The sequence below is a fragment of the Nitrospira sp. genome (genome assembly GCA_024760545.1).
Taxonomy (GTDB): Bacteria; Nitrospirota; Nitrospiria; order Nitrospirales; family Nitrospiraceae; genus Nitrospira_D.
On the sequence record CP060501.1, the window covers coordinates 2,697,644 to 2,755,314 of the forward strand.

The window sequence follows — 57,671 nt, forward strand, 5'->3', positions numbered from 1 at the left end:
TCGTGCTATCCGAGAAGGCCATCCCGGTACCGGTATGTTTCCCGATACCACCATGACCGATCAGGACCTCGCCGACACGCTGCTCTACCTCGCGCTGATCAGAAAAGACCCTCACCCGGAGCAATAGCCTCGGGACTTGACGAGAGAATACCGTCGATGAGGTCGTCATCGAGCCGATCGATGGCTTTCCCTTCTCCACCCATAATCTTGCGCCCACGATCCTGCATCTTTGGCTTCCCGGTAATGCGAAAACTGATTGCGGTCAAGTTCGCTGATTTCAGGAGCGGCTTCGGCAAGCTGCCCCCGACCCTCGATCCCTTGTAGCATTTCTTTTGCATTTCAGCAGGACAGCGGGGTGAGGGGGATGTGCAGGCCTCTAAGGATTTTGACTGGGACCCGTTACACGATCCACGCCGGGCGAGCCGACGCACTTGGTCGGCAAGGAGGCGGTCCATGAAACACAGGCGCATTATTGTTACCCGCTATGGGGGACCAGACGCACTTCAGATCATTGAAGAAGAGTGCCCCGAGCCGAAGCACGGTGAAGTGCGGGTGAAAGTGCTGGCTGCGGGGGTTTCCTTGCCCGACCTGATGATGCGGGAGGGCATCCATCCTGAGACGCCGCCGCTGCCCTTCACGCCAGGATGGGATCTAGTTGGTGTGGTGGATCGGCTCGGCGCGGGCGTCTCCGGACACGAATCTGGACAGATCGTGGCCGCGTTGCCGATCAGCGGCGCGTATGCGGAGTTCGTCTGCCTGCCACAAGGTGAACTGGTGCCGGTGCCCGCCGAGTTGGATGCAGCCGAGGCTGTCAGTCTTGTCCTGAACTACATCACGGCGTATCAGATGCTGCATCGCTCCGCGAAGGTGAGGCCAGGTCAGCGCGTGTTGATTCACGGCGCGGCAGGCGGAGTGGGCTCGGCGCTCTTACAGCTTGGGCGCCTCTCCGGGCTGAAGATGTACGGGACCTGTTCATCGCGAGGGGCGCCGGTCGTTTCCGAGCTCGGCGGTATCCCGATCGATTACGAGCATCAGGACTTCGTAAAGGAAATTCACAACCTCACGGGTGACGGCGTAGACGTCGTCTTTGACAGCCTTGGTGGCGCCCATATCTGGCGTTCCCGTAAGGCTCTTCGTGCGGGCGGCAGGGTTGTCGCCTATGGTCTCACTGGCTCGCTCCGCGGGGGCCGGTCCGCCTCAGCTCGTTCAGGTGGTCGCCATCGCTTTCGCGCGATCGCCATCTTTGGGTTGTACATTGCCGGCGGCTGGCTTCTCCCAGGCCGGAAACGAGTGGTCCCCTACAGCATCCAATGGCTCAAACGGCTCAAACCGGCCTTATTTCGACAGGACCTGATCGTCCTCTTCGACCTCCTTCAACAGCAGAAGATCAAGCCGCTCATCGCGCAGCGACTCCCTCTTGCCGAAGCAAGGCAAGCGCAAGAGTTACTGGGGAAGGGAGGCGTAACAGGTAAGATAGTCCTGGTAGACAACGGCTCATCCTCACCATCTTCATCTTCGTGATCGGAGTGACGACTGCCCCACCTCCATCATCAGCGGCGGCAATGGCAGGAAGCTCATTGGTCCCACTCGTGTGTGGTTTGCGCGCTGGTGGTCCGCTCGGAAAGTTGTCGAGGAAACTGCGGGCCTAACGCTTTGCGGATCGTGGTTCGACTCGGATTCTCGCATCCACAATCCGGCAGCCTCGGCCTGGCGGTAAGGCGAAGATCGGATTCAAGTCGAGTTCGCTGATCTCCGGAATTTCTTCAACAAGACGAGACACCCGCAGCAACGTTTCTTCCAAGGCTTCAAGATCGGCCGGCGGATGTCCCCGATAGCCCATGAGCAAGCGATAGCCTTTGATGCCTCTCACCATTTCAGCGGCATCGCGGTCGGTCAGGGGAGTGATGCGGAACTGGACATCACCAAGAATCTCGACATGAGTTCCACCGAGGCCGAACGCAATCAAGGGACCGAATACAGGGTCGTCGGTGACCCCAATCATCACCTGCACACCACTGGCCACCATCGATTGTACAAGCACCCCTTCCATGGCGCCGAGCTGGTTGGTCTCGGCGAGTCGCGTTCTGATCGACTCGAACGCTTTGCGAACCGCATCTTCATCCCTGAGATTCACTTGTACGCCGCCGATTTCTGTTTTATGGACGATCTGATATGAAGCCAGTTTGACGGCGACCGGATAGCCGGCTTGCTTTGCCAAGGCCGCCGCTTCGTCCGCTGTTCGAGCCACTCCGCCAGGTTGAATGGGCAGCCGCATCGCACACAGGACGTTTCGTGTTTCTTCGGTCGTCAACCAGCCGGCTCCGCGGCCTGAGAGCGCATCAGCACAGATCTTCCTTGCGCCAGAAAGATCCAGATCATCGAAGTCGGGAACCATACCAGGCCGCTGTTGCCGCCATTCCCTGTAAGACGACGCTTTGCTGAGCACGAGTGCAGGAGTCTCCGGCAAGTGGTAGGTTGGGATACTCTCCATTTGGCAGCTAAACATGCGGTCCATGTCCCCTTCTGCCATCCAACCGATGTGCACGGGCTTGGCGTTCGCGCCTACTTTCCTCCCATTTTCGATTCCGGTCAGGATGCCACGGGCGATGTCGGCAGTGTCCGTCAAGGTCACAGATATGTAAAGAACGATCAGCGCATCGATGTCATCCGCCGAAAGAAGAGTTTCAATGGCCCTGGCGTACTGATCCGGTGTGGCAGAAGCAATCAAATCGACGGGATTGCTCAGGGCGGCGGCCCCCGGGAGAAATGATGCAAGAGTTGCCTTGGTCTGGGCGGACAGTTCCGGAACCACCAACGCACTTGCTTCGCAGGCGTCGGTACAGAGAACGGCCGGCCCTCCTGCGTTCGTGATAATTCCTACCCGCCGTCCCAGTGGGAGGGGTTGATCTGATAGACCAACGGCCAGGGCCAACATTTCGTCGAGCGATTCTGCGCGAATGACGCCCGCTTGACGAAACAAGGCGTCGACGGCCACATCGCTGGCTGCGAGTGCCGCCGTGTGAGAACTTGCCGCGCGCCGCCCCGATGGTGATCGCCCTGCTTTGACCGCAATGATCGGTTTGCGACGGCTCACGCGCCGAGCGATGCGGGCGAATTTTCGGGGATTGCCGAGGGACTCTACGTAGAGGAGAATGACATTCGTGGATGGGTCTTCTTCCCAATATTGCAACAGATCATTGGTGGACACATCGGCCTTGTTCCCCACACTCACAAAGGACGAGATGCCCAAGTGAAACCGTCGTGCGCCGGCAAGGGTCGCAATCCCGATCGCGCCGCTTTGCGACGACATGGCAACATGGCCCCGAGGAGGAAACAGCGTGGTGAACGTGGCATTCAGTTGTATGTTGGGGGCTGTATTCAAGATTCCAAAACAATTAGGCCCGATCATGCGCATGCCGTGCTGCCGGACCTTCTCGACTAGCTGCTGCTGAAGAGCCGCTCCAGCCGGTCCCATTTCTGCAAATCCAGCCGTAATAATCACGCAGGCCCTGATCCTCTTTGCTGCGCACTCGTCGATTACGGACAAAACAGAGTCTCGAGGGACTGCGATGATAGCCAGATCGATGGGCTCCGGGATGGCTCGCACTGTCGGATACGTCGGGATTCCCTTAATTTCGGTCGCCTTCGAGTTGACCGGGTAGACGGTCCCTTGAAACCGGCACGCCGTTACGGCGTCGAGCAGTCGATAGCCGATCTTCTTCGGATCCCTCGAGGCACCGATGATGGTGACGGACTGGGGCTGGAAAAAAGGCCGGAGTGAAGCTGTTGTGGCAAGCCGTTCTCGGACCTCGGCTCGAGTGACGGTCGCTTCCGTGGGGATCAACGACAACTCCACTTCCATGTCTTCGCCTTCGTACGCTTCATGAGCCGTAAACCCCGATTCTCGGAAGACTTCGCGCATGGCCAGATTGTCGGCGTGAGTGACAGCCCACAGGCAAGTGAAGCTGTGTTGGATGGCGACTAAGGCAAGTCGTTCCAGCAGCAGCGTCCCCAGCCCTTTCCCATGGAACCCGTCGTCCACAGCCATGGCAACTTCCGCCGTCTGTCGGTCTCTCGCCCAGTAGGAGCCAGCGGCGATAATACGGGGCGTGCCGTTCCACGCTCTCGTCACGATCAGCGTGAATTGCGAATGTGGATCGGAGGAATTACACAAGGCGGCGATACTGTCCGAAGATGGAAGGCTTTCTGAGAAAAATCTGTGTCGTCTCGACTCAGGGGACAGCCGATCGACGAATTGTTGCATCATCGTTGTATCCGACGGTTCAGCCGGCCGGATCGCGGCGGTCGACCCATCACGCATGATGAGCGAGCCGGATTCAGTGTGCTCGGTCTCCAGAGGTGGAATGTAAAGAGGACGAACCGATCTCATCATTTGTGTATCTAAAGCGCCAGCCATTCAGGTTTCAATATCAAAAGGGTGCCCAGGCTTGCCATCACCGCTCCACCGGTCAGTTTCAACCACCGACCGGCCTGTTCCTGCAACTTTCTGCGACTCAACGTGACCACCGCAATCGTCACCATGACACTATCATCAAGAATGTAGGCTAGGTTATACAACCCGAGGTAACCATAGTATTCCCAAGTCGGCAACTGATGCATCGTGAGGATCTGTGTATAGAGTGAAGGGAATCCGGCGGTACAGAGCAGCTCGACCATGTTAACGAGGGCGGCGAGCATGACGATTCCCACCATGGCTCCAGCGAGGTTCTCGGCTTGGAGTATCCCTCTGACCCTGGCGTAAAAGCCGGGCTTGGCGGATTCGGGAATACTCAGCGAGATTCCGCGATGGAGGGCAAAGAAGTCTTTGACATGAATCGCTCCCATGAACAAGGCCAGGCCTCCCAGCGCGATCTGAACGCCGTGCGAGAGACCGATCAGAAGAAACATATTCAGCCAGGCCGCCATGAAGGCAAAATAGATCACGCCGCTGACGAGGACGAACGTTCCGGCCATGAGGGCCATTTTTCGCCGATCTTGGAGGTTGACGAGTAACGACAACAGAAAAAGCAGGACCCACATTGCGCAGGGATTGAATCCGTCCAGCAACCCGATAGCGATGGTGAACAGCGGAAGGCCGAGGTTCTTCACTCGAAGCTCGCCGAACCACGCGGTCTTGATACCTTCGGCCACCACCGGTGCGGCCCCATCTTGTGTGCGGCGGTCAAGCCTGGCGCGGATCTCTGCTCCGGTCGTGTCGGCCGAGCGGAACCCGATCACCAGTTCCTTGTCAAGCAGAAAGGCAGGGACGGCGAAGTGGGCTATGCCCCGCTCAACGGCCAGTGACGCAAGCCGTTGCCGTGCTGCTGAGTCTTCTTCGATGTCGTAAACGACAATCCGAAGCAATGGTCGCTCGCGCCGCAGTTCGCCGAGGAAGACCTTCGCGGCTTCGCAGTGAGGACAGCCGGCACGAACAAAGACTTCGAGATCAGGGACCGGTTCATCGGCTGAGATCGGTACCCCGCTTCCTAGTACGAACACGAGGAGGAAAAAGCAGCTGCCGACCGTGTTGAGGTACCGTCCTATGCCTTGTTGAGAATGGAACACAACGTCTCACTGTTTGACCACGTCAAATGGATCCAAGCTTCTAAGATACGACGGCACATCCAAGGTCCGCGATCTGTCACTGTCCCGCGGAATCCGTGATGAACGAGACCTCGTTAGAAAGTGTGATGAGCGTCTGCAATCGTTCCGACGAGAACGTGAAGAATAGTCTGAGTGAAGGTAAGGCAGGAGGAGTTCTCACACATGCTTGCCGGACAGCTGCTCCACACAACCATTGAGTGTGCCATACTTCGGATAGTCAGCTTCCGCGATCTCCACACCAAAGGTTTTGTGGATCATGATGACGAAATTCAAGAAGTCCATCGAATCGATGTCCAGCTGATCACGGAGGCTGATATCCGGCTTCACAACGGACAGATCCGCCTCCGGCGCGATCTCGCTAAGCAGACGAAGGACTGTCTGTCTGATTTCGTCCGGCGTGAGCGGCTTGCTCATAGCTGTCCGGGCTCCTGCAACAATCGATCGACGGCCGAAAGAAACACCCCTCCTCGGTGGCCATCGGTCACGCGATGGTCTGCAGAGAGGCTTGCCGTTACCACTGGTCTCGAGACCACCTGCCCCTCGACAATCCACGGGCGTTCCACAGCTTTTCCGAAACCCACTAGGGCGACCTGCGGTGGATAGATGACCCCGAACACCGTCTCTACTCCCTGCTCGCCGAGGCTCGTGACCGTGATCGTCGGATCGGAGAATTCCGAACTCCGTAAGGTGCCGGCACGGGCCCGTTTCACCAGGTCTTGAAACTGTGTCATCAACTCGCCAAGACTCAGCTTGTCAGTATGGTGAATGGCCGGCGCGACGAGGCCGCCTTGCCGCAGAGACACCGCCACACCCACATGGATGTCCGGGCTTTGAACGACCCCACCTTCTTTCCAAAGGGCGTTCAATTCCGGTACCTGCCGAAGCGCCAAGGCCACGGCCTTAATCAACAAGACACCATAGAGGAGGCGATCCGTCACCGGGCGTTTGAGGTTTTCTTCCTTGAGCCAGGTCATGGCTCGCCCCATGTCGATGATGGTGCTCAGATAATAATGGGGAATCTCTCGTTTCGATCGAGCCATGGCGGCGGCGATGGTCTCTCGCATCCGTGTCCGGCGGTCGATTGCTACGGCAGGTGGTTCGTTTGGCGGCACTGCTGCGGCAGCGCGGACATCGTCGAGGGTGACGGCGCCACCAGGGCCGGTGCCTTTCAGGGCCGAAGGATCAACACGAAGTTCTGCCGCGAGCTGTTTGGCAGCTGGTGAGATGCGCAATCGGCCTGACTCAGGCCGTGAGGGGATGACCCCTTCACGTACTGAGGAACGCGGTGACTCCTTCACGGGCTTGGCGTCGGCCTTCGCTTCTACCGGACCCCCTGGTTTCCCTTCTTCGCGAATGATGGCCATGACCGTGCCGACAGGAACCTTTTCGCCGGGCTCTGTGATGAGCGCTTGAATGATGCCGGTATAGAACGACTCGATTTCGATAGCGGACTTTTCTGTATCCACTTCGGCAATGATCTCGCCTTTGGTCACCCGGTCGCCGACCTTCTTCTTCCATTCGACCAACGTGCCCTCGGTCATGTCTGAGCCCAACGTCGGCATCACAAAGTCAGCCATGGTTAGGACCTATGACGAGCGACGAGAGGCGAAAAAGAGAAATGTACATACGTCACCCTATGAGATTACGCACAGCGCTGACAATGTTCTCTGGCTGTGGCAGCGCCGCGTCTTCCAAATGTTTCGGATAAGGGATCGGGACTTCGGCGCTGCACACGCGAATCACGGGGCCATCAAGATCATAGAAGCCTCCCTCCATGATCTGTGCGCTGATCTCTGCGGCGAAACTCCCCGTGCGCCACCCTTCGTCGATGACGACGGCTCGATGGGTCTTCTTGATGGAAGCGAGCATCGTCCCCTGGTCGAGAGGCCGCAGCACACGGAGATCGATGACCTCTGCCTCGATGCCTACTCCGGCAAGCGTCTCGGCTGCCTGCAGCGCCTTCCACAGCGAGCCGCCGAACGTGATCAGGCTCACGTCCTTTCCTTGCCGGCGCACAGCCGCCCTCGAAATGTCGACAGGCAGCGCGCCTTCGTCGAGCTCTCCTTCCATGGGGTACAGATAGGCATGTTCAAAAATGAAGACCGGGTCCGGTTCCTTCAAGGCCGTCAGCAACATGCCTCTTGCGTCGGTCACGGTCGCGGGAGTGAGGACCGTGATGCCGGGGATGTGGGCATACCAGCCTTCCAGACTATGGGAATGCTGGGCGGCCACTTGGCGGCCGGCTCCGGTGGCCATGCGCACCACGAGCGGAATACTGAACTGTCCCCCAGACATGTGACGAATCGTAGCGGCATTGTTCACGATCTGATCAAGGGCCAGGAGGCTGAAGTTCACCGTCATCACTTCCACAATCGGCCTCATGCCCCCGAGGGCGGCTCCGATGCCGGCACCGACGAAGGTGGATTCTGAGAGCGGTGTATCGCGGATACGCTCCGGCCCAAATTCTTCCAGGAACCCTTTGCTGCAGGCATAGGTACCGCCGTACTTGCCGACGTCTTCGCCCATGAGAAACACGCGCGGGTCGATCTGTAACGCCTCACGGAGTCCGGCTCGAACGGCTTCTCTGTACGTCATCTTGATCATGTCAGTCATATTGGCCGTCGGCCTTCAGCGAACGGCTGTTGGTCCTTGCGCCGACCGCTGGAGCTGCTCGCGGGCGAATACACGTCTTTAGCGAGATCCTCGACCGGTTCCCACTCTCCGGCCTCTGCAAACGCCACTGCGTCGGTGATTTCAGCCGCGACGGCCGATTCGATCCTCTCGATATCGACATTGTGCAGCAACCCCTTCGCGCGCAGGTGTTGCTCGAATGACGCGATAGGATCCCGCTGTTTCCATTGGGCGACTTCATCCTTGGTGCGATACAGTTCCGCGTCATACATGGAGTGGGCACGGAATCGATAGGTCCGATATTCGATCAGGTAGGGGCCGTGGCCTTGGCGTACGAAATCCGTGGCATGTTTGGTGGCCGATTCCACTGCAAGCACATCCATGCCGTCCACCGCCTGGGCCGGGATTGCATAGGCGTCGGCCTTCTTGGCGATGTCGGTTTGAGCTTGATGTCGTACCAATGCGGTGCCCATTGCGTACAGGTTGTTTTCGCACAGGAAGAGGACTGGGAGCTTCCAGAGGGCCGCAAGGTTCAGGGACTCATGGAACTCGCCTTCCGCTACAGCGCCATCGCCGAAGATGCAGGCCGTTACCAGTGGACGGTTTTGCATCTTGTCGGCCAGCGCCAGCCCAACGGCGACAGGCAACCCGCCTGCAACAATCGCGAGGCCACCGTAGAATCGCCGTGCTGCGTCGAAAAAATGCATAGACCCACCGCGTCCCCTCGCACAGCCATTCGCTTTTCCGTAGAGTTCCGCCATCAGTGGTCCCATCGGAGTGCCGCGTATCAACGCGTGGCCGTGCTCGCGATAGGTGCCGACGATCGCATCGTCAGGAGTGAAGACCGGCATGGCGCCCGCGGCCACCCCTTCCTCTCCTATATAGAGGTGAAGAAAGCCACGGATCTTACCGAGGCTGTACAGCTCCGCCGTCTTCTCCTCGAATCGGCGAATACGGAGCATGTGCCGAAGTAGTTCCAGGCCATGGTCTCGGTCTATCGACGGCGTCATGAACCGGCCTCCAACGTCGACGTATCGCCTTCCGGGAGTCCCAACTCGCGGGCTTTGAGCAATCGCCGCATGATCTTGCCGCTACGCGTCTTAGGCAGTGTCGGCAAGAAGGTAACTTCTTTGGGAGCCACAACGGCACCGAGACGGGCACGCGCGAAGCCGAGCAGTTCGCGACGCAGCTCTTCACTGGGCTCGTAGCCATCCTTCAGCGACACGAAGGCTTTGACGACTTCCATCGCTACCGGATCCGGTTTGCCGATCACACCGACCTCCGCCACGGCCTTGTGTTCGATCAACACGCTTTCCACTTCGAACGGTCCGATGAGGTGGCCGGAGGTCTTGATCACATCGTCCGCGCGGCCGACAAACCAGAAATAACCGTCCCCATCACGTTTCGCGAGATCTCCGGTGAGGTACCAGCCTCCCGCGAAACATTTCTTATACCGCTCCGGTTCGTTCCAGTACCCACGGAACATAGACGGCCAGCCAGGTCTCAATGCCAGTTCTCCCTGGGCGTTAGGATCCTCCACGATCTCCACCCCGCTGTCGGTTCGTCGGATGATCGCCGCATCGATACCGGGAAGGGGGCGACCCATCGAACCAGGACGGATGTCCATCGCGGCGTAGTTGGCGATCATGATGCCGCCGGTTTCAGTCTGCCACCAGTTGTCGTGAAATGGGTGGCCGAACGCCTCTCGTCCCCACGCGACCGCTTCGGGGTTGAGGGGCTCGCCCACGCTAGCGAGGAAACGAAGTCGGCGGAGGTCGTACTTGCGGACCAACTCCTTGCCGCCCTTCATCATCATACGAATCGCCGTCGGGGCCGTGTACCAGATCGAGACCTGCTGATCCTGCAGGATGCCATACCAGCGTTGGGCATCGAACTCCGCTTCGTCTACGATGCTGGTGATGCCGTTCGTCAGCGGCGCGATGATGCCGTACGACGTTCCGGTGACCCAACCGGGATCCGCCGTGCACCAGAACACATCATCCTGGTGAAAATCCAGGGCGTATTTGCCGGTCATATGGTGAGCGACCACGGCCTGATGCACGTGAATCGCGCCCTTCGGTGTGCCGGTCGTGCCGCTCGTAAAGTGGAGCAGGGCGATATCTTCCGGGTCCGTGGGCTCGATCGGGAATTCGGGACTTGCTTGCTGCATGAGGACGCTCAAGTCATGCGTGCCGCTGATGGCAGTCGGTTGACGATCTTCTCCGATGAGCACGATATGCTCGAGACTGGGTACGGCCGCACGGATTGCGGCAACCTTCCGTTGATAAAGCGTGTTGGTGGTTACCAGCACCTTCGCCCCGCCGATGGTGAGCCGTGACCGGATCGGTTCAGGACCGAATGCAGAAAACAGGGGGCAGAACACGCTCCGGTTCTTAAAGGTTCCGAGTGCGGCAATGTAGAGTTCAGGAATCCTGCCCGCCAGTACGAACACGCGGTCACCCGTGTTCACACCTAATTGCCGGAGGACGTTGGCGAAGCGATTCGTCAGCTCATACAGTCGTCGGTAGGAGTAGTCGTCAACGGCTCCGTTCTTCCCCAACCATCGGATGGCCAGGTGGGAGCCACGAATTCCAGTGGCATGGCGATCAACCGCTTCATGCGCGATATTGAGTCCTTGCCTACGAGGAAGCCCATCCAAGTCCTGCCTGGCCTGTTCCCAGGAGAAATGCGAACGGACGGCTTCGTAGTCTTGGAGATTCGGAATCGTGCCCGACTCTCCGCAGGACTTGATGATCGTCGGCCAAGCCACTGATAGATCCTCCGAGCAAGGAAGTGCAAGGTAGAGACCACTGAGCATTGAGCAGGGAATAGGAAATCCGCTCATGAATCGAAGGGTCCGAATCGAAAAACGGCACGCGAATTAGATCATGTGTGGGACAGAAGTCATCAGGCATGTGCGGGTAAGGGTGGAGAATTGCGCCAATACAAGGGACACTCCTCTCATCTCGCGGGGTGCAGGGGTGAAGCTGCGATGAAACCTGTGGGGTTGTATGGTGGCAGACACCCCTCGTGTTAGCTGCTGATATCGGGCGGTGATACGGATCGGATGTAGGACAGCACATCCAGCATTTGTTGATCCGTCAGTTTGCCGCGAAAACTGTGCATCGGGCTGAACAAGACGCCGTTTGAAATCGCCACGAGTAATTCCCAATCGGTTTTGGCGCGAGTGATGTGCGACCGGAGATTGGCCGGCCTGACGATGAGGTCTTGGCTGTCCGGCCCACTCCCATCTAGTTGAGCACCGTGGCAACGGAGGCACTGCTGTTCATACACCGCGTGGCCGGCTTTTGAATCCCCTCGGATCACTTGAGCAAAAACGGCGGTGGTCACGGCGGACATGAGTATTATCGCGAGGGTCAGCGTTTTCATCTTCGATCCTTTCATCGTAGAACCAGTACTGGACACGTCACGTGATGAACAACGGCGTGGGAGACGCTCCCCAGGAGGAAGCGGGAGAGGCCCTTGCGTCCATGGGAAGTCACGACCACGAGATCCATGGCCTTCGCCTCCTGTTCGATCGTCGCTGCAGGATCCCCGGTGGCGACTTTTGTATGAACCGTAACGTGGGGGTTCAAGAGCTTGGCGGCGGTCGATTTGACGAGTTCGTCCGCATAGCGCTCCAAGCCCTCCCACCATGGCCTCGTTCCCAGCGCGTCATAGGGGTCGTCCACTCCGATCGGAACGACGGCATGGAATACGCAGAGTTCTGCAGGATCGACGAAGGGATGCTGCGTTAACCATTTCACCATTCGATCGGCGTCCTCTCGGCTCTCAATCGCAATGAGGACCCGCTGCACCTTGCGCGCAGCGCCTCTTACGATCAACGTCGGGTGGAAGCCGTGCATGAGCACTCGATGGGACACGCTTCCGAGGATCACCTCCGAAAGGCGGCTTCGCCCGCGCGCACCGACAACGATCAGATCGGCTGAGAGGTTCTTAGCACTGTCAAGAATGAGTTGAGCGGGACTTCCGATTTCATTGATCTTCCGGACCGATTCGACCTTGGTCGGTATCGTGGCGGCAGCGCGCTCCAGCACCTGGCGTCCCGCATCGACCATGGCGCTGCGAAAGCCATCATACCCTTGCACGTTGCCCGCTTCTGCCACGACGGGATGTTCCAAGATCCCCAAGTCAACGCCATGGACCAGCGTGACATCCGTTGGATGATAGAGGTGGAACGTCTGCGTAACAGCGGCAAAAGCCCGATCCGACCAATCAACCCCGATGACGACTCTCACGTAAAGCCTCGTTCAGGCGACGGTCAAAACAACGGATGTGGCGCGGTCCCAAACGGAAGCACGCGCGGAGACTCCCCGAGATTCCCGCGAATGCGCACAGCCCCCTCTTCGAGAACGAGAGAATGCACTTCTTCGTGCCAGCTGTCGATGGGGACGTACAAACCGCTGGTCTTCGATCTGGCCCATAAATGCCCTGTACAAGTGACTTCCAGCACGGCGTCTCGCCCGGATCCGACTTTCACCATCTTGGTGAAGAGATGAGTGCTCGCGATCTCCTGATACTCGTCAAAGAGGTCTTTCCAGATTTTATGAAGATCGTCCTTCTTGAGCCCGTGGTAGTTGTATTGAGAGGAATAGAAGGCCATGACCCCTACGAGGTCGTGGGATTTGATCGCCTGCTCGGCCTGCTCAAAGGCCGCGACAATCGTATTGGTTGTCGCCGTGTCGACTTCGATCACCGAGCCGGAGGGGACGACGATCTTCGCTCCTACCGTCCCGATACCGGCACAAAAGATGATTGCGAGAATGAGAGGGGTGATGGTCGATGCGACTCCAGCTCGTATACTCAACCAAGCCTCCTTCTGAAATCAAATCCGTCAGGGTCAGGAGGATGCCTTGAATTTCATCTCGTCCATGTGACCCGCACGAACTCCTCACCTTGATCGTAACGCAGCTCCAGCTCACCGTGATGTGCATGCTTCAAGGCCTCGCCGATGCGTCTGGGCAAATGAGTGTCGGTCGTGGAAATAACGAGGCCTTCGGGTTCAGTTTCGATCGACATGATTCGAGACAGAGGGTGTTCCCTGTTTTCTCTTTCCTCCGCATTCTTCACCAGGCCGATGACTTGTTCATGTTGCATGTCCTTGAAACTGCCTTTAAGCGTGACTAAACCTTTGGGATACTTGTCTCGGATTCGCATGCAGGCAGGGCAACTGATTTCATCGGCGTCTGCCGGCTTCGCGCCCCAAGTCCACCGTCCCTTATGATACAGAGCCCCGCAGTCGATACAGACTGTGGGCTCCTTGAGTTTCCCACGCAGTTTATAGGTGTCGTGCTGATACTCCTGGACGGTCCGGTCGTGTCGAGCCCCCAAGCCTGCCTTCGTTTTCGCGGTCATGCGTACTCCCTTATCGTGGCGGTCAGCCGGTTGAAGAATGTGTCCGCATTTTCCATTCCAACAGCGACGATTCCGCCAGGTTTAAATACTGCACCACATCATGGTCGCTGACTTGGGTAAAGTCGATATAGTGATTGCCCACGGCCCAGAACGGGTCCGGTGTGGTAAGCACCACCAGTTCGTCCACTTGTGTACGGGCTTCCTGGATGGTTTCCACCGGGCCGACCGGAATGGCCCCAATCAGGCGGCGCGGTTTGAAGTGTCTGATGGACTGAACGGATGCAAAGAATGTGGATCCGGTGGCGATGCCGTCATCCACGAGAATGACCACGCGGTCGGTCACCGTAGGGAGACGCCAGCCCTGGCGATAGAGACTCTGCCGTCGAGCGATCTCCTGCTGCTGCGTTTGAACAAGCGTCTGGAGATCCGTCGGAGAGAGATTAAATGCGGTTGTTGCTTCAGGGTTCAAATAGACCGTCCCTGTTTCACCCACCGCGCCCAATGCATACTCCGGGTTATCCGGCCATGCCAGCTTTCTGGCGATGAAGACGTCCAATGGAAGATGCAACCCCAAGCTTAACTGATATCCGACGGCTACCCCTCCTCGTGGGAGCGACAGGATAAGAGCCGTCGGGTCATCACGGTATTGAATCAGTCGGTCAACAAGTTGCCGGCCTGCCTCTTCGCGATTCTTGAACGTCACCGCCTTCCTTTCTGCCGGTTAGGATCCCAGTTCTATGTAAGGCCGCTTATCACGCCGACTCCGATCAAGAACATGGCCATCAGGATCAGAATAACCATGAGCAGCAGATGGTGGCGCTGCCCTGCGTCTCTCTGCTCCCCATGGATTGCCCAGGGAATTTCGAGATAGCGAGGATGGCGAAACATGGCGCCCTCCTTTTCGCGGTCAGGTCACCTTGACTTCGATCGCCTTGGGTTTGACCTTTTCAGACTTCGGGAGATGAATCTTGAGCACGCCGTCCTTATACTCCGCCCCAACTTTGGTGCCGTCCGCATCCTCCGGTAGGGTAAAGCTCCGTACGAAGCTTCCATAGGCGCGCTCGACTCGGTGATATTTCTTGTTCTTCTCTTCCTTCTCGTACTTTCGTTCTCCCGTGATGGTCAGGACATCGTCATGCACATTCAACTTGATGTCTTCTTTCTTCATTTCTGGAATTTCGGCCTTGATAAGGTACTCCTTGTCATCTTCGGAGATGTCCACCAACGGCGACCACTCCGCGACGGTGATGGCCTCGTTCTTATCGCCGCCGGTGGCAACCGGTGAACGACCGAAGAAGCTTGAAAGTCGTTTCTCCATCTCTTCAATTTCTTTGAATGGGTTCCAACGCGTCGTCGGTTCCCATCGTGTCAATCCGCTCATGACCATTGCCTCCTTGTGTAATTTAAGCTCAGATGCCTACTCCGATGCTGGTGCATTGACAGTGCCAGTGTTCAAGGTGTCCTCAAAGGGTCTAATGAAAATGCGGTGTTGCAGTCACAGGTAGATTTCAGCCCGGCCGAAAAGGAGAGAATTCTGTAGCATTAGGGGGCAGTGGTCTCTACGGGGCTGTTGCCTCTTTCAACAACAGCTAACGAACATAAATGCTGAAACAAGGTTGAGTTACTTCCGCTGGTGAATCCTTTTCTGCACTGTCGGCTCTTAGCAGACCAGGAGGGATCTATATGACCAAGAGTATTGCGGGGACGAAGAACATTCAGAATGATCACTGCTACCGCTGCGGCGGTCTCATGGTGCCGGAGAAAGTGTTCGAAATCGGTTCGTTCGATTGGCACTGTGTCAGCTGTGGCGAGCGAGTGGATCCGGTGATTCTTGCCCATCGCCGGAGAGACCTTGGGAGCGGAGAGGCCGACAAACTGTTTGCCGGAAAAGGAAAGGCATGTCTGAACTAGCTGCCCGGGTTTCCTGATGTCCTATTCTGGGATAGGCAGTTGGGGATGAGGCATCTTGCCTGTCTTGATTTCAATGAAATCACACCTACCTAGGAAGTGAAGGAGGTGGGGTGAGCCTAGAGAGGTCGTCAGCCTCAGGTATTTGACCGGCTCGTGTGTAGCCCGCGTGCAGAGGGGGCGCGGGCGCTGTTTCCAAAGCGGGGTCAAGGTTCAAGGGACGCGCTATCAGTCGTCGGTGCCACTAGGCATGGCTGTGGATGCGAGCTGTAAGAGAGTGAGGCGCGGGGCAATCGGCCTTAAGCGAGTGAAGGAGTGCCGAACGTGATTCCGGTCAGAGAACGGCCCCCCGTGGTTCCACACAAGGGCGGGCCATTTTTTCACATGTGTTCGTACAGGGGAAGAGCTTGTTTCAAGCCCTCAGCGTCCCAACAAATAGGTCTCCAAAAGACGTCAACAATACCTCGTGGATTACATCTGTTCGGGGAAGGTCAAAGGGGAAATAAAACGGGAGCGGAGCCGGGTCTAGAGAGCTCGTTTCTACTTGTGGGGTCTTGGAGGGGTTTTAGGCTTCCCACCTTCGGTGGGCCTGCTCACCGCCCCAGCACTCGACCTCATCTTCTTGACTGTTCCTCTCACCGAGGCCTCCGCTCAATTACAAGATAACCCCCCTTTCCACATAATCAATCGCCGTTTGCTCGATCACTGAGTTTGGCAGAGACCATACGCCTGGCAGCGAGCATCTGAGGGAAGCTCACGGAAACGCTCCGATTGGCGAGGAAGGTGGCCAAGCTGGAACCGCTCGTGTGCGTCAAAGTGTAGCCGTACATGCCTGATTTCCCGCCTTGCACGGAAGGAAGAGAGTTCGTACGATGGCGGTGAAAAGGATTATCCTGCCTGTCGCGGAGTGAGCTGGGATAGGTGTCGTGCAATGGCCAGTGAGACATGTGGCACCCTGCCAAGAGCTGATCTCCAACGATTGCTCGACGTCTTGAGCGCGAAGGGGTATCGAGTTGTCGGGCCTACCGTTCGAGATGGGTCCGTTGTCTGGGATACGATCAGGCTGGCGTCGGAACTGCCGAACGGCTGGCGGGATCAGCAGGAACCGGGCCGCTATCGGTTGGAACAGACCGGTTCCAACGAAATCTTCGGTGTTGTTCATGGACCGCAATCGCTGAAGCCTTTCGTCTTTGCGCCAAGGGAACCTCTCTTACAGATTGAGCGGAGCAATCGGGAATTCGACGCTCGTCCGATACTTCCTCACACGGAGAAAGTGGCAGTCATTGGGGCTCGCGCTTGCGATCTCGCCGGTCTAGCCATCCAAGATCGGATTTTCTTACATGACTCGTATCGAGACCCTTACTATGCGAGTCGTCGTGAAGGGCTCTTCGTAATCGCCGTGAACTGCACGAGAGCACTTGCGACCTGTTTTTGTGCATCAATGGAGACCGGTCCTTGTGCCAAGCACAGCTTCGATCTCGCTTTGACTGAAGTGGACGACATGCTGCTGATCGAAGCCGGCAGTGATGCCGGGTCCGATCTTCTTTCTGGCCTCCTCTTGTCTGCTGCCTCATCACAGTTGATCGATGAAGCCGCGACGCGCGTGGATGCTTGCGGGCATAGTCAAGTCCGACGGCTGGATCACTCACGCTTACCGCAAGCCCTCTACGATGCCCATGAGCATCCACGATGGGATAAGGTCGCGGGACGGTGTCTTGCCTGCACGAATTGCACGATGGTCTGCCCGACCTGCTTTTGCCATGCAATCGAGGAGACTCCGGACCTCTCGCATCAACAGACCGCGCATGCCAGATTGTGGGATTCCTGCTTCACTCAGGAGCACGGCTTCATCCACGGCAAGAACATTCGTCCGACGATCAAAGATCGCTATCGGATGTGGTTGACACATAAGCTCGCCTCCTGGATCGATCAATTCGGCATGTCCGGCTGTGTCGGCTGCGGCCGATGCATCACGTGGTGTCCGGTCGGGATCGATTTGACCGAGGAGTTGCCGGCGTTGCTGACACCGGGTACCCTGTCGTCGGTCACTAGCCAACAGGTAGAAGGTACGTAGCCGGCGCGCCGAAGAGTAATCCAATGACCAATCCTTATGTCATCAATCCGGCGACGATCGTAAAAAAGATACGAGAAGCCGAAGACATCAATACCTACCGTTTGCAGCTTGTTGACGAGCAAGCGCGGCGGCAGTTTCGATTCAACGCGGGCCAGTTCAATATGGTCTATCTGTTCGGAGTCGGCGAGGTGGCGATTTCCATCGTTTCGGACCCGGATGAGCCGCGGTTCCTGGATCATACGATCCGCACCGTCGGGCGAGTTACGAATGCGATCGCTGATCTACAGGTCGGTGATGTCTTGGGCATTCGCGGCCCGTTTGGACAGGGTTGGCCGGTGGAAGAAGCCCGCGGGCGCAACGTGGTGTTCGTGACCGGCGGCCTAGGATGCGCTCCGGTGGTCGGGGCGATTGAGTATATCTTCCGGCGGCGAACGCAATATGGATCAGTCAAGATCTTGCATGGGGTCAAGACGCCGCACGATCTCCTCTATCGCGACCGGTTCGATGAATGGCGCCGTGCTCCCGATACCGAAGTGTTGTTGACCAGCGACCAGCCGGACAAGACCTGGAGTTATCACATCGGCGTGGTGACGGAGCTGTTCGAGCTGGTGTCGATCGATCCGGCGAAGAGCATCGTGATGATGTGCGGACCAGAGATCATGATGCGCTTAGGTGTGCCGATCCTTGTCCGTCGGGGCATTCCCGAGACTGCCTTTTATGTCTCGCTGGAACGGCACATGGAGTGTGGGATCGGCCTGTGCGGCCATTGTCAGATGGGTCCGTACTTTCTGTGCAAAGATGGGCCGGTCATGCGGTACGACCGTGCAGCACAGTGGCTGGGACGGACGGGAGTATAAGCGTGAGGCGTATCTCGCAGCGGTCTAATCTTCGCTGAAGCGGAGTATGGATAATTTCTTCCGAGATACGCGTCACCAACAGTTCTAAAGGGAGAGAATGTTGGATCAATCGAAAGACGTCAATGAGCGGCGGCGGCCAAGCTTGGCGGTATTCAAATTCGCCTCTTGCGACGGGTGCCAACTCAGTATTCTCAATCTTGAGGAGGACCTGCTTGCCGTGGGGCAGGCGCTGGATATTGCCTATTTCCCTGAGGCTTCCAGCGACATGAAGCCAGGCCCATACGATATCGCCCTGGTGGAAGGATCAATCACCACGGCGGAAGATGCGCATCGCATTCTGTCCGTGCGCAAGCAGGCAAACGTGTTGATCACGATTGGGGCTTGCGCAACGGCCGGCGGCATTCAGGCGTTGCGTAACTGGGCCGATGTCGAAGCGTTCAAGCGGACCGTTTATCCTAGTCCGGAATATATTCAGAGCCTCAGTACGTCCACTCCCATCTCGGAACATGTCCATGTGGACTTCGAACTATGGGGCTGCCCGATCGATAAAGGCCAGCTCCTGCGCATCGTCACGGATCTCGTGGCGGGAGTTCAGCCTCGTTTACCTGCCGATAGTGTGTGTCTGGAGTGCAAGCGGCGAGGAAATGTCTGTGTGCTGGTCGCGAGGGGGATACCGTGCCTTGGGCCGGTGACACGGACAGGCTGTGGAGCGATCTGTCCCAGCATGGGTCGAGACTGTTACGGCTGCTTCGGACCCAGCGAAGGCGCGCGAAAAGGACCAGGCCTTCCACCCAACACGGCCTCGCTCGCGAAGCACTTCCATGGCGAACTGCAACTGATCCCAGTCGAGGTCATGCGGCGATTTCGTGGCATCAACGGCTATGTATTGCCTTTCCGTGCGGAGAGCGATCTCTGGGAGAGCAAGACATGACGCATAAGGCCTACCTAACGTGCGAGCGTTGAGGACTTGATGCCCGAAAAAACAGCGCAGACGAGAACCATCGCCGTCGACATGGTGGCGCGCGTAGAAGGTGAAGGCGCACTCCGTGTCACGGTGAAAGACGAAACCGTCCAAGACGTGGAGCTCAGGATTTTCGAGCCGCCGAGGTTTTTCGAGGCCTTCTTGAGAGGGCGGCATTATGAAGAGGTGCCTGATATTGTCGCGCGCATCTGCGGGATCTGCCCGATCGCGTACCAGATGAGCGCGGTCCACGCACTCGAACAGATTTTCGGTCTTCGCGTCGAGGGGGCGCTGCGCGACCTGCGCCGGCTCATCTACTGCGGCGAGTGGATCGAAAGCCATGCACTGCACGTCTATCTGCTCCAGGCGCCGGACTTTCTCGGGTACGATAGTGCCATTGCGATGGCGAAGGACCATGCGGCCGTGGTGCCTCGAGGCTTACGGCTCAAGAAAGCCGGCAATGCGATCATGACGTTGCTCGGTGGCCGGTCAGTGCATCCGGTCTCCGTGAAGGTCGGGGGGTTCTCCCGAGTGCCGCTGCGGCGCGAGCTGGAGGGGTTGAAAGATGAGCTGCTCTGGGCGCGCGATGCGGCGGTGGACACTGTGCGCTGGGTGGCAGATTTCGAATATCCCGACTTTGCGCCGGACTACAATTATGTCGCACTCCGCCACCCCGATGAGTATCCGCTCAATGAAGGGCAGATTGTCGCGTCGACTGTGCTGCAGATCTCAGCCACCGAGTTCGAACAACATTTTGTCGAGCATCAGGTGGCCTATTCCAACGCCCTCCACTGCACAGTGCAAGGTTCGCCCTATCTGGTCGGCCCGCTGGCACGTCTGAACTTGAATCACGATCATCTCACGCCGCTGGCCAAGCAGGTCCTGACAGACAGGCGGATCGCGCTGCCCCTGCGCAATCCGTTTCACGGGATCATCGCTCGGTCCGTCGAAATCCTCTACGCGCTGGAGGAATCGTTGCGGCTCATCGAACGGTATGAGACCCCGCCCTTAGCGGCACTACCGGTTGCTGTTCGGTCGGGTACCGGTATGGCTTGCACGGAAGCGCCCAGAGGAATCCTCTATCATCGGTACGAGGTGGATGGTGACGGTGTGGTCCGTGACGCGAAGATCGTTCCTCCGACCTCTCAGAACCAATTTCGCATCGAACAGGACTTGCGCCTGTTCATGCCGCGCCTGTTGCACCTTCCCGATAAAGAGGCAGCGCTGGCTTGCGAGCGAGTCATTCGCTGCTACGATCCGTGTATTTCCTGCGCGACCCACTTTCTGAATCTGGATATCCGGCGGGAGAGCAGCACGTGAAAAATGACAGGCCTCCTTCCTCCTTAATTCGAGTCATCGGCCTTGGGAATGGCTTGAGAGGGGACGACGCCGCTGGTCTTCTGGCGGCCCGCCAAGTTCGTCAAATAATAGGCGGCCGTGCCGAAGTGATTGAAGCCGAGATGGCGGGGGTTGACCTCATAGAGTTGATGAAGAGCGCGTACGCCGTGATTCTCATCGATGCTGCGCGTAGCGGACAAGCTTCGGGCACCGTCCACCGACTTGATGCCTCGGCCGGCCCGATCGGTTGTCAAATATTTCCTCGCTCCAGCCACGCCATCGGTATGGTAGATGCGCTGGAGCTGGCCCGCGCCATGGGCGTCCTTCCTCCCAAGGTTATCGTGTACGGGATTGAAGCAGGCAACACGGAAGCAGGACAACCGCTGTCGTCACCGGTGGCCAAAGCGGTGGACCAGGTCGTGGACCAGGTCATTCAAGAGTGCGAAGCGCATTATGCATGAACTCCATCTGATGACGCAGATCGTGAAGGCCGTCGAAGCCAAGCTGGGTGAAACAACAGATGCCAAGCTATCTGCCGTACGACTGAAAGTCAGCGCGCTGTCGCACCTGCTGGCTCATGATCATTCCGCGTTGCAGACGGCGTTTGTGGTGGCTGCCCGCGGCACACAGGCCGAGGGCGCGGCATTGGAGATCATTCCTGTCCCAGGAAACGCCTGGTGTCCTCGTTGCAATCGAGAGTCGACGGTCACAAGATCGGACGATGTTTGTTCGGCTTGCGAGGGGCCGATGATCGGAGCACCGGCAGAGCCGGAAGTGGTACTCCACGAATTGGTGGTACGGGAATGAGAAAGGCCTTTGCTCAGCGTATGCAGGTCAATGTGGAAGGAACGGTGCAAGGTGTGGGATTTCGCCCGTTCGTCTATAGGTTGGCACGTGAGCTGGGGCTGACCGGGTGGGTTAAGAACACAAGAATTGGCGTGCTGATTGAAGTGGAAGGGGACCTCTTGGTCATCGAATCATTTCTTCGACGGCTGAAGACCGACGCGCCGGCCTCGGCCTTCGTCGAGGCGATGAACACTCGCACCATTTCGGTGGTCGACGAGGCAAACTTTTCAATCGTCCCGAGCACTGAGTCGGGTCAACGCACCCTTGTCATCCCACCCGATCTGGCTACCTGCGCGGACTGCCGGCGTGAGCTTGCGGATCCGTCCGACCGTCGTTATAGGTATCCGTTCCTCACCTGCACACAATGCGGCCCGCGCTACAGCCTGCTCACGGCGATTCCTTACGAGCGATCCAATACCACCATGGATGGATTCGAACTCTGCTCCGGCTGTCGCACGGAGTATTCCACAGAATCAGATCGACGCTTTCACGCGGAGCCGATCGCCTGCTCTATTTGTGGTCCTCGCCTGTGCTTGTGGGATGAGCAGGGTCGGGAGGTCGCAGAGGACGAGGATGCCTTGCGGCGGACTCAAGCCATGCTCGATCAAGGACTCATTGTCGCAGTGAAAGGATTGGGCGGGTTTCAGCTCTGGGTCGATGCGGCATCAGAAGAGGCCGTCCGGCGAGTTCGAGATCGAAAACGACGGCCTGAGAAGCCTTTCGCCCTGATGTTTCCTTCCATCGATGCGGTCAGGGGTTTTTGCCTGTTGTCTGCAGAGGAAGAGGCGTTGCTTCGCTCGCCGCAAGCGCCGATTGTCCTTGTGCAGAAGCGGCAAGACACAGCCCTCGCCGAGGCCGTGGCGCCGGGCAATCCCTATCTCGGCGTAATGTTGCCTGCGACGCCGATCCATCATCTCTTGACGGCATCGCTGCAGCGCCCAATGGTGGCCACGAGCGGCAATCGATCCGAAGAACCGATTGTGACTGATGAGCAGGAGGCGTTGATTCGGCTGAAAGGGATCGCCGACGCGCTCCTTGTGCATGATAGGCCGATCGCAAGGCCGGTCGATGATTCAGTGGCGCTGGTGGTGTCCAGAAGATTCGAGGCGGAGGGTACCGGGCAGGCGGAAAGCCCACGGGCGGATGTGGTCATTCTCCGTCGAGCACGAGGTTATGTGCCTCACGCGATCAGCTGGACGGATGGCTCTGCGAATGGAGTTCGGAGTCCGGTGCTTGCCGTGGGTGGGCATCTCAAGAATACCGTGGCCATGCTCACAGGCAACCGTGTCGTGCTGAGTCAGCACCTCGGTGACCTTTCTACCGTCGAGGCGGACAGAGCCTTCCGGCAGGCGATCGAAGATCTACAGCGATTGCTACAGGTGACCCCTCAGGCTATTGCCTGTGATCTACATCCGGACTATCGGTCGACGATCTTCGCACGAACCGTAAGTGAAGCCCTGTCCGTGCCGTTAATACCCGTACAACACCATCATGCCCACGTCGCCTCCTGCATGGCAGAACATCGGCTTGACGGCGAAGTGCTGGGCATCGCTTGGGACGGAGCCGGCTATGGCGTGGACGGTCAAGTCTGGGGCGGAGAATTCTTGATCACAAGTCATCGGCAGTTCACTCGCTTCGCTTCGCTCAAACCGTTTCGGTTGGTGGGTGGAGAAGCCGCGATGAGGGAGCCCAGCCGATCTGCCGCAGCCGTGGTGTGGGAGTGCATGGGGGAGCAGATGCTGGCGCAGGATCTTCCCTCTTGGAAGGTGACGGACCATCAGCGTACGCAATGGGCAAGTCTGCTCCGATCAGGCGTCGCCTCACCGTGGACGACGAGCATGGGGCGATTGTTCGACGCCCTGGCATCGCTCACGGGTCTGTGCTCTCAGGCGTCCTTTGAGGGGCAGGCGGCGATGGCGGTCCAGTTTGCCGCAGAGGAGGAAGATGCAGGCGGAATGAGGGTGGAAGGCTATACGATGGATGTGGCGTCCAGTCAGAGTCCCGATGCCAAGTGGCTGATCGATTGGCGCCCCATGATCCGTGCCGTGCTCGATGACCTTCGCAAGGGCCGCCGTCGTGGGCAGATTGCCGCCCGGTTTCATGCTGGCCTCGCTGAGGGCGCTGTTCGCGTGGCCGAAGCAGCCGGTCTGCCTCGCGTCGTCCTGACCGGAGGCTGCTTCCAGAATCGTCTTCTCCTGTCGCTTGTCAGACAACGGTTGGAGGAAGCGGGTTTCACTGTTTATAGTCATGCGCTGGTTCCGCCCAATGACGGAGGGCTCTCACTTGGGCAAGCGGTGGTGGCGGCGCACCGGATGACATTGAACGAGAAAGGTCGCGCCTAGAATGTGTCTTGCGGTTCCGGGACAAGTTCTGAATATCGAAGATGATGCGCTTCGCACGGCCACGGTGTCGTTCGGCGGCATCACGAAGTCCATCTCATTAGCACTGGTGCCGGAAGCAATGGTCGGCGACTATGTCATCGTCCATGTCGGGTTTGCTATCAGCAAACTGGATGAGGCAGCCGCGCGGCGCACGTTGGAGACTTACGCCGACCTGGCGGCTTCAGGCTCGTCAGATGCAACTGATGGTTGAGGGTTGGGCATGGAGTGTTCATTGAAACGCCAGCGATTATGGCGTTATCCTCGGAAGAGTCAGTGGCGGGTTATGCGGACAGAAAACGACACATCCGGATCCTAGGTGGGTCGGCCTAGACTTTAGTCAGGCGGGCGAGACGCCATGGCATATCCCATTGAGAGCAAGCTCGTCGTGGCCGTGGCGTCAAGTGCCCTCTTTGACTTGACGGAGTCTGATCGAATATTTCGGGAGCGGGGGCTCACCGAATACCGCGCCTATCAACGAGATCACGAGAGCGAATCGTTTTCTCCAGGTGTGGCGTTCCCCTTCGTGCGACGCCTGCTCTCTCTTAATAGCAGCTCATCTGATCACCCTGTGGAGGTCGTCCTTTTGTCGCACAACGACCCGGACACAGACCTCCGAGTATTCAACAGCATCAAGTACCATGCTCTCGACATCTCTCGTGGTGCCTTTCTAAACGGGAAATCACCGCACACATACATGGAGTCCTTCAACGCCAGTCTTTTGCTTTCGGGAAACCCCGCGAACGTGCAGGAGGCGATCGCCGCCGACCGTGCAGCAGGTCTGGTTCTCGGGTCGCCGTTCGAAGACGATCTATCGGACAAGGAATTGCGAGTCGCCTTCGACTTTGATGCGGTACTCGCGGATGACTCAGCGGAGGCGGTCTACCACATCACCGGTGACATCAAAGCATTCCACGCCGCAGAGGTTGCTCAGGCGGACATTCCGCACAAACCGGGGCCCCTCCACAGGTTGTTTCAGGGACTCGCCGCGTTACAAAGCAAGGTTGCGGTTTGCGACAAGCCTGGATCGACGCCGTCTGTAAGGATTGCGGTTATCACGGCGCGGAACGCCCCATCGCACGAGCGAGTTGTGACCACATTTCGGCAATGGAATGTGCAACCGGACGAGACATTCTTCCTCGGCGGCATTGACAAGACACGAATTGTCCAGGCATTCAAGCCACACATGTTCTTCGATGATCAAGTCGCGCACCTAGAAGCCGGCACGCAGTACGGTGCCATGGTTCATGTACCATTTGGAATCAAGAACAGACGTGCTACTAACGGCGCCTAATAGGCGACGGCACCCGACAGCTGCACAGTCAGGAGCAAGTGCGGGGTCGCGGGTTGGCTGCGGTCGCTCCGATGGCACCGGATCCACAGGGAGGAGTACCGATGTTTCGCCCCTTCTTCGAGGTCGGCTGTTTCCACATAGACCCCGATCGGTCTTCACATGATCGTGGAAATGATGTCGAGCAATGGGGTTGCGGGGGATCATTGCCATGAAGTACGTGGATGAATTTCGCAATCGCGCCGTGGCGACCGCGCTGGCGGAGCGGATCAAAAAGACGGTGCGGCGGCCTTGGTCGATCATGGAAGTCTGCGGCGGACAGACCCACGCGATCGTACGCTTCGGCCTCGATAGCCTGTTGCCACCGAACCTCACGCTCGTCCATGGACCGGGCTGTCCGGTTTGTGTGACGTCGGTATCCCTCATCGACCGAGCTGTCTGCCTCGCGTCGTTGCCTGGAGTGATCTTCTGTTCGTTCGGCGACATGTTGCGAGTTCCCGGTTCCCGTGGTGACCTCTTTGGCGTGAAGGCGGCAGGGGGAGATATCCGGATTATCTATTCGCCATTGGATGCGCTCGAGCTGGCACGCAACAACCCAGATCGCGACGTCGTCTGTTTCGCTGTGGGATTTGAAACGACTGCCCCGGCCTGGGCCATGGCGGTCACGCAAGCGAAGCAGGCGGGTATTACCAACTTCAGCCTGTTGATCGCCCATGTGTTGGTGCCCCCGGCGATGGAGGCGATCCTGGCGTCGCCACAGAATCGAATTCAAGGCTTTCTTGCTGCAGGCCATGTCTGCACCGTGATGGGCTATGAGGAGTACGAAGCCATCGCACAACGGTATCGAGTCCCGATCGTGGTGACCGGGTTCGAGCCGCTCGATGTGCTTGAAGGCATCGCGATGTTGGTCAGTCAGTTGGAAGAGGGACGAGTCGAGGTCGAGAATCAGTATGTGCGGTCGGTCAGTCGTGAAGGGAATCAACAGGCCAAGTCCGTCGTCGATCGAGTGTTCGAACCGGCGTCTCGGATCTGGCGCGGTATCGGCGAGATTCCAGCGAGTGGCCTGCGCCTCAAATCTTCCTACAATACCTACAATGCCGAGCTGAAGTTCCAGCCGGACCTTGCGCAGCTCGCAGATGGCGTGGAGGATCCGGAATGCCGGAGTGGGCTGGTGCTCCAGGGTTTGCTCAAGCCGCCGGACTGCCCAGCCTTCGGGATTCGTTGCACACCGGAACAGCCGTTAGGAGCGCCAATGGTTTCGAGCGAAGGGGCCTGTGCCGCCTATTATCGATACCGCAGCCACGCAACGCGTGACGCGTGACGCGTGAAGCGGTCTGACGAGATACGAACGACGCTTCACAGGATACCGGAGATAACGCATGACTCAGAGCAAATCATTTGAACCGGCCTGTCCGTTGCCGATCTCGGCAACGAAAACCGTGCAACTTGCACATGGCGGGGGCGGTCGGCTCATGCAGGAGTTGATTCAAGGCGTATTCATGCGGGCCTTTCATAATCCCATGCTGGACTCCCTGCACGATGGTGCAATCTGGCCTGTGGAGAAAGGCACCCTCGCCTTCACCACTGATTCCTATGTGGTTCGTCCGCTGTTTTTCCCGGGCGGCGACATCGGGAGCTTGGCGGTGAACGGCACGATCAATGATCTGGCCATGTGCGGGGCCAAGCCTTTGTATCTGAGCGCGGGATTCATCCTGGAGGAGGGGCTCAGCATGGAGGTGCTGCGGCGAGTCGTGAACTCGATGGCCGAGGCAGCGAGAACTGCAGGTGTGCCGATCGTCACCGGCGATACGAAGGTCGTGGATCGCGGCAAGGGCGATGGGATTTTCATCAACACCGCCGGCGTTGGTGTGGTGCCGGCCGGTGTCCGCGTGTTGCCCACGTCGATACAACCTGATGATGCGATTCTTGTGAGCGGTCATCTCGGTTCCCATGGGGTGGCAGTACTCAGCGTACGGGAAGGACTGACGTTCGATGGCAAGGTCGAAAGCGATTCAGCCCCGTTGCATCACATAGTCAGTGATCTGATCCAAAGCGGCATTGAAATCCATTGCCTGCGCGACCTCACTCGTGGCGGGCTGGCCAGTGCCTTGAACGAACTGGCCACAGCGGCGAAGGTCGGCATGGTGGTTGAAGAGGCCGCCATTCCTGTGCAGGAACCCGTGCGGGGAGCCTGCGAACTGCTTGGCCTTGATCCATTGTACGTGGCGAATGAAGGACGCTTTGTTGCGATGGTGCCGGCGCAGCAGGTCGAAGCCGCGCTGGCCGTCATGCGCCGGCACGAAGTGGCGAACCAGCCAGCTCACATCGGCATGATGACGGATCGAGATCCTCCGCTGGTCGTTCTGCGAACCGTGGTAGGCACGCATCGTGTCCTCGATCTGTTATCCGGCGAGCAACTGCCGCGAATTTGTTGAGCCGGACGGCGCGAAAGACGATCGGTCGTTATTTGGTGCAAGGCGTCATGTCTCATCTACTGTCGCGTCTTGCCTCACCGTGCCTCACTTCTCTGTAGACACCTACCCCAACTGACTGCCTGATCTGTTGCCCGTGCTTCGTATCTCTATGACCCGACCATGGGATGTACGAGAGATTCGTCCATGACCGCTGTGGCATCGGGATTGCTCACTTCATGTTCAGGTAAGAACTGCGTTCCATCATCCTCCACGCGAGGAGAATCGCTATTTCTTAGGCCCAAACGCTTGAGTTATGAAACGACGCAAGCTAAGCCCAACTATGGAGATCCTCCTATGAAAGTCACCCTGAGTATCATCAAAGCCGACATCGGTTCTATCGGTGGCCACATCTGTCCCTCGCAGCAACTGCTGGAAACCGTTCGGAGTTATATTGCCCAGCATGGCTCCTCGCTGTTGATTGACCATTACGTCAGCAGCACCGGCGACGACATTGCGATCCTAATGAGCCACAGGCACGGCGCCGGACACGAAACCGTCCACAAACTGGCGTGGGATGCCTTCCTTGCCGGGACCGAGATAGCCAAACGGCAGGGGTTGTACGGTGCCGGTCAGGATTTGTTGAAAGACGCGTTTTCGGGCAACGTGCGCGGAATGGGACCGGCCGTGGCGGAGATGGAATTCAACGAGCGGCCGAATGAGCCCTTCCTGTTTTTCGCGGCCGACAAGACCGATCCCGGGGCCTTTAATCTACCGCTGTATCTGGCCTTCGCCGATCCCATGAACACACCGGGTTTGATCCTGGCGCCCAATATGGCGCAAGGCTTTCGCTTCGTCATCATGGACGTGAATCATACTGAAGGTGATCGGCTCATTGAGCTCCAGGCCCCAAAAGAATTGTACGAAATCGCCGCGCTATTGCGGGACACCGAACGGTACGTGGTGGAATCGGTCTGGTCAGCCGCCAGCGGCGAACAAGCCGTGGTGGCCTCCACCTCACGGTTGCATAACATCGCCGGGAAGTACACCGGCAAGGATGACCCGGTGTTGTTGGTGCGGGTACAGAAGGATTTCCCCGCCACGGGCGAGGTCTTGGCGCCCTATGCGGTCGGTCCTTATGTGGCCGGTGGCATGCGCGGCTCCCATCAGATGCCCTTGATGCCAGTCCCGCTTCAGTCCGGCATCAGCTACTTTGATGGTCCACCGGTGATCACGTGCGCCGCCTTCGCCATGCACGAAGGACGGTTCACCGAACCTGTGGACCCGTTTACTCATCCATTCTGGAACCGCGTACGCGACACGGTAGCCGACAAAGCCATCGGCATGCGACACCAAGGTTTCTTCGGTGCGGCCATGCTGCCCATGGCGGAATTGGAGTATACCGGCATCATGGAAAACCTTAAGGCTCTTGAACCGCGATTCCGCGTGCGCACCGATTCGTGATCACGGATGACCAAAGTCTTCGGGGTAAGGCCGTGGAGTCATGAAGTTGAGCGAAACGATCGGTCACCGCAGAATTCGCTCACGATCATTTCCACCGTTTGCTTCGGCGTGAGCCCACGGACCGGCAAGGTTTCCAATTCTTTTTTGTCCGTGCTGTCCGATGGCGGCTTCATGCGTGACTGTGGCTTCTTGAGGAACACCTTCACGATGGGGATGGCGCTGGCATGCGCCAGACCTTGTACGATCTCCATACAATCCATGGGATCGCTGGCTCCTGTTGCCGTCGCCATGGAGAGCCAGTTGTCGGGAGCATTCCATGTAGTACAATCACCGCAGGCGTTCAGCTCACGCGTTCAGTTCCGGAAGGTCCATGTGGCTGTGGATTCTGATGGAAAAGCCTGACACTGATGATCCCCACATTCGCCCGTAGATGTGAAAAGAGAGCCAGTCATGGCGATCAGGCGATTGCCTCGATAGGACGGAGCCTGCTGCTGTTCTGCCTTGTTGGGATCGGCGGCTGCGCGTCATACGAATCTCTCGATCTGAACTCCTACGATCCCATCCATGATCAGGAGGCCATTGCGAACTATTACCGGAATCAAGCCGTTACGATGCGGGAGAAAGCCCATGCGCAAGCCACGGCTGCGGCGCGTTATGAGGCACTCTTTGGGCCTGATGCTGACCTGGTCTCCGGTGCGCGGTCATTGGCGCACTACTATGAGCAGATCGCACAGGAATTGGAACGAGTTGCCCAGGCGCATGCGGATGTGGAACGCCACAGGCAACGGCCCGCGGCTGCCCCGTAGATCACGAAGTTTGCCGGAATGCACGACGCGAGAAGAGGAGGGATGTATGAAAGTGTCATTCACAGCCCGTCTACTGTTCGTACTGATCCCGATCGTGATGATTCTCCAGGGCTGCAGTAATACGGTGAATCCGGGAAGTCGAGGGCTGCGGTGGTACCCCCTCACGAGCGGACTGATGAAGGAACCGCTCAAGGAAGGATTCTACTGGCGCGCGCCCTGGAATGACGTCCTCGTGTTCGACACCAGATTGAAGAGCTTCAAGGAGAAGGTGGATGCGCTGACTGCAGATGATCTTCCAGTCACCGTCTATGCCGCAATCACGATGCGCCCAATGCCCGAGGAGATCTATTTTCTGGCTCAGGAAGTGGGGCCTGATTGGTACAAGCAGCTGGTTCAACCGCAATTGTTGTCGGCCGTGCGAGGGGTTGTCGCAAACTACACCATGGTTACGCTTCCCGAGCGTAGCAGCGAAATCGGGAACAAGATCGAAGCCGTCGTGGTCGAAGCATTGAAAGGTCGCCATCTGGATGTCTACAACGTGGCGCTCTCGGAAATGGAATTTTCACAGATGGTGTTGAGGGCCATCGAACAAAAGCAGGCGAAAGAGCAGGAAAAAGAGCAGAAGGACTTCGAGGTCGTGATTGCGCAACGCAATGCCGAGATTGCACGGATTCAGGCCAAAGGCGAAGGTGATTCATTGAAGATTCGCGCGGAAGGCGAAGCCGACAGCATGAGGATCCGCGCCATGGGACAGTCCCAGGCGCAGGAGATCATCACCAAAACCCTGACGCGTGACTACTTGCAGTTCAAATTGTATGAAAGCCCCAATTCCAAGACGATCATCGTGCCGGAGAAGCTCAATGTTCCGCTGATTATCAGCCCTGGTGCCGATCAATCGCGATAGGAGTCATCTTGGTTCACTAACCGGCCGGTCGAGGTTTGCTCTTCGTGTCCGGTGTAACGGATCGTTCGCGCAATTTGTTAATCAACTCCTCATAGGAACTTTCGCGGATGATCTTTTGAAACTGACTTCGATAATTACTCACCAAGCTGACGCCGTCGATGATGATATCGTAGGCACGCCATTGGTTTTCATTGAGGAAGAGGCGATAGTCGAGCGGAAGGGTCGACTTCCCCGAACGCAATTCGGTCCTGACTTCCGCGTACGATCCTTCGATCCGTTCCATCAGGTAGCCCGCTTCTTGTTTGCGTCCGGTATAATCTTCGATTTTTCCTGCATACCGGTCCGAGAGGAAACTCTTGTACACTTCGACGAACTCTTTTCGCTGCTCCTCAGTGAGCGGTTTCCAATAACTGCCCAACACTCGCTTTGACATTTCTGCATAGTCAAACCTAGCGGCTGCGATCTCTTCCAGCTTGTGACGCCGAACCGTGCGCTTGGCCGGGTCTTTCAGTGCAGGATCTTCGAGGATGCCGAGAATCTCGGTAACCGTTTCGCGCACGGCTTTCATAGGCGTCTCTCCCCCTTGCGGAGGAGCGGCGAAGGCGAAGGGTAAGAGAACGGTCAAGGCAAGCGCCGTCATCGACAGATGCCAGGCGGCGGGCCTCCAACTCATCCACAGAACCATAATATGAGAAGCTCCTTGGAAAGTTCGTCACTCCAAAACAAACGTCACCTTCAGATCCACTCGGTATAAGGAAACCTTGTTGTTCTCGACCACCACATGTTGCTCTTTCACCCACGCGGATTTGATCCCGTGAACGGTTTTGGATGCTCGGGCAATTCCCTGGACAATGGCATCCTCGAAACTAGCGGGCGATTCGGCGCTGATCTCGATGATTTTTGCGACTGACATGGAATTCCTCCCTTCATGGCGCGCACATACGCGGTTGATGACTCATGACCCCCTTCAAATCACCTGTCCTTCTTGGCATGCTGCGCCTCGAGAGCAGCATGCCATATTGTGTGATCAGCAAGGTAGGCGCCAGGGAACGATCGTCCAATGATTCGGCATAGGGTCGATATTTCAGGAGGTTATCGAGGGGACGAGAAAAGAAGGAATTTCGGAATTGGGGAACTCTGCTACAAGGGAGATGCACGACCTACGGAAAGAACTCGCGCGGAACGTTAGAGCCGCCCACTCAAAGGCGATTCTCTCGGAGATTATCGTGGCGTTCTGCGTCAAGGGCAAGAGCCCGGTGTGGGGGATTATGCCCCGCTTTCCCGCACACAGAATTCTTCTCACATAACGGCCCCCGCGAGGTGAAGGGCGACAAACTCAAGAGAAGAATAACCATCTTGCCGAAGAGCATCGGACTGTTTAATTAGCATAACTAATATAATGGCTCGCATGGATTTGGTCTTGCGAGGTCTGTGTAAGTAGACTAGAATTGAGTCCTCTCGCCATGGCACCCAAGGCCGCAAAAAAAAAGCGTTGGGTGAGGGCCCAACCGCTTTCACACGCATACCACACCGGGGATCGGCAGGGAAACGCGGTCGAATCGGCTCGAGAAGATTTCTTTGCTGAAGCCTTCCGTCTAAGTCCTTACCCAATCGGTATCACGGAACTCGAAACCGGGCTCTGTCTGGAAATTAATGATGCCTGCCTGGAGATCTTCGGGTTTAGTCGGGACGAAGTCGTTGGGAATACCACGTTGACGTTGCAGATCTGGCCTCACCCTCGTGATCGTGCTCGGTTCATCAATCGATTGAATTCCGAAGGATCGGTAAAAAACCTTGAAGTGTCGATGCGGACGAAGAAAGGAACGCTACGACGATTCCTCATCTCGACGAATCTCATCACGGTAGGCGGCAAGCGTTGCCTCCTGACGATTGGGAACGACATCACGGCAGAGGACGATGTGCGTGGAGCCCATGACCAGTCGAAACGAGGTATCCGAGAGAGCATCGCGGGAGTCGAGCGAACGAATGGCGCGACGCGGGACGGTGGCGAACGGTTTCCTTTGTTCATCGAGCATGCACCGGCCGCGATTGCGATGTTTGACCGCGATATGCGCTATCTGGCGGCGAGTCGCCGTTGGATGGAAGATTATCGGCTGACCGGAGATATCGTGGGTCAATCTCACTACGACATGTTTCCCGACGTCTCATTGCGGTGGAAAGAGGTACATCGACGAGGGTTGGCCGGAGAGGTTCTGAGCGCAGATGAAGACCAGTTCGTTCGAGATGACGGCTCCGTGCAGTGGATCACCTGGGATGTCCGCCCTTGGTATAGCGGCGACCAGATCGGCGGCATTGCGATTGCGACGGAGGATGTGACGGCTCGTGTGGAGGCAAAGATCGCGTTGCATGAGCGGGAGGAACGATCGGATCAAGTCATCCGATTGGCCAACTTCGGCATTTTCGACCATGATCACCGTAGCGGAAAAGTGTACTGGTCGCCGGCCATGAGGGAAATCTATGGCGTGGGATCGGACGCTCCGGCCTCCCTGGAGGGTTATATCCAGCTGATTCATCCGGAGGATCGCGAAATGGTCGTCATGGCGATCAAACAAGCCCATGACCCTACGGCTGACGATCTGTTTTCAATGGAACACCGTCTTTTGCGTCCCGACGGGAGTGTCCGCTGGGTCAACTTTCGATCATGGACGCTATTCGAGAGTGACGGCCCCGTGCGTCGTCCCACCCGGACCTTGGGAGCGATGATCGACGTCACGAAGCGCAAACAAGCCGAAGAGGCGTTGAAAATAAGCGAGCGACGATTCGCCTCCTTTATGGATAATTTGCATGGTTTTGCGTGGATCAAAGATGCTCAGGGACGATATCTCTATGTCAATCGACTGTTTCAAGAATCCGTCCTGAGGGGTTTGGAGTGGAAAGAAAAAACTGCTTTCGAGTTGTGGCCTGCGGAGGTCGCCGAGCAGTACGATTTGAATGATAGGAAAGTGCGGGAAAATCGGGTTCCGCTCCACACTGTCGAGTCGTTCATACAAAACGGAGAGATTCGGCACGCCCTTGTCAGCAAGTTTCCTATCATCGATCAGAAGGGAGCCCCGTCGCTGTTTGGTGGTGTCGCGGTCGACATCACCGAACGCAAGCAAGCGGAAGAGGCACTGCATCATAACCAACTCGAGCTGCATCAACAGCAAGTCCAGCTGGAGGAGCTGACCTCGAAGTTACTGACGGCACAAGAGCATGAGCGGCAACGAATCGCCCGTGATCTGCATGACGATGTAAGCCAGCGACTGGCGGCATTGGTCTTGGAGGTCGCGTCGTTCGAGCGCCAGTCTTCCAGCATGCCGGTCGAACTGGCTCATGCGCTGACGCCGATTCGTGAACAGTTGGAACAACTTTCGGATGATGTGCATACCCTTGCGTACCGACTTCATCCCTCCCTCTTGGAACACGCAGGATTGCGTCCTGCAATCGAAGACCATGTTCATCAGGTTTCCCGGCGGACCGGCTTGCCCATCCACCTCAAGATTGCCGGGGTTCCGAATGCGGTCCCGCTCGATCACGCCACCTGTCTCTTCCGTGTAATGCAGGAGAGCGTCCAAAATGTGGTGAAACATGCGCAGGCAACGGCAGTGGCGGTCCAACTCCGTGGATCGTCGAAGGGCATCGGATTGTCTGTGACTGACAATGGGAAGGGATTTGACCCCCATGACCAGAGCACCCATCAGCAGGGCTTGGGGTTGAGTAGTATGGAGGAACGGTTGCGGCAACTGCAGGGATTTTTTCGGATTCAGTCCGGGCCGGCCAACGGCACGAAGGTCTGTGCCTGGGTTCCTTGCGAGTTGGAGGTCATATGAAACGACCACGTATCTTGATGGCGGATGACCATGCCATTGTCCTGGCTGGGCTTCGGAAGTTGGTAGAAGCCGAAGGCGAGGTCGTTGGCATGGTGGAGGACGGGCGAACATTGGTGGAGAAAGCCCAGCAGCTTCGCCCCGACATTGTGTTGCTCGATATCTCGATGCCGCTCCTCAACGGGTTGGACGCGGCGCGACAATTGACCAAACTGGTGCCGGAGAGCAAGCTCATCTTCCTGACGATGCACGCCACCCCCACGTATGCGACCGAAGCCTTTAAGGCAGGTGCTGCGGGCTATCTGATAAAACGGTCGGCAGCGGTGGAACTCAAGCAAGCGATCCAGGCCGTGATGCGGGGGCAGCACTACATGACTCCGCTGATCACGAAGGACGTGTTAGCAGCGACGCTCCAATCTCCCGAAGGCCAGCCATGCAAGCCGGTGGTGACTTCTCTCACGCAGCGGCAACGTGAAGTGTTGCAACTCGTTGCGGAGGGAAAAGGAACCAAAGCGATTGCCTCCATTCTGAATATCTCTGTGAAGACCGTAGAGTTCCACAAATTTCGCATCATGGGCGAACTCGATCTGCATTCGACGGCCGAGTTGATCAAATATGCAATCGCTGAAGGTCTTGTGAGTGTGTCCTCATAGGCACACGCACAAGGTTTTGGTTTAGTTCCGGTCTCAAAATCGTTTTCGGCTGAGAACCGGGCGGCGTCCCCTAACAAACTCCGGCATTTGGTGGAAGTCTCGTGCTCCAGGATTTGGACAGAGGTTTCGGTGAATGGTTCAGAACCTCTCGCCTCTCGATCTGAGATGAGTGCTAGTAATATCCCTTTTTCTTTCCAGGGATTTTACTAGTTCACAAGCTCCGCCCTAACCCATTATCATCCAATAGTTATTCAGTATCGTGTATTCGAGTGTCGGTGGGAATTATTACTTCTGATTCTGATCTGTTTAGTGTGTGGGAGGGGGTCATGCAGTTCTCGGCGATCATAGACCGTGTCCATCATGCGCTCAAGCAGTTTGGTACACATTGTTCTATGGAAGAGGTGGTCGGCCTCTGTCCGGATCTGACCTGGAATCAAGTCCACCTATCTATTGATTACTTGAGCAAGACGGGAAAGGTCCGTGTGACGCTTGACCCAGACAGGACATATACGGTCCATCCGGTTCTTGGCGAGCCGTCTCAAGTTTCATCCATAGGGCATATTCAAAGTACCGTCCAGTAATCTTACTAGACCTATCCTCTCGGTGCGATACTGGCCGACTACCCCGCCGGCTGATGTTTTCCATGTGCCCACCTTCCCTGCAGATTTGGCCATCGTGGTTGTGTCCTGCGCGGGTTTGTTGCAGGCAATCGATGGTGTTGCGTTTCTCCAGCTCCTCTCAGAATGTCCACTCGTATCACTCCACATCCAGTCGTATCACGTTTCTCCGTATGAAGATGTCCTGCCCTGATCCGGCCCATCGCCTGTAGCTGCGCAGCCTTGAACCACAGGACTTCACAAGGTATTGGTAATTGGTGAAAATACTTCTGACGGACGGTAAGGAAGGTAGAAGTGACGCCGCGGCGAACGTAGTGATCGCTCAAACCACATAAGACGGCAGAAGAAAAGTTTCCGGGAACGTCACCTGCCAACGCGTTTCAGAATCCAACAAGGGAAGTTGTGGTACAGTGACGAGCTCATGAGAATCTTTGTTCTCGGAGTTGGAGCGACCGGTTCACTACTGGTCAAGCTACTTACTCGCCAGGGACATCATGTGTCTTGTGGCGACCGTGATCTCGCCCGTGCACGCGACTTTCTCGGCGAACCGTCCAGCGTTGTTATCCAACAGGTCAATGCCCGAAATCTGCGCAGCGTCGTTAAGGCGGCCAAAGGATGCCAGCTCCTGATCAATGCGTGCCCTGCCGCCCTCAACAACGTCGTGATGCGTGCGGCGCTGCGATTGCGCGCCCATTACCTCGATACTGCATCATGTTTAAGGCCCAACCCATTTCGACCGGAACAGTTTTGCTTCGATAAGCAATTCCGGGAAAAAGGGCGATGGGCACTCATTCACGCTGGTGTCGCGCCAGGGTTAACGAATCTTTTCGCCGCTCAGGCTGCGGCTGGACTAGATAAATTGGACAAAGCAGAAGTCCGAATTTTTGAGGATACTGCGTCTGAGGGGCCTGTCTCACAGTGGTCGGCCGAGTCTGCTTTTGACGAAGCAGTGTCGCGCCCTCGTATCTATCGTGATGGCCGGTTCAGCTTCGGCATCCGATTTGGAGAGCGTGAACGATTTAGGTTTCCCCCGCCAATTGGACAGGTTGGAGTCGTGCTGGTTGCGCAGGATGAAGTCACGACGCTGCCCCGCTTCCTAGGTTTCCAGAGTGTGGACGCGAAAATCGGCGGGACTGACATTGACCGACTGCGGAGATGGTATCGACAAGGGAAACTCACACGGTCACGCGGCCTCAGTTCGGTACGATTTCCGGCGACGGCATCTCCCCGTATGATGATCACGCTGGTCCGGCGAGGGATTCTGCACAATGCTCGTTTTGCCGTAGCGGTTTTGGCCTATGGCTCCCAGCGGACGCATCCTTGTCTGATCCGCTGGGATGCGCGGTTCCCCTCGCTCTTTGATTTGCGTCAAAAAAATCTCGCCTGTTCACCGATTGCCTGGGGCACCGCGCATCTCATAGCTATTTTTGTCAAACACATGCCTCGCAAGCTTGTGGGTGTGTATGCTCCTGAAGTCTTGCCGTCCCTTACGCGAAGAGAGATCCTTCGTGAGACACGTTCGATCGGCATCCGTCTTAAGAGAAGAATAAAGCCCCTCAAACCCCTGGACCCCACCTGGCCTTCCGCAGAAAGTTAAAAGAAATCCATACGTTCCGCCACAGGATCCGGCTTGCCCCGCGTACATCTCCGCTGCATACTGCCCTAACGAATGGTTCCTATCCATGCGGTCCAAGTTACTTGACAGTCGATTTTGTCAGGAATAAATTTGAGGCAGACGTAGGTTCCCGAAGAGCAGTGGGGCCGAGTTGTTGTATGGCATCAGCCCTGTGATGTCATTCTTTTCAGCTTTGTCCAGGGAAAAGATGTCTGTCGGTCTCATTCCTTGGGAAGTGTGCTTGTGGTCTACCACTTCGTTGCGTGATGGGTCCGAACGAAAGGAGTAACCATGGATAGTACCTTCTTAATATTTGCGGCCGTGATGCTCATCATCTTCATCGGCGGCATCATCATATACAAGAAGAGCGTCTAATCGGCGGTCTATTCCTTCACCTCGTTTTATTGTGAAGCGGCTCAGTCCCTCGTGAGCTTAGTCTCGCGAGTTGTCAAGGTGCTGAGCGAAACGTTACCGGTCTGTCTTCTTCTCATCTGCCCTTCCGATTCATCCCTATCACTCATATTGTTCGTGATGTATCCTGGCTGGGATTTCAAGCGAGGAAGCCTGGCCTGAGCCGATTCATCGGCAGTACCAGGCCGATCCATGGAGACCACCGGTGAAACGAGTACCGATCCGATAGTTATTCGCGGATTGCCTTGGCGCGCTTTTGAAGATAGGCATTCCGTACTGCGGCATAGAGATCCAAAGTAGATTCTTCCACACCCTCAAACTTTTCCAGATTCAGAGAGCGCTCGTTTACGACTTCAGTCGCACGCGCGCCAATCGAGATGCCATACGTGAGCGCCCGCTCTTCTATAGAGACCACTGTCGGAATGGCATCGATGTTATGCATGGTCGGCAGGATCAGCCAGTAAATCGGATTGAGGGCAATATCTCCCGCATACCCGATAAGATCCCGAACCGTGTATGGTCCCAAAAGCGGCACCATGATATAGGGGCCGGGCTTGACTCCATAGAATCCAAGCGTCTGTCCCGTATCTTCCTCCGGTGTTGTGAGATTGAATCGCTGAGCCACATCAAAGAATCCCCCGATCCCAACCGTCGTATTAATGAGAAATCGCCCGACTTCTATTCCAGCTCCCTTGAATCTACCTTGAAAGATATTGTTCAGAAACCGCGGAGTCACACGACTATTGTAGAAGATATTGCTGACGCCGTTCTGGACAATATTCGGAACGACGAAGTTGTATCCTCTGGCGACCGGTTTCAACACCCACCGATCCAGCTGCCGGTTGAATTCAAAGAATTTGGTATTGAGCGGCTCCCAGGGATCATATTCCTCAACGGCCTCTTCGCCCGGCTTGGCAAAGGGATCCACAGGCTCGTCCAGTGATTGGTCGCGAGCAGCTAGTGCAAGGGGAAGCATGGAGGAAGCCGAGGAGGCATCCGCGAGCAGAACCGACGGCGTGCTTCGCTCGACATAGGGAGCGTCGGAGCGCATCGAGCCTTCATGTACCGCACAACCTGAAAGCAATATCACTACAGCGGCAAGTAGCAACCTGCATGGTCTTTCAATCCACCGAACCGGCCCACCACCAGTCTGTATCCTCATCCTTTGCGTGCCTTCCTCGTATGAAATGCAAGCCTTCATCGGCAATGCGGTGCCGCACTGTACCAAAAGTCGGCTCACCGGCCAATAATTATTTCTGAATCTTCTTGCAGAGAAACGATACCGCCCTCAGCCGCTTTCCCTTACAGGTATGGCATTACCATTGCTTCCCCGGTTCTCCGGCATCGACTGTAATGAGTTCTTGCGACAGACGTCGGCTCATGGCTTGACAGAACGGAAGGATTGGTGTGAGCATCATGTGTTTCCTTCCACTCGACATCTTGAACAGTCTGCAGAATGTGTCGATTGAGGTCTTATGCAACCCTGAAAAGTGATCGTGCAGATGAACGCATGAGGGGATTTCTAACGTGGGGAGGGATGAGATGGCGATGAAAGCAATAATAGGGGTAGATGGTTCCCGGTACTCGGAGTGGCTCTTAGGATGGCTGAGTAAGATGCCGTTTCGTTCTTCGCCACGTGTCACGGCAGTTCATGCGATCGATATCGACTCGGCTCGTGCTCCATTCGTCACGCACCCGTCCGTCAGTGGGCACGAACCCGATGAAGGGGAGGCCATTCACCTCGTGGAGACTCGAGCCAAGCAGGTGGAAATGGAAACGAAGCAGCGTATGGCGGAGCTGGGGTTGGAAGGGTCGGTGCGCGTGGAGAAGGGACAAATTGCGCATGCCCTCCTCAGACGTGCGGGTCGTACCGCACTGATAGCGGTAGGGAGCCGGGGCCTGGACGCAGTCGACCGTTTCGTATTGGGGAGCGTGTCGACAGCGATTACGGTTCACGCGCGTTCTCCGGTTTTGATTGTGAAGGAGCCACCACAAACCATTCGGCGGATTCTATTCGCAACAGATGGCTCTCCCTCATCTACGAAGGCCCTTCAGTTCCTCACCAAGCAATTCAAGGTCAAGTCCGAAGCCGAACCACTTCATATTCTGCTGGTGCACGTCATGCCGTTTCTGCGCTACACAGTGGTGAAGGAAGCAGGGGAAAAATTGCTCGCCCAAGAGGCGGCCAAGCTTGAGAAGGCCGGGTATCGCGTCAGGGAATTCCCACGCGTGGGACCGGCCGCGGAAGAGATCATGAAAGTGGTGAATCGAGAACAACCGGACCTGATCGTCACTGGAGCGAAGGGGAGAAGCGCTATGGCGCGCTTTCTCTTAGGGAGCGTCTCGACAAAGCTGATACACCAGAGCGCATGCTCCGTACTCGTGGTCAGATAAGCCCATCACCTCGAGAATCCAGCGCACCTTTCAGAAATCCATCCATCGCTCGCCCCGTATGAGGGGCGAGCGAGACATCAGTTGGAGAGGGCTTGGCGAACCGGGAACATCACCGCTCTTCGAAAGAGTCCCTTCTCCATGAAAAACATGCGTCTTCACCGAGCTCATCCACCAGGGAAAGGAACTTTTCTCGAAGCGGAACGTCCAATTCCTCGACGATACGCTACACGCTCTTTTTATAAACGATGAGCCCACCGAGGAGGAGTGCACCCATCACAAGCGCGAACAACCACATCATATCCATAACGGCTCCTTTCATTTAAGACCAACGTGAACGCTTGTCCTATGAATGGAGCAACTCTTGTGCTTGAATCGCGCGAAGCGGACCGTCCCTAAACTCCGCAAAAAGAAGCCTATCCGGCCTCGTGTGTGCGGAACGCATCCAGGGGGTTGGGGGAAATGTCCTCAAGACTGTCCATTCAATTGGACAGAAGCAGGGAAGAAGCTATCGAATACGCATATGGTCCCGGTCAAAAGGCCCACGGCTATCGCAGACGGTCACGCCCATGCGGCGTGGAAAGATCTTGGTCGGGTCCGATTGGGACAATGCGGGTAGGATTGATGTCGTCGTGCGTGATGTAGTAGTGCCGCTTAATATGATCGAAATTGACAGTTTCAGCGATGCCGTCAGTTTGGTAGAGGTCCTTGAGATACCCAAAGAGGTTCGGGTAGTCGATGATACGCCGGACGTTGCACTTGAAATGTCCATGATACACCGCGTCGAACCGAACCAATGTGACGAAGAGCCGCCAGTCGGTTTCAACCAACTCCGGTCCGAAGAGATAACGGCGGGATGCAAGACGCGCATCGAGTTGATCCAAGGCGGCGAACAATCGCCCTGCCGCTCGTTCATAGGCGCCCTGAGATGTGGCGAATCCCGCTCGGTAGACCCCGTCGTTCACGTTCTCGTAGATAAAAGTGTTGAGCTCATCGATCTCCTGTCGCCATCCGTCCGGGTATAAATCGATCGGACTTTCAGTGAATCGATTGAATTCACCGTTGAAGATTCTCATCAGGTCATCGTCGGAATTGGTGACGATGCGTTTGGTCACGCGATCCCACAGGACCGGAACCGTCATACGACCGATATAGGCCGGATCGGTCTTTTTATAGGCTTCGCGCAAGAACTGAAACCCATTGATGGGGTCGAGGGAATGTCCCGCACCTTCGCGAAATGCCCATCCTCGCTCGTCGCGAATGGGGTCCACGACCGTCATACCGATCACCGTCTCGAGCTTCTTCAGCTTGCGCACGATGATCGTGCGATGTGCCCACGGGCAAGCCCATGAGACGTAGAGATGATAGCGGCCGGCTTCGGCAGGATAGCCCGAGCTCCCGTTGGCGGTCACCCATTCCCGGAACGCATCCGGCTGTCGGGTAAACTCGCCGGCCGGCGATTGTTCGTCGGGAAATTGCGCCTGGATCCCCATACACAGAGCCGTTTCCTTTCGGAATCAGTATCTCATATCAACGACCCAAGGTGTTAGGAGGTCTCAGTATGCCTGACGCGTTTTGCTACGGCATCGAATCCGGATCGTAGCAAAAGGCCACGATTGTTCGGCGTTGCGCGAAGAAAACAACGTATTTGAGGGGCATGCCCCGTGCGAGAAGGCTAGAAGGGGGAGGGGTGTCTCTGGGGTTGAAGCGCAATGCCAAGGAGTTGTGATTCGTGGGTAGTCCCGGGCTGAATCGGAACGCGACCGTCTTTCTGGCTTATGCCATGCGTGGTCTGGCGGCCTGTGCGATCGTGGCAGCGAGCACCGGTTGTGAGAACAAACCGGCGGCGGACACCTCCACCGTCAAACCGGACTCTGCTTCCACATCACCGGGAGTCGTGCGTCTGACGCCGGAAGAGTTATCTCGGATGCAGCTGGAACTTGCACCGGTGGTGCAAGGACAGATTCTTTCGCATCGTGAGTTTCCCGCAACCGTTCAAGCCAACCAGAACGAACTGGCCGAGGTTACCACCTTGATTCGAGGCCGGGTCGTGAAGGTTCAGGTGGATGTCGGCCAGGACGTGAAAAAGGGCGCTCTCTTGGCAATGCTCCACAGCATGGACCTTGGCGTCGCGGAAGGAGATTACCTCAAGGCCGGGGCAAGACTGCAAGAGGCGGAACTCGCGCATCTCCGTGCCAAGGATCTGTACGAAAACAACGCCGTCAGCCTTGCCGAACTGCAACGACGCGAGGCCGCCATGAAGACGGCGAGAGCCGAACTGCGGGAGGCAAAGAACCGTCTCGAGCTGCTTGGGGTGCCACGAGAAGAGATCGACAGGCTTGAGCGGGAGTTGACGATCAAGGCCGACATGCCCTTGCGCGCCCCGTTCGAGGGGCGGGTCATCACGCGCAACATTACGCGTGGAGAAGTAGTCGAGACGGATCAAAAGCTTTTTACCGTGGCGAATCTCACCAATATGTGGGTGATCGGCAACGTGCCGGAGAAGGACGTTCAATTCATCCACAAAGATCAGAAGGTCGAAGTGGTCTTGGCGGCCTATCCCCATGCGCTCACCACCGGTGTCATTACCTACATCGGGGATGTGCTTGATCCGGGCACTCGTACCATGCGCCTGCGAGTGACAGTCCCGAATCCCTATCGGCTGCTGAAGCCGGAAATGTTTGCCATCGTCCGCGTGTATACGGCGTCCAGTCCGGACACGCTGAGCGTGCCGCTGGCGGCGATCCAAGACGGGCCTGCCGGCAAGATGGTGTTTGTTCAGCGGGGGGCCGGGGCGTTTGAGGCGCGGACAGTCACGTTGGGGAACGAAGAACGCGACGTCGTCAGCGTGTTGGAAGGGGTGACGGCAGGCGAACAGGTCGTCACCAAGGGCTCCTTCGCTCTCAGGTCAGAAATGGAACGGCATAAGATCGAGCCTTCGCTATGATCGCCGCGCTTCTGGAATTTTCGCTGCGCCAACGGATACTGATCATTGGCCTGGCCTGCCTGTTGTCCGTCATCGGTGTGATTGCCTTTGAGTCCATTCCGATCGATGCCTATCCAGACGTGACCAACATCCAAGTGCAGGTGCTGACCGAGGCGGCGGGTCTCTCCCCGGTCGAAGTGGAGCGGTTCATTACGTATCCCCTCGAACTCCAGATGACGGGTCTGCCGGGTCTGGCGGAAATCCGCTCGCTCTCCAAATTCGCGCTCTCTCAGATTACGGTGGTCTTTCAAGACGAGGTCGATATCTACTTCGCCCGCCAGTTGGTCCTGGAGCGGATCATGGCGGCCAAAGAGCGGTTACCGGAGGGGCTCGAGCCCGTGATGGCCCCCGTCACCACTGGGCTGGGCGAGGTCTATCACTATTATATCGAAGGGTCCCATGCGACGGCCACGGATCCTCAGGTCGTCGAGAGGGAACTGACGGATCAACGGACAATGCAGGACTGGGTCTTGCGCCCTCTGCTGAAGAGCGTGCCGGGCGTGATTGACGTGAACGGCATGGGCGGGTTCGTGAAACAGTATCAAGTCCTGGTGGATTCGGCCAAGCTCCGCAAGTTCGACTTGACGCTCCACCAGATCTATGAGGCGGTGGTGAAGAACAACGCCAATGTCGGGGGCAATGTGTTGGAACGGCATGCCGACCGCTCGATCGTGCGAGGACTCGGGCTGATCAAGACCGTGAGCGATATCGAATCCATCATCGTGAAAGAGGTCGGCGGCACGCCGGTATTCGTTCGGGATGTCGCGGAAGTCCAGATAGGCCACGCCGTTCGCCATGGTGCCGTGGTCCTCAATGGGGAGCGGGAGGTTGTGATTGGAACGGTGTTGATGCTTCGCGGAGCGAATGCCCGTCAGGTGGTCGAAGCCGTCAAGGACAAGGTGCAGGATCTCCAGCAGAGTACGATTCTTCCGCCCGGCACGAAACTGATTCCATTCTATGATCGCATCGAATTGGTAAATGCCGCCATCCAGACGGTGCGCGACGCGTTGATCGAAGGGATCGTGTTGGTGGTCTTCGTCTTCTTTTTCTTCCTGGGCCACGTGCGCAGCGCCGTCGTCGTGACCGTCTCGCTGATCGTTACCCCCTTGATCACATTCATCGCCATGCAGCGCTTGGGACTTTCAGCCAATCTGATGACGCTTGGTGGGCTGGCCATCGCCATCGGTGAGATCGCGGACGGCTCGCTGGTCGTGGTCGAAAACGTGTATCGCCATCTCGCGCAGACTAACGCGGAGACTGCAAAAAGCAAGGTCGACGTGATTCTCCAGGCCACGAAAGAAGTGGGCCGGCCGATCCTCTTCGGCATTCTGATCATCAGCGTCGTCTTTCTGCCGCTCATGACGTTGCACGGAATGGAGGGGAAGATGTTCGCGCCGTTGGCCTATACGCTGGTGATCGCGCTCCTCGTTTCGGTCGTGGTGACGTTGACGCTGTCGCCGGTGCTCGCATCGTTGTTCCTGCGCGGCGATCATCAGGGAGAAACCCGTGTGACACGCTGGATGAGGCAGGGCTATCTGCCCGTGCTCCGGTGGACACTCCGGCACCGCGGCTTGGTCCTGACCGGTTCGATCATCATCGTATTGAGCAGTCTTGCTCTCGTTCCATTCGTGGGGCGGGAATTTATTCCGCTCCTGGAGGAAGGGGCCCTGACCCCCCAGGTTGTGAAGCTGCCGAGCGTGTCGTTGGCCGAATCCATCGAAATGGAGAAGCATGCCCAAAAGGTGATGCTGGAGTTTCCCGAAGTGAAGATGGCGGTGAGCAGAATCGGTCGGGCCGAAATTCCCTACCATCCGGAAGATCTGTATGAAAGCGATCCGATCGTGTCCTTGCATGATCGAAGTCTCTGGAAAACGGCGAGAACCCAATCGGGGTTGACCGACGCCATGAGGAAAAAACTGGCGGAGATCCCCGGGATCTCCGTCCTCATGAGCCAGCCGATTCAAGAACGGGTAGACGAGCTGATCTCCGGCATCAGGACCCAGTGCGCCATCAAGCTGTTCGGAGACGATCTCGATGTGCTCCGTGACAAGGCGCAAGAGATCGCCGATTTGATGCAGCAGATCAAGGGCGTCAAAGATATCAAGATCGAACAGATTGCCGGCCAGCCCTATCTCATCATCGATGTCGATCGGCAGAAGATCGCCCGCTACGGCATCAACGTGGCCGACGTGCAGGAGATCATCACCAGCGCCATTGGAGGCAAAGTGGCGACTTATGTGTACGAGGGCGAGCGGCGGTTTCAGTTGACGCTTCGGTTTCCAGAGCCGCAACGCAACAGTATCGGCGCCATCAAGGAGATTCGGGTGAAATCGGCTTCCGGCGCACTGATCCCGATGAGCGATCTCGCCACGATTGAGATGCGCGAGGGACCGGCTCGCATCAGTCGCGAGCATGTGAAGCGCCGTATCTACATCGGCTTCAATGTTGTCGGGCGGGACATCGGTGGCGTGGTGGATGAAGGTCGAAAGAAGCTAGTGATGCAGGTCCGGCTGCCGGAAGGATACAGCGTCGTATGGGGCGGGGCGTTCGAAAATATGGAACGGGCCAACGCGCGACTCTCGATCGTCGTGCCGATTACCTTAGGACTTGTGTATCTCTTGCTCTTCTGGGCGTTTCACTCGCTGCGTTACGCGACCTTGATTGTTCTCAATCTCCCCTTCGCCTTGATCGGTGGCGTGGTCTCACTGTGGCTGAGCGGGCAGTATCTGAGCGTACCGGCCTCCATCGGCTTCATCGAACTGTTTGGGCTCGCGGTGGGCAATGGCATCGTCCTCGTCTCGTACATTAATCAGCTGCGGAGCGACGGAAAACAAACGGACGAGGCCATCGTCACCGGATGCAGCCTGCGTCTTCGTCCGGTCGTGATGACGATGATGACCACATTGCTGGGGCTCCTGCCGCTGGCGCTGGCCCAGGGGATTGGGGCTGAGGTCCAACGGCCACTCGCCAGCGTCGTCATAGGCGGGCTCTTCACATCGACGGCGCTGACGCTGGTCGTGCTGCCTGTGCTCTACAGCATGTTTGCGGGGCAGGTGGTCAAGAAAGAGGAGGCGCCTGAATGGGTGTAAGACGGTGGGAGGTTAAGGAGTCGTTTAACGTTCCCTAAGGACTTTCTTCGCAGGCGGCGAGTCTGCCGCTACATAGGGCACTAAACTTGTATGAGTGTGTGGTGAGTTTGCCGAGGCAAACCATCATGGCAAGGAGGCGAGGCCGGCTCCTGGTGTCATCACAATCAATCGGGAGGGAAGATTCCATGAGACAGATGCTGGCAAAGCTGACCTTGTTGTGCCTCTTCATTGCTCCGGCGGCAATCGCGCAGGCTGTCGGTGCCGGTGAGCAGGATTTCTCCAAGGGGGAGAGTCTGTTAAAGAACAAACAGTATGCGGAAGCACGCGCATCACTGGAAGCCGGGATCTTGAAAGAGCCGTCGAATGCGCAGGCTCATATAAACCTGGCTGAAGCGTGCCGAGGCTTGGGGGTCTGGACCTGTGCAGAGAACCATTACGAAACGGCATTGGACCTGGATGCTAAGTCCAGCGCGACCGGGTCGACGCAACCACGTTTACGAAAAGCCACAGTGTGGCGGTCACTTGAGGAAGTAACGACATGGCGGTTGCTGGACGAGGCGAAGCAGCTGATTGCTTCCGGGAAGGTTTCCCCTGAAAGGATGAAACAGGCGGAGGACGCCCTGGACAGCGCGAATGAGCTCGGTCTCAATACCGATCAACAAGCTCTTTATCTACAGCTGCAGGCGAAACTTCCACGACAGCGATCCGTTGCCGTATCGAACAGGATGACATTGAGCGGATCGGCAGGAGGGGTGGGATGGACCGATATCCAAGACATGCCGATGGCACTGGTGCCGGCGGGGGAATTCACAATGGGGAGCATGATGGGCGATGATGAAAAGCCCGTGCGACGCATCTATTTGAATGCCTTTTACATGGACAAATATGAAGTGACCGTAGGCCAATATGCCAGGTACCTGGATGTGACGGACATGGAAGAGCCTCCGGATTGGAGCGTCATGAATCAACCCCAACATCAGAGACGACCGGTCGTCAATGTCGATTGGGAGGACGCCGTCAAATACTGCAAATGGGCCGGTAAACGCCTGCCGACGGAGGCGGAGTGGGAGAAAGCGGCACGGGGAACGGATGGGCGTATCTATCCCTGGGGCAATGAGGCGCCAAGTCGGCTCCACGCGAATTATGGAAGAAAAGAAAGGGATGACCATATGGCGTTAGTTCCGGTTGGGTCGTTTGAAGAGGGCAAGAGTATATATGGCATCTATGATATGGCCGGTAATGCTTGGGAGTGGGTCTTCGATTGGTACGACCATGATTATTACAAGAATGGCCCGCGGAAAAACCCAATAGGGCCGGCAAAAGGTGATGGGAAGGTGGTACGCGGCGGGTCCTGGCTGTACGTTGCTGAGTTCCTGCGTTCCGCTCACCGGTTCAGCGCGCAGCCGACGAACCGATACTTCGGCTACGGATTCCGTTGCGCAAAGACGCCGTAACCATTGCGCCGATGGGAGGATGGGTTGTCTGACGGTTCTTCGCGGTCCCTCGAGAAAGGCGGCTCAGCGGTATTTTGCGAAGCAGATGAGGTCGAGATGGTCGTAGTGATCGGGAAGAATCGTTTCGGCCTTGTAGCCGAGTTTCATAAAGAACTGAATGTTTCTCGCCGTGCTCAGCATGGTGCAGGCGTAAAATTTATGGGCATCGGTCGTCGTTCGTTCGATCTCACGGATCAGCGCCAGGCCAACTCCTTGATGCCGGTGAGTCGGACTCACGGAGAGCAACCGGATCACGCACACGCCGGCCACCGTCCAAAAGCGCACGGAACCGACAATCGTACCATCCGCTTCCGCCACAAAAATATGCTTCTCTCTTGCATCCTCTTTCAGGCTCTCAAGGGTTTCCGTGGTCCAGCCGCTTACCTTGTAGAGGCCGGCATATTCACCAAACGCAGCCTCTTGCACTTGGAGGAGAGCAGGAAAATCTCTTTCGGTCGCTGGTCTGATTTGAACCACGATGCGGATCCTCGGTTAGGAAGGTCTTGTCACTCATAGCGGAAGGGGAGGAGATTCGCAAGCACGATGGACTCCATGTTGATAGAGGCAGTGTGAGTCAACATGCCAAGAGGCGCCATGCCGTTTCGACCCAAGAATTCAAAGGAGGTTCCATGCTGAAAGAAGTGGGAGGAGACATTTTGCGGACAAACGCAGAAATCGTGGCGCACGGCGTTGCCCCGAACGACGGGTTCGCGAACGGCCTAGCGTTGTGTCTGAGGCAGCAGTGGCCTTCCATGTACAAGGATTTCAGGCATTATTGCCAAACATTTACGCCAAAGACCGGAGAATTGTGGGCCTGGGCTGGTGCCGGCGGAGTGCGAATCGTGAGTCTGTTTACTCAAGAGCCAGCTCCCAGCCATGGGGCCAAACCGGGGAAAGCCACGATCGAGAACGTCAATCACTGTCTTAAAGCCCTTGTCAAATGGATCGAAAGCGAGAAGATCAAAAGCGTCGCACTTCCTCGTTTGGCGACCGGTGTTGGTGGACTCGACTGGAAAGACGTGAAGCCTTTGATCGAAAAGCATCTCGGCCACTTACCCATTCCGGTCTACGTGTACGACACGTATCAGCCAGGTCTGCAGGCGAAAGAGTGATGAGGTCCCGACGTCCAGTTGAACTGGCTTGATCGAGGTGAACGGAGTACGGAGAGAACCCACATGCCATTTGTACCTCAAGATTTGTACGACCGACTGGTTGCGGTGCGAAGAGAGCTGCATCGGTATCCAGAGTTAAGTTGGCAGGAAGCGCGAACGGCCGCCGTGATCAGCAAATTTCTTCAGGGCCTCGGTATTGAATGCCGCACGAACGTGGCCGGTACGGGTGTCGTCGCGGATATCACCGGAAAGACCGGAGTTCCCTGTGTGGTGCTGCGGGCCGACACTGATGCGCTCCCCATTCAAGAAGAGACCGGCCTTGAGTTCGCATCGGTGCATGACGGCGTCATGCATGCCTGCGGCCACGATGGACACACGACGATGTTGCTCGGCGCCGCTGCGCTGCTTTCCCAAGAGAAAGGCTTGCCGTCGCCGGTGCGGTTGATTTTTCAGCCTGCTGAAGAGAAAGGCACCGGCGCGATGGCCATGATCACGGAAGGCGTCCTTGAGGGCGCAGGTTTGATTTTCGGTGGGCATCTGGATCGGCATTACCACCCAGGTACCATTGTGGTGAGTGAAGGACCAGTGAACGCCTCATCCGATAACTTTACGATCGAGATCATCGGGCAAGGAGCTCATGGGGCCAGACCGCACGAAAGCATCGATGCCGTGGTGGTGGGGAGCCTCATGATCATGGCGTTGCAGACTATCGTCTCACGAGAGGTGGATCCGGCCCGTCCTTCTGTTGTCTCAGTCGGCCAATTTCATGCGGGCACTGCGCCGAACGTGATTGCGGGACGGGCCAAGCTGGAAGGAACAGTACGGGCTCAGGATCCAGCTGTCCGGCAACAACTGCTCAACTCCGTGCGCCGCATTGCCGAGTCCATCGCACAGTTGCATGGGGCAAAAATTCACATCGTGGTCACAGAGGGCACGCCGCCGCTCGTCAATCATCCGGAAATGGCGACCCTCGCGCGCCGTGCTGCGATCGAAGCGGTCGGGGAGGCGAATGTGTTGCCGCTGAAAACGGCCAATATGGGAGCGGAAGACTTCAGCTATTACCTGGAGAAAATACCCGGTGCCTATGTCCGATTCGGCAGTCAAGTTCCCGGCCGAGAAGGCTATCCTGCACATTCCAGTAAGTTCGACTTCGATGAAGAAGCTTTAGCCGTAGGTGCGGCGTATTATCAGGCCATCGCCAAGATTGCCGGCCACCAACTCCACAAGCAAGCGGCGTCCGTCTGATCTGCCCCAACGGTAGGATCATGATCAAAATCCGAGAAGCCCGCGAAGAGGATGTCGGCCAGATCCGCGAGATCTTCCTCGCCGTGTACGGCACAGATTATCCGCATCGCGAACTCTACGATGAGCTCTGGCTGAAGCGTTCCGTTTTCACGGACGATGCTCTTATTCTTGTGGCTGAGGATACGGAAGCAGGCCGCGTCGTCGGGACAGCCTCCGTGCTCTTCGACTTCGGAGCCCATTCCGATCTCGTCGGAGAGTTCGGTCGCCTTGCCGTGCATCCGGACTATCGTCGGATGCAGGTTGGGAAACTGCTTATGGACAAGCGGCTTGAGGCCATCAAGAACCGTTTACATGTGGGACTTGTTGTCGCGCGTACCGTGCATCCCTATGCCCAGCGCATCAGTCTTGCCCAGGGATTCATTGCCACTGGCTTTCTGCCGTTCAAGCACTTCTTTCGCCACCGGGAGAGCTTTGCGCTGCTGGCTCGGTATTTCAGCGATGCACTCGCATTACGCCGCAACAACCCGCGCATCATCCCCGAAGCCTATGCTCTGGCCAATCTGGTGATGAACCAGCCGCCCTTCACACCGGATTTTATTGTGGACGAAGACTCCGCCTCCTACCCTCCCGGCGGGGATTATCGCCTCGAGCAATTGCAAGCCGAGGGCTATCCCGCCTTACTGCGTATCGAACGAGGTCGAGTGCGGAATCGAGAGATTTTTGGACCCATGCGGCTGGATTACGGTTTCTTCAAGCTACAGGCCCGTCAAACTAATTACTTTCTTGCCCGCTCCGGCGGCCACATCGTCGGGGCAGTCGGCTATACGATGGACCCAATCGAGCACACTGTGCGGGTGTTCGAACTCATCGCGCTGGCCGACGATGTGGTGCGATTTCTTCTGGCTGAGCTGGAACGGAAGTGTCGTGAGGAGATGGGGATCGAGTACATTGAAATCGACGTCAGCGCCTATGCGCCTCGCATGCAGAGGACTCTGTTGGAGTTGAATTTTCTCCCGGTTGCGTATGTGCCGGCCATGGTGTTCTATCAAGTGGAACGGCTCGATATCATGAAGATGGTGCGCTTGAACAAGCTCCAAGACTTGGGGTCGCTGGGTCTGATGGAACCGGTTCGGGCTGTTGCCGACGTCGTAATGCGTGGGCTTTCTACTTGCATCATAGCCCCACGTATGGCGCAAGCGATCAAAGAGGTCCCGTTGTTTCATGGAATGAACACTGAACAGGCGACGAGACTAGCTGGGGTTTGCGCAGTGAGGAGCATGCGGGCGGGCGAACGGCTCTTTGCCGAGCATGATCCGTCGGATAGGCTGTACCTTGTACTTCAGGGGCACGTCACCATCAGCGGGGGTCCTTCTTCGCGCGTCATCGGTACCGTGCACACCGGAGAGACCTGTGGCGAAGTGTCGCTCCTCTCGGCCAGACCCCACTCAGCCACGGCGACAGTTTCAGAGCCCATCGAAGTGGCCGAACTGCTTCGGCGAGATCTGGAAGATCTCATTCGACGTCGTCCAGATATCGGCGTGACCATCTATCGAAACCTGGCCGTTGGCCTTGGAGACAAGCTTCTGCGTTCCGGCAATGGGCAGGGTCAAGGGCAAAGCGAGGCCGAGCGTGTGTCGCTTACTTCGGAGAGTGTGTTACACAGGACGTAATGGGAGCTCCACCGATCTCCTCTCTGCCCTTTCCCCGTCGACGTTAAATGACGGGTGATTGGACGTCGAATCGGTGTCGTCACGCAGCCTGACTGTCATACCGATGTCGTTCAGAGCCTTCGTATCTTTTCAATTGTGGCGGGACGCGCTGATTGTGACGGATCACATCGTCGATGATCATTCCACAATTGACACAGCGCCAACCATGAAAGTCCGACGACGAACCAAGCTGTAGCGCGATACTGTCGTCCCTAACGGCGAGGCCGTTGCATCGTAGGCAATTCATCGTTCATCTCCCCGTAGACTGTCCCAGCCCATCCGAGGAGCCGGGTCCGGAACCCGCACAGCATGGATCATGCGCTCAATTCGCGCAGCGCGCAGCAACACCGTCCCGTCTTGAAAGCCCAGCACATAACGCTCCAAGACGCCGGGGGGACAAAGACGATAATCGTCAGTACGATCCCGGTTCATCACGGCATCACGTAACCCGTTTTCTTCGGCTTGCCACCCATCCATCTCAGGTTCCGTACGAGCTTGCGCAATCTGTCGCCGACACCACTCAATACGAACAGTGACGGGGTTCGTTGTCCGTTCCATGGCTCACCCCTTTCGTTATCCAAGTCATCCGTCACGCTGTAACAGCAAGTTGAATGCCACTGCAGAGACATATCGAATAGCGCTTCGCGCCATTTCCCTCACCGAAGGTTTGTACGTAATTCTAATGAGTTACAGTAGAAAGGATGTTTACATGTCCAGATATGTGGACACCACAGTAGCTGATGAGGTGAAGGATGGAGCGTCCAGATTGTATGGTGAACGAACTAGGTGGAACCCTTGCTGTGAGGCCTAAATCGATCATTCGAAGGACGCTCGTGAGCCTGTGGTTTCCAGAAAGCTTCTGGCGGGGAAGGAATAATGGGTCAGGAGTCCTCTTTATCGGCGTGAAGTGAAGGATGGAGAGGCTCGAGTGTATGCTGATTGAGCTAGGAGGAACCCTGGTAATTCGTTTCCGGAATGTTCAGCGCACTATCGTCCATGTGCGCGGCCGCTCAGATATCAGGTATAGTGGTCGCCATGGATGTCGGAGGAAAATGGTCCCGGGCCATTCGTTGAACGATCAACCTGTAAGGAGCTGCGATGGATGAACATCGAGGGGGAGCCGTTCAAGATTTTATGCATCGCTACCTGGAGGTAGTTCCACAAGATACGACGATAACGGCGGCGGCCGAGCGGATGGGGGTCAGGCGGATCGGCTGTGTGTTGGTGGAATCAGATGATCCCAAGCGAGGACCGTACGGGATTACAACAGAGACGGATCTCGTGCGGAAGGTGCTCGCGAAGGGATTAGGCCCCACGATCACGACGGTAGATCGGGTGATGGTCAGCCCGATTTTGACGATCGCCGGGAACCGCTCCATGTTGGATGCCAGCCATTTGATGGAAGCCAATCATGTGCGCCATCTCTGTGTCGTGGAAGCTGATGAGATTGTCGGGATCATTTCGGTGCGAGACCTCGTGCGATCGTTTGTGGATGCGGAGAGCGGCCCCGTTTGTGAACTGAACAAAGTGTACCGCCCGCTGAGTGTCCTTATGGCGGTGACCCTGGCGACGATCCCCAGTGATGCGTCTCTGCTGGAAGCTGCTCAGTTGATGACCGAGAAACGGATTGGGTCCTTGTTGACGATCGAAGCCGGAGAAATCGTCGGCATTGTGACTGAGCGCGATCTGGTCCGCAAAGGGCTGGCCACCAACCGGTATGCAGGCGGCACTCGTGTCGGTGTCGTGATGAGCTCTCCTCTGTTCAGCATCGATGTCAATCGTACGATACGCGATGCCAGTCAAGTGATGGCCGAACAGGGGGTGCGCCACTTGCCCGTGACGGAGAACGGAAAAATCATCGGAGTGCTCTCCGTGCGGGACTTGGTAAAAATGGTCTCTGTCCGTGATCGGCCGAGGTTTCTCGGCAGGATTTAGCAGGATGAGGAAACCCCCGCGTATCTCGGCGCATGGCTCCGACGCTGACATGACGAACACATCACGGCGTTCTCCGGATCTTCCCAAAACGGCGGTTGAGGCGCTGTGGCATGGCAATGTGATCGAGGCGATCACAGTTGTTCGTCAGCAACGGAATATCGGTCTGAAAGAGGCGAAGGGTTTGGTGGACGCCTACATCGCTTCTGACCCGGCGCTCAAGAAAAAGATGGACCAGATACTCGCCACGGCGCAGCAGAGATTTGTCCGTTGGCTGGTCGGGTTTCTGGTGCTTGCTGCCGGAGTTGCGTATCTCATCATGAAAGGTCCGTGAGTCAGCGGTCAGCGGCATTCAAAAGGTGTTGAGTGACGGAACTACCCTTTTCCCCATCGACCATACTTCAGCGGGATAAATCAGTCGTAGCCACAGCGTAAAAAATGAGGTTTACCAACCAGGTTGGCATGTTGACGTGGAGGGCGCAATGAATCGCGGGAGGACGTTGGCGCTGTTCCTTGTGTTGGGGCTCGTGTTGTGCCGGTCTTTCGAGCCCGTTGCCGTGCTGGCGAAGGTCCAACTCTTGCCGGAGACCGCGCTGCTGGTGGAAGGAAAGAAGATCACTGAGCAACGCAGTCTGTCGCGCCATCCAGTGGTGAACGGGCTGCTTGCAGCGTTCGAACGTGCCGAAGCAGCGCTGCAGAAAGAGGATGTAGACGCCCTCATGAAATTTTATGCCCCGACCTATGACTACCATGGCTTGAAAGAAAACGACGTGCGACGGGTGTGGGGCGAGGTATTCCAGCATTATAGGGCCGTGGAATCGCTCCATTTGTTTTCCGATATCAAGGTTTCGCAGGTGAATAATACGCTTCGCGCAGAGGTCACCTGCACGGGAGGGTTGTACGGGACCGACGAGCGTACGGGGAATCGAGTGACACTCGATAGCTGGTTTCGCGAAGTCCACTATCTGGTGAAAGAAGATGGCAACTGGCGGTTCCTGGGTAATGCTGGCGAAGTGCCGGCCGCCGCTCCTTTTGCCTCGGCCCCTCATCACCCGTTGTTCTGAATCGTTGCGTCTTCGAGAGTTAGGTGTGCTGTCGACGAACAAGGATGGCGGGCATGACGGCAAAGAGCAGGAGACTCGCGTAGTAAGCGGCGCCTGAGACAGGGTCGCGGTCGAAGAAGACTTCCGGTGCCGCCATCCCTCGAAACAATATTCCCACGACCAAGTCGCCGATCAGCACGAGCCCCATGGCAAGAAACCCAACAGCGAGGGCTGAGGACAGGCGACGCTCATCCAACCTCCGATGGACTATCCGCCGGGCCGCGACCACGATGACAGTGAGCATCAGTGGCATTTCACAGAGTTCTGCGGCTCTCTCTCCCAGCAGCGGAACGAGAAGGAGGACACGCCCAATCCCCAGCACGAATCCCGCCCCAAACACAAAAAGAAAGTAGAGAACCGCCGTGCGTAGTATCCGCATAAAAGCTCATGTTAGCTGAGAGGCTGTTTGCCATAACATAAGTCATACCAAGCTCTCCATGATCCGGAAATGCCGCACGCCATACATGTCCGTCCAGCCGAGCCAACGTCAAATCCAGGAAGACGCGAACAGACCGTTTCTGGTACACTCCATCGCACGATGACGGAGGAATCACGAGTGGAACACAATCTTCCCCATAAGGCACTGGAAGCGCTATTGGAAGGCAACCGCGGCAAAGCGATCGAAGAAGTTCAGCTTGAGAGAAATATCAGTCGGGAGGACGCCAGAGAGATCGTCGCGGCCTTTATCCTCTCGCAACCTTCTCTCCAAGATAAGATGAGATTCGTGGAGAACCGAGCAGGGACGCAATGGGGTCTCATGCGCTGGTTGATCTTGCTTCAAGCGATTGCGGTCGCAGTCGGATATTTCCTCTTTTTCCGAGATCAATGGTGAGCATACTTGCCTGGGCTCGCGTGACCCATCGTTCCTGATTTACTGTGTCGCTCCTCTTCCCTTGACATTGGCTTTCTTATGCCGTCGCTCGACCAAGCCAGGTTTTAGCATGGTGCCTATGGATGGTGCCAAGCGGATCAGAAAAGCATACCTTCGCCCTTCCTCACGTAACCTGTCGCATTTAGCCACCTTTCTTCATCACATACCCTGGCAAAACGCCACGAGTCTTACTGCCGACGGCCTCCTCGTTGAGGGTTGGCGAGGCATGTACCCTGCTATGAACAGTCGGTAAAAGAGCTGGTCTTTTCATGGAGAGCGGAACCCACACGGTAAAGGAAGCGGTGTCTAAGACGCCATGGCACCAGTTGGAAGTGATGGCTGTGTCCACAGCTCTCCGCACGGATTGCAAGGTCGGCCTCAGCGTGGAAGAGGCCCACCGACGAACGCAAGAAGGACCCAACGAACTACCTGAAACGCCTCCTCCCTCCTTGCTGAAGCTCTTTGTCTCGCAATTCACCAGTCTTATCGTCTGGGTGCTGATAGGGGCCGCGGTCGTGTCCGGTTTGCTGGAAGACTGGATCGATGCGGCGGCAATTCTGGCCATCGTATTTCTCAATGGTTTGCTCGGATTCGTGCAGGAGTTCCGAGCCGAACGATCGTTGGCGGCACTGCGCAAGATGTCTATCGCAATGGCCCGCGTCATCCGCGACGGCGCGCTCCAATCCATCCCGGCACGAGATCTGGTGAAAGGAGATCTCATCACCCTCGAGGCGGGTGACCGCATTCCGGCGGACGCGCGTCTGTTCCAGACGGCGAGTTTTCAAGCTCAAGAAGCCTCACTCACCGGTGAATCAACGCCCGTGCAAAAACAAGCGGATCGGCTCGATGCCATCGCGGTGCCACTGGCCGATCAAAGCAACATGGTGTTTATGGGAACCGTGGCCATATCCGGTAAGGCCCATGGGTTGGTGGTGGCGACAGGTCTTGGCACGGAACTGGGTCGGATTGCCGCTATGATTCAGAAGGCGGCTGAAGCGGAACGTGCTGAAACTCCGCTGCAGCGCCGGTTGGAGCAATTTGGCCATACACTTTTGTGGCTCGCGATCAGCGTGATTACAGTGGTATTTGCTCTGGGGTTTCTCCGGGGTGAGCCGCTGGTAGAGATGTTTCTCATATCGGTGAGCCTCGCTGTGGCGGCCGTACCAGAAGGCCTGCCCGCCGTGGTCACCATTACATTGGCTTTGGGTGTGACCCGGATGGCCAGGCGACATGCCCTGATTCGGAAACTCCCCGCCGTCGAAACGCTGGGTTCCGCAACGGTTATCTGCACCGACAAGACCGGCACCTTGACGAAGAACGAGATGACGGTCACATGCCTGATCATGGACAACACCCGCTTCGATGTAACCGGCGAGGGGTATGAGCCATCCGGGGAGATCCATCCCTTACACCGCAGCCATCCACCATCATCCCTTCCAGGAGGCCTGAGACAGTTGCTCACTGCGGCAGTTCTCTGCAACGGCGCGGCATTGCGACAGGAGAACGGAATCTGGAAGATCGTCGGCGATCCGACAGAAGGGGCGCTGCTCGTGGCAGCGGCGAAGGCCGGTCTCACGAAAGATGACCTGGAACGCCGGGCGCCGCTGGAACGAGAAATTCCGTTCGATGCCGAGCGGAAGATGATGACGATGATCCGCCGGATGGAGCAGGGCAGCATGGCCTACAGCAAAGGAGCGCCGGATGTCTTGCTGAAGCGTTGTTCCGGTCGCTTGACCCTGGACGGCCGCACCGAACAATTGGATGAAGA

The 57,671-nt window shown here is 57.0% G+C and carries 56 protein-coding genes (2 of these 56 running past the window's edge); 33 read left to right on the forward strand and 23 right to left on the reverse strand.

What is annotated here, in order from left to right; genetic code table 11:
- A protein-coding gene (locus H8K03_12660) for a hypothetical protein (GenBank protein ID UVT18675.1) crosses the window boundary here: on the forward strand, positions 1-127 show its 3' portion. 356 nt of this gene lie to the left of the window's left edge; only the last 127 of its 483 coding nucleotides appear in the window; the start codon falls outside the window, past its left edge; it ends in the stop codon at positions 125-127.
- Here the strand turns inward: H8K03_12660 and H8K03_12665 are convergent.
- Positions 99-455 carry a hypothetical protein gene (locus tag H8K03_12665; GenBank protein ID UVT18676.1) on the reverse strand — a complete coding sequence of 119 codons (357 nt, stop codon included), beginning with the start codon at positions 453-455 and terminating at the stop codon, positions 99-101. The genes H8K03_12660 and H8K03_12665 overlap by 29 nt on opposite strands.
- Between H8K03_12665 and H8K03_12670 the strand changes: the two genes are divergently transcribed.
- Positions 454-1,521 carry a zinc-binding dehydrogenase gene (locus H8K03_12670; protein ID UVT18677.1) on the forward strand — a complete coding sequence of 356 codons (1,068 nt, stop codon included), beginning with the start codon at positions 454-456 and terminating at the stop codon, positions 1,519-1,521. The genes H8K03_12665 and H8K03_12670 overlap by 2 nt on opposite strands.
- Positions 1,522-1,645: 124 nt before the next feature.
- Here H8K03_12670 and H8K03_12675 read toward each other — a convergent pair whose 3' ends face one another.
- The 14 genes from H8K03_12675 to H8K03_12740 all read right to left on the reverse strand — a co-directional run bounded on the left by H8K03_12675 (position 1,646) and on the right by H8K03_12740 (position 14,992).
- A complete protein-coding gene (locus H8K03_12675) occupies positions 1,646-4,390 on the reverse strand; it encodes a GNAT family N-acetyltransferase (protein ID UVT22469.1) in 2,745 nt (914 codons plus the stop codon).
- Positions 4,391-4,401: 11 nt separating this feature from the next.
- A complete protein-coding gene (locus tag H8K03_12680) occupies positions 4,402-5,544 on the reverse strand; it encodes an NrdH-redoxin (GenBank protein ID UVT22470.1) in 1,143 nt (380 codons plus the stop codon).
- Positions 5,545-5,760: 216 nt separating this feature from the next.
- Positions 5,761-6,018: an acyl carrier protein gene (locus H8K03_12685; protein ID UVT18678.1), complete on the reverse strand. Its 258-nt coding sequence runs from the start codon at positions 6,016-6,018 to the stop codon at positions 5,761-5,763.
- A complete protein-coding gene (locus H8K03_12690) occupies positions 6,015-7,181 on the reverse strand; it encodes a 2-oxo acid dehydrogenase subunit E2 (GenBank protein ID UVT18679.1) in 1,167 nt (388 codons plus the stop codon). Before H8K03_12690 ends, H8K03_12685 begins: the two co-directional genes overlap by 4 nt.
- Before the next feature lie 52 nt (positions 7,182-7,233).
- On the reverse strand, positions 7,234-8,208 hold the full coding sequence (locus H8K03_12695; GenBank protein UVT22471.1) for an alpha-ketoacid dehydrogenase subunit beta: 975 nt from the start codon (positions 8,206-8,208) through the stop codon (positions 7,234-7,236).
- A 5-nt stretch (positions 8,209-8,213) separates the two neighbouring features.
- The gene (pdhA, locus tag H8K03_12700) at positions 8,214-9,245 is read right to left on the reverse strand and encodes a pyruvate dehydrogenase (acetyl-transferring) E1 component subunit alpha (protein UVT18680.1); all 1,032 of its coding nucleotides are present in this window, start codon (positions 9,243-9,245) and stop codon (positions 8,214-8,216) included.
- Positions 9,242-11,053, reverse strand: coding sequence for an acetate--CoA ligase (gene acsA, locus H8K03_12705; GenBank protein UVT22472.1), 1,812 nt, complete (start codon positions 11,051-11,053; stop codon positions 9,242-9,244). The genes pdhA and acsA overlap by 4 nt, the downstream gene beginning before the upstream one ends.
- A 215-nt stretch (positions 11,054-11,268) precedes the next feature.
- Positions 11,269-11,625, reverse strand: a complete 357-nt coding sequence (locus H8K03_12710) for a cytochrome c (protein ID UVT18681.1) — start codon at positions 11,623-11,625, stop codon at positions 11,269-11,271.
- Between the two features lie 11 nt (positions 11,626-11,636).
- Entirely contained in the window at positions 11,637-12,494 is an 858-nt protein-coding gene (locus tag H8K03_12715; protein UVT18682.1) for a universal stress protein, read from the reverse strand.
- Positions 12,495-12,517: 23 nt separating this feature from the next.
- A complete protein-coding gene (locus H8K03_12720) occupies positions 12,518-13,063 on the reverse strand; it encodes a hypothetical protein (GenBank protein UVT18683.1) in 546 nt (181 codons plus the stop codon).
- A gap of 53 nt (positions 13,064-13,116) precedes the next feature.
- The gene (locus H8K03_12725) at positions 13,117-13,611 is read right to left on the reverse strand and encodes an ATPase (protein ID UVT18684.1); all 495 of its coding nucleotides are present in this window, start codon (positions 13,609-13,611) and stop codon (positions 13,117-13,119) included.
- A gap of 22 nt (positions 13,612-13,633) precedes the next feature.
- A complete protein-coding gene (locus tag H8K03_12730; GenBank protein ID UVT18685.1) occupies positions 13,634-14,314 on the reverse strand; it encodes a phosphoribosyltransferase in 681 nt (226 codons plus the stop codon).
- 32 nt (positions 14,315-14,346) lie between these two features.
- On the reverse strand, positions 14,347-14,499 hold the full coding sequence (locus H8K03_12735; protein ID UVT18686.1) for a hypothetical protein: 153 nt from the start codon (positions 14,497-14,499) through the stop codon (positions 14,347-14,349).
- Positions 14,500-14,518: 19 nt separating this feature from the next.
- On the reverse strand, positions 14,519-14,992 hold the full coding sequence (locus tag H8K03_12740) for an Hsp20/alpha crystallin family protein (protein UVT18687.1): 474 nt from the start codon (positions 14,990-14,992) through the stop codon (positions 14,519-14,521).
- Positions 14,993-15,294: 302 nt separating this feature from the next.
- Between H8K03_12740 and H8K03_12745 the strand changes: the two genes are divergently transcribed.
- From H8K03_12745 to H8K03_12805, 13 genes are all read left to right on the forward strand, one after another.
- Positions 15,295-15,522: a hypothetical protein gene (locus tag H8K03_12745; protein UVT18688.1), complete on the forward strand. Its 228-nt coding sequence runs from the start codon at positions 15,295-15,297 to the stop codon at positions 15,520-15,522.
- Positions 15,523-16,450: 928 nt separating this feature from the next.
- Complete coding sequence (locus H8K03_12750; GenBank protein ID UVT18689.1) at positions 16,451-17,593, forward strand: 4Fe-4S dicluster domain-containing protein; 1,143 nt, start codon at positions 16,451-16,453, stop codon at positions 17,591-17,593.
- Positions 17,594-17,616: 23 nt separating this feature from the next.
- Positions 17,617-18,450, forward strand: a complete 834-nt coding sequence (locus H8K03_12755) for an FAD/NAD(P)-binding protein (GenBank protein UVT18690.1) — start codon at positions 17,617-17,619, stop codon at positions 18,448-18,450.
- Between the two features lie 97 nt (positions 18,451-18,547).
- A complete protein-coding gene (locus H8K03_12760) occupies positions 18,548-19,381 on the forward strand; it encodes a sulfhydrogenase subunit delta (protein ID UVT18691.1) in 834 nt (277 codons plus the stop codon).
- Between the two features lie 39 nt (positions 19,382-19,420).
- Positions 19,421-20,731 carry a Ni/Fe hydrogenase subunit alpha gene (locus H8K03_12765; protein UVT18692.1) on the forward strand — a complete coding sequence of 437 codons (1,311 nt, stop codon included), beginning with the start codon at positions 19,421-19,423 and terminating at the stop codon, positions 20,729-20,731.
- A complete protein-coding gene (locus H8K03_12770; GenBank protein ID UVT18693.1) occupies positions 20,728-21,210 on the forward strand; it encodes a hydrogenase maturation protease in 483 nt (160 codons plus the stop codon). Before H8K03_12765 ends, H8K03_12770 begins: the two co-directional genes overlap by 4 nt.
- Complete coding sequence (locus H8K03_12775; GenBank protein UVT18694.1) at positions 21,203-21,556, forward strand: hydrogenase maturation nickel metallochaperone HypA; 354 nt, start codon at positions 21,203-21,205, stop codon at positions 21,554-21,556. The genes H8K03_12770 and H8K03_12775 overlap by 8 nt, the downstream gene beginning before the upstream one ends.
- Positions 21,553-23,937, forward strand: a complete 2,385-nt coding sequence (gene hypF, locus H8K03_12780) for a carbamoyltransferase HypF (protein ID UVT18695.1) — start codon at positions 21,553-21,555, stop codon at positions 23,935-23,937. Before H8K03_12775 ends, hypF begins: the two co-directional genes overlap by 4 nt.
- 1 nt (position 23,938) lies before the next feature.
- Complete coding sequence (locus tag H8K03_12785) at positions 23,939-24,187, forward strand: HypC/HybG/HupF family hydrogenase formation chaperone (protein ID UVT18696.1); 249 nt, start codon at positions 23,939-23,941, stop codon at positions 24,185-24,187.
- 144 nt (positions 24,188-24,331) lie between these two features.
- On the forward strand, positions 24,332-25,267 hold the full coding sequence (locus H8K03_12790; protein UVT18697.1) for a 5'-nucleotidase: 936 nt from the start codon (positions 24,332-24,334) through the stop codon (positions 25,265-25,267).
- Positions 25,268-25,475: 208 nt separating this feature from the next.
- Complete coding sequence (hypD, locus tag H8K03_12795; GenBank protein UVT18698.1) at positions 25,476-26,585, forward strand: hydrogenase formation protein HypD; 1,110 nt, start codon at positions 25,476-25,478, stop codon at positions 26,583-26,585.
- Positions 26,586-26,643: 58 nt separating this feature from the next.
- Entirely contained in the window at positions 26,644-27,699 is a 1,056-nt protein-coding gene (gene hypE, locus H8K03_12800; GenBank protein UVT18699.1) for a hydrogenase expression/formation protein HypE, read from the forward strand.
- A 333-nt stretch (positions 27,700-28,032) separates the two neighbouring features.
- Positions 28,033-29,139, forward strand: coding sequence for a fructose 1,6-bisphosphatase (locus tag H8K03_12805; protein ID UVT18700.1), 1,107 nt, complete (start codon positions 28,033-28,035; stop codon positions 29,137-29,139).
- A gap of 38 nt (positions 29,140-29,177) precedes the next feature.
- Here the strand turns inward: H8K03_12805 and H8K03_12810 are convergent, their stop codons facing one another.
- A complete protein-coding gene (locus H8K03_12810) occupies positions 29,178-29,399 on the reverse strand; it encodes a hypothetical protein (protein UVT18701.1) in 222 nt (73 codons plus the stop codon).
- Positions 29,400-29,546: 147 nt separating this feature from the next.
- On the opposite strand from H8K03_12810, the gene H8K03_12815 reads away from it, so the two are divergent.
- Together H8K03_12815 and H8K03_12820 are read left to right on the forward strand one after the other, a co-directional pair.
- A complete protein-coding gene (locus H8K03_12815; protein ID UVT18702.1) occupies positions 29,547-29,945 on the forward strand; it encodes a hypothetical protein in 399 nt (132 codons plus the stop codon).
- A 46-nt stretch (positions 29,946-29,991) separates the two neighbouring features.
- Positions 29,992-30,849 (forward strand): prohibitin family protein, encoded by an 858-nt coding sequence (locus tag H8K03_12820; GenBank protein UVT18703.1) that lies wholly within the window; start codon positions 29,992-29,994, stop codon positions 30,847-30,849.
- Positions 30,850-30,865: 16 nt separating this feature from the next.
- Here the strand turns inward: H8K03_12820 and H8K03_12825 are convergent, their stop codons facing one another.
- Positions 30,866-31,534, reverse strand: coding sequence for an ABC transporter substrate-binding protein (locus H8K03_12825; protein UVT18704.1), 669 nt, complete (start codon positions 31,532-31,534; stop codon positions 30,866-30,868).
- Positions 31,535-31,561: 27 nt separating this feature from the next.
- On the reverse strand, positions 31,562-31,762 hold the full coding sequence (locus tag H8K03_12830) for a dodecin domain-containing protein (protein ID UVT18705.1): 201 nt from the start codon (positions 31,760-31,762) through the stop codon (positions 31,562-31,564).
- 550 nt (positions 31,763-32,312) lie between these two features.
- Between H8K03_12830 and H8K03_12835 the strand changes: the two genes are divergently transcribed.
- The 4 genes from H8K03_12835 (at position 32,313) to H8K03_12850 (ending at position 37,543) form a co-directional block, all read left to right on the forward strand.
- Positions 32,313-34,679, forward strand: coding sequence for a PAS domain S-box protein (locus H8K03_12835; protein ID UVT18706.1), 2,367 nt, complete (start codon positions 32,313-32,315; stop codon positions 34,677-34,679).
- The gene (locus H8K03_12840) at positions 34,676-35,329 is read left to right on the forward strand and encodes a response regulator transcription factor (protein ID UVT18707.1); all 654 of its coding nucleotides are present in this window, start codon (positions 34,676-34,678) and stop codon (positions 35,327-35,329) included. The genes H8K03_12835 and H8K03_12840 overlap by 4 nt, the downstream gene beginning before the upstream one ends.
- 326 nt (positions 35,330-35,655) lie before the next feature.
- Positions 35,656-35,910, forward strand: a complete 255-nt coding sequence (locus H8K03_12845) for a hypothetical protein (protein UVT18708.1) — start codon at positions 35,656-35,658, stop codon at positions 35,908-35,910.
- A 457-nt stretch (positions 35,911-36,367) separates the two neighbouring features.
- On the forward strand, positions 36,368-37,543 hold the full coding sequence (locus tag H8K03_12850) for a saccharopine dehydrogenase NADP-binding domain-containing protein (GenBank protein UVT18709.1): 1,176 nt from the start codon (positions 36,368-36,370) through the stop codon (positions 37,541-37,543).
- Between the two features lie 658 nt (positions 37,544-38,201).
- Here H8K03_12850 and H8K03_12855 read toward each other — a convergent pair.
- A complete protein-coding gene (locus H8K03_12855; GenBank protein UVT18710.1) occupies positions 38,202-39,023 on the reverse strand; it encodes a VacJ family lipoprotein in 822 nt (273 codons plus the stop codon).
- 497 nt (positions 39,024-39,520) lie between these two features.
- Here H8K03_12855 and H8K03_12860 point away from each other — a divergent pair, with 497 nt between their 5' ends.
- Complete coding sequence (locus H8K03_12860; protein ID UVT18711.1) at positions 39,521-40,366, forward strand: universal stress protein; 846 nt, start codon at positions 39,521-39,523, stop codon at positions 40,364-40,366.
- 545 nt (positions 40,367-40,911) lie between these two features.
- On the opposite strand, the gene H8K03_12865 is transcribed toward H8K03_12860, so the two are convergent.
- On the reverse strand, positions 40,912-41,856 hold the full coding sequence (locus tag H8K03_12865) for a glutathione S-transferase family protein (GenBank protein ID UVT18712.1): 945 nt from the start codon (positions 41,854-41,856) through the stop codon (positions 40,912-40,914).
- Positions 41,857-42,095: 239 nt separating this feature from the next.
- On the opposite strand from H8K03_12865, the gene H8K03_12870 reads away from it, so the two are divergent.
- The 3 genes from H8K03_12870 (at position 42,096) to H8K03_12880 (ending at position 47,892) form a co-directional block, all read left to right on the forward strand.
- Positions 42,096-43,310 (forward strand): efflux RND transporter periplasmic adaptor subunit, encoded by a 1,215-nt coding sequence (locus tag H8K03_12870; protein ID UVT18713.1) that lies wholly within the window; start codon positions 42,096-42,098, stop codon positions 43,308-43,310.
- The gene (locus H8K03_12875) at positions 43,307-46,438 is read left to right on the forward strand and encodes an efflux RND transporter permease subunit (GenBank protein UVT18714.1); all 3,132 of its coding nucleotides are present in this window, start codon (positions 43,307-43,309) and stop codon (positions 46,436-46,438) included. Before H8K03_12870 ends, H8K03_12875 begins: the two co-directional genes overlap by 4 nt.
- 782 nt (positions 46,439-47,220) lie before the next feature.
- On the forward strand, positions 47,221-47,892 hold the full coding sequence (locus H8K03_12880) for a formylglycine-generating enzyme family protein (GenBank protein ID UVT22473.1): 672 nt from the start codon (positions 47,221-47,223) through the stop codon (positions 47,890-47,892).
- Between the two features lie 63 nt (positions 47,893-47,955).
- Here H8K03_12880 and H8K03_12885 read toward each other — a convergent pair whose 3' ends face one another.
- Entirely contained in the window at positions 47,956-48,408 is a 453-nt protein-coding gene (locus tag H8K03_12885; GenBank protein UVT18715.1) for a GNAT family N-acetyltransferase, read from the reverse strand.
- A 152-nt stretch (positions 48,409-48,560) separates the two neighbouring features.
- Here H8K03_12885 and H8K03_12890 point away from each other — a divergent pair, with 152 nt between their 5' ends.
- From H8K03_12890 to H8K03_12900, 3 genes are all read left to right on the forward strand, one after another.
- Positions 48,561-49,043 carry a macro domain-containing protein gene (locus H8K03_12890; protein UVT18716.1) on the forward strand — a complete coding sequence of 161 codons (483 nt, stop codon included), beginning with the start codon at positions 48,561-48,563 and terminating at the stop codon, positions 49,041-49,043.
- Between the two features lie 63 nt (positions 49,044-49,106).
- Complete coding sequence (locus tag H8K03_12895) at positions 49,107-50,288, forward strand: amidohydrolase (GenBank protein UVT18717.1); 1,182 nt, start codon at positions 49,107-49,109, stop codon at positions 50,286-50,288.
- Between the two features lie 20 nt (positions 50,289-50,308).
- Complete coding sequence (locus H8K03_12900; GenBank protein UVT18718.1) at positions 50,309-51,958, forward strand: GNAT family N-acetyltransferase; 1,650 nt, start codon at positions 50,309-50,311, stop codon at positions 51,956-51,958.
- Between the two features lie 282 nt (positions 51,959-52,240).
- On the opposite strand, the gene H8K03_12905 is transcribed toward H8K03_12900, so the two are convergent.
- Complete coding sequence (locus H8K03_12905; protein UVT18719.1) at positions 52,241-52,555, reverse strand: hypothetical protein; 315 nt, start codon at positions 52,553-52,555, stop codon at positions 52,241-52,243.
- Between the two features lie 540 nt (positions 52,556-53,095).
- Between H8K03_12905 and H8K03_12910 the strand changes: the two genes are divergently transcribed.
- From H8K03_12910 to H8K03_12920, 3 genes are all read left to right on the forward strand, one after another.
- Positions 53,096-53,932: a CBS domain-containing protein gene (locus H8K03_12910; GenBank protein ID UVT18720.1), complete on the forward strand. Its 837-nt coding sequence runs from the start codon at positions 53,096-53,098 to the stop codon at positions 53,930-53,932.
- 49 nt (positions 53,933-53,981) lie between these two features.
- Positions 53,982-54,263, forward strand: a complete 282-nt coding sequence (locus H8K03_12915) for a hypothetical protein (protein ID UVT18721.1) — start codon at positions 53,982-53,984, stop codon at positions 54,261-54,263.
- A 148-nt stretch (positions 54,264-54,411) separates the two neighbouring features.
- Positions 54,412-54,993, forward strand: a complete 582-nt coding sequence (locus tag H8K03_12920) for a nuclear transport factor 2 family protein (protein UVT18722.1) — start codon at positions 54,412-54,414, stop codon at positions 54,991-54,993.
- 19 nt (positions 54,994-55,012) lie between these two features.
- Here H8K03_12920 and H8K03_12925 read toward each other — a convergent pair whose 3' ends face one another.
- Positions 55,013-55,411, reverse strand: a complete 399-nt coding sequence (locus H8K03_12925; protein UVT18723.1) for a hypothetical protein — start codon at positions 55,409-55,411, stop codon at positions 55,013-55,015.
- A 69-nt stretch (positions 55,412-55,480) separates the two neighbouring features.
- Here H8K03_12925 and H8K03_12930 point away from each other — a divergent pair, with 69 nt between their 5' ends.
- Entirely contained in the window at positions 55,481-55,864 is a 384-nt protein-coding gene (locus tag H8K03_12930) for a hypothetical protein (GenBank protein ID UVT18724.1), read from the forward strand.
- Positions 55,865-56,172: 308 nt separating this feature from the next.
- Positions 56,173-57,671, forward strand: partial view of a cation-translocating P-type ATPase gene (locus H8K03_12935; GenBank protein UVT18725.1) — the 5' portion only. 1,231 nt of this gene lie beyond the right edge of the window; the window shows 1,499 of its 2,730 coding nt (coding positions 1-1,499); its start codon is at positions 56,173-56,175; the stop codon falls past the right edge of the window.

What these genes read in the sequence shown, in the direction of transcription:
- H8K03_12670 (UVT18677.1), top strand. Translation starts at nt 454, where the DNA reads ATGAAACACAGGCGCATTATTGTTACCCGCTATGGGGGACCAGACGCA.
- H8K03_12665 (UVT18676.1), bottom strand. Translation starts at nt 455, where the DNA reads ATGGACCGCCTCCTTGCCGACCAAGTGCGTCGGCTCGCCCGGCGTGGA.
- H8K03_12675 (UVT22469.1), bottom strand. Translation starts at nt 4,390, where the DNA reads ATGAGATCGGTTCGTCCTCTTTACATTCCACCTCTGGAGACCGAGCAC.
- H8K03_12685 (UVT18678.1), bottom strand. Translation starts at nt 6,018, where the DNA reads ATGAGCAAGCCGCTCACGCCGGACGAAATCAGACAGACAGTCCTTCGT.
- H8K03_12690 (UVT18679.1), bottom strand. Translation starts at nt 7,181, where the DNA reads ATGGCTGACTTTGTGATGCCGACGTTGGGCTCAGACATGACCGAGGGC.
- H8K03_12695 (UVT22471.1), bottom strand. Translation starts at nt 8,208, where the DNA reads ATGATCAAGATGACGTACAGAGAAGCCGTTCGAGCCGGACTCCGTGAG.
- pdhA (UVT18680.1), bottom strand. Translation starts at nt 9,245, where the DNA reads ATGACGCCGTCGATAGACCGAGACCATGGCCTGGAACTACTTCGGCAC.
- acsA (UVT22472.1), bottom strand. Translation starts at nt 11,053, where the DNA reads ATGCTCAGTGGTCTCTACCTTGCACTTCCTTGCTCGGAGGATCTATCA.
- H8K03_12710 (UVT18681.1), bottom strand. Translation starts at nt 11,625, where the DNA reads ATGAAAACGCTGACCCTCGCGATAATACTCATGTCCGCCGTGACCACC.
- H8K03_12725 (UVT18684.1), bottom strand. Translation starts at nt 13,611, where the DNA reads ATGACCGCGAAAACGAAGGCAGGCTTGGGGGCTCGACACGACCGGACC.
- H8K03_12735 (UVT18686.1), bottom strand. Translation starts at nt 14,499, where the DNA reads ATGTTTCGCCATCCTCGCTATCTCGAAATTCCCTGGGCAATCCATGGG.
- H8K03_12740 (UVT18687.1), bottom strand. Translation starts at nt 14,992, where the DNA reads ATGAGCGGATTGACACGATGGGAACCGACGACGCGTTGGAACCCATTC.
- H8K03_12745 (UVT18688.1), top strand. Translation starts at nt 15,295, where the DNA reads ATGACCAAGAGTATTGCGGGGACGAAGAACATTCAGAATGATCACTGC.
- H8K03_12750 (UVT18689.1), top strand. Translation starts at nt 16,451, where the DNA reads ATGGCCAGTGAGACATGTGGCACCCTGCCAAGAGCTGATCTCCAACGA.
- H8K03_12755 (UVT18690.1), top strand. Translation starts at nt 17,617, where the DNA reads ATGACCAATCCTTATGTCATCAATCCGGCGACGATCGTAAAAAAGATA.
- H8K03_12760 (UVT18691.1), top strand. Translation starts at nt 18,548, where the DNA reads ATGTTGGATCAATCGAAAGACGTCAATGAGCGGCGGCGGCCAAGCTTG.
- H8K03_12765 (UVT18692.1), top strand. Translation starts at nt 19,421, where the DNA reads ATGCCCGAAAAAACAGCGCAGACGAGAACCATCGCCGTCGACATGGTG.
- H8K03_12775 (UVT18694.1), top strand. Translation starts at nt 21,203, where the DNA reads ATGCATGAACTCCATCTGATGACGCAGATCGTGAAGGCCGTCGAAGCC.
- hypF (UVT18695.1), top strand. Translation starts at nt 21,553, where the DNA reads ATGAGAAAGGCCTTTGCTCAGCGTATGCAGGTCAATGTGGAAGGAACG.
- H8K03_12785 (UVT18696.1), top strand. Translation starts at nt 23,939, where the DNA reads ATGTGTCTTGCGGTTCCGGGACAAGTTCTGAATATCGAAGATGATGCG.
- H8K03_12790 (UVT18697.1), top strand. Translation starts at nt 24,332, where the DNA reads ATGGCATATCCCATTGAGAGCAAGCTCGTCGTGGCCGTGGCGTCAAGT.
- hypD (UVT18698.1), top strand. Translation starts at nt 25,476, where the DNA reads ATGAAGTACGTGGATGAATTTCGCAATCGCGCCGTGGCGACCGCGCTG.
- hypE (UVT18699.1), top strand. Translation starts at nt 26,644, where the DNA reads ATGACTCAGAGCAAATCATTTGAACCGGCCTGTCCGTTGCCGATCTCG.
- H8K03_12805 (UVT18700.1), top strand. Translation starts at nt 28,033, where the DNA reads ATGAAAGTCACCCTGAGTATCATCAAAGCCGACATCGGTTCTATCGGT.
- H8K03_12810 (UVT18701.1), bottom strand. Translation starts at nt 29,399, where the DNA reads ATGGATTGTATGGAGATCGTACAAGGTCTGGCGCATGCCAGCGCCATC.
- H8K03_12815 (UVT18702.1), top strand. Translation starts at nt 29,547, where the DNA reads ATGATCCCCACATTCGCCCGTAGATGTGAAAAGAGAGCCAGTCATGGC.
- H8K03_12820 (UVT18703.1), top strand. Translation starts at nt 29,992, where the DNA reads ATGAAAGTGTCATTCACAGCCCGTCTACTGTTCGTACTGATCCCGATC.
- H8K03_12825 (UVT18704.1), bottom strand. Translation starts at nt 31,534, where the DNA reads ATGGTTCTGTGGATGAGTTGGAGGCCCGCCGCCTGGCATCTGTCGATG.
- H8K03_12830 (UVT18705.1), bottom strand. Translation starts at nt 31,762, where the DNA reads ATGTCAGTCGCAAAAATCATCGAGATCAGCGCCGAATCGCCCGCTAGT.
- H8K03_12835 (UVT18706.1), top strand. Translation starts at nt 32,313, where the DNA reads ATGGCACCCAAGGCCGCAAAAAAAAAGCGTTGGGTGAGGGCCCAACCG.
- H8K03_12840 (UVT18707.1), top strand. Translation starts at nt 34,676, where the DNA reads ATGAAACGACCACGTATCTTGATGGCGGATGACCATGCCATTGTCCTG.
- H8K03_12845 (UVT18708.1), top strand. Translation starts at nt 35,656, where the DNA reads ATGCAGTTCTCGGCGATCATAGACCGTGTCCATCATGCGCTCAAGCAG.
- H8K03_12850 (UVT18709.1), top strand. Translation starts at nt 36,368, where the DNA reads ATGAGAATCTTTGTTCTCGGAGTTGGAGCGACCGGTTCACTACTGGTC.
- H8K03_12855 (UVT18710.1), bottom strand. Translation starts at nt 39,023, where the DNA reads ATGCGCTCCGACGCTCCCTATGTCGAGCGAAGCACGCCGTCGGTTCTG.
- H8K03_12860 (UVT18711.1), top strand. Translation starts at nt 39,521, where the DNA reads ATGAAAGCAATAATAGGGGTAGATGGTTCCCGGTACTCGGAGTGGCTC.
- H8K03_12865 (UVT18712.1), bottom strand. Translation starts at nt 41,856, where the DNA reads ATGGGGATCCAGGCGCAATTTCCCGACGAACAATCGCCGGCCGGCGAG.
- H8K03_12875 (UVT18714.1), top strand. Translation starts at nt 43,307, where the DNA reads ATGATCGCCGCGCTTCTGGAATTTTCGCTGCGCCAACGGATACTGATC.
- H8K03_12880 (UVT22473.1), top strand. Translation starts at nt 47,221, where the DNA reads ATGGCACTGGTGCCGGCGGGGGAATTCACAATGGGGAGCATGATGGGC.
- H8K03_12890 (UVT18716.1), top strand. Translation starts at nt 48,561, where the DNA reads ATGCTGAAAGAAGTGGGAGGAGACATTTTGCGGACAAACGCAGAAATC.
- H8K03_12895 (UVT18717.1), top strand. Translation starts at nt 49,107, where the DNA reads ATGCCATTTGTACCTCAAGATTTGTACGACCGACTGGTTGCGGTGCGA.
- H8K03_12900 (UVT18718.1), top strand. Translation starts at nt 50,309, where the DNA reads ATGATCAAAATCCGAGAAGCCCGCGAAGAGGATGTCGGCCAGATCCGC.
- H8K03_12905 (UVT18719.1), bottom strand. Translation starts at nt 52,555, where the DNA reads ATGGAACGGACAACGAACCCCGTCACTGTTCGTATTGAGTGGTGTCGG.
- H8K03_12910 (UVT18720.1), top strand. Translation starts at nt 53,096, where the DNA reads ATGGATGAACATCGAGGGGGAGCCGTTCAAGATTTTATGCATCGCTAC.
- H8K03_12915 (UVT18721.1), top strand. Translation starts at nt 53,982, where the DNA reads ATGACGAACACATCACGGCGTTCTCCGGATCTTCCCAAAACGGCGGTT.
- H8K03_12920 (UVT18722.1), top strand. Translation starts at nt 54,412, where the DNA reads ATGAATCGCGGGAGGACGTTGGCGCTGTTCCTTGTGTTGGGGCTCGTG.
- H8K03_12925 (UVT18723.1), bottom strand. Translation starts at nt 55,411, where the DNA reads ATGCGGATACTACGCACGGCGGTTCTCTACTTTCTTTTTGTGTTTGGG.
- H8K03_12930 (UVT18724.1), top strand. Translation starts at nt 55,481, where the DNA reads ATGCCGCACGCCATACATGTCCGTCCAGCCGAGCCAACGTCAAATCCA.